Annotated in this window: 46 protein-coding genes and 1 pseudogene (2 of these 47 only partly in view); 31 read left to right on the plus strand and 16 right to left on the minus strand. The window is 49.1% G+C overall.

What is annotated here, in order from left to right; genetic code table 11:
- The 12 genes from NO877_RS07950 to NO877_RS08005 form a co-directional block, all read left to right on the plus strand.
- Nucleotides 1-166, plus strand: partial view of a hypothetical protein gene (locus NO877_RS07950; protein WP_256395785.1) — the end only. The gene continues 203 nt to the left of window position 1, outside the view; only the last 166 of its 369 coding nucleotides appear in the window; its start codon lies beyond the left edge, outside the window; its stop codon occupies nt 164-166.
- Nucleotides 163-732: a hypothetical protein gene (locus NO877_RS07955; RefSeq protein ID WP_256395786.1), complete on the plus strand. Its 570-nt coding sequence runs from the start codon at nt 163-165 to the stop codon at nt 730-732. Before NO877_RS07950 ends, NO877_RS07955 begins: the two co-directional genes overlap by 4 nt.
- Before the next feature lie 169 nt (nt 733-901).
- Nucleotides 902-1516: a class I SAM-dependent methyltransferase gene (locus NO877_RS07960; protein WP_256395787.1), complete on the plus strand. Its 615-nt coding sequence runs from the start codon at nt 902-904 to the stop codon at nt 1514-1516.
- Between the two features lie 600 nt (nt 1517-2116).
- A complete protein-coding gene (locus NO877_RS07965) occupies nt 2117-2881 on the plus strand; it encodes an outer membrane protein assembly factor BamB family protein (RefSeq protein WP_256395788.1) in 765 nt (254 codons plus the stop codon).
- On the plus strand, nt 2878-3816 hold the full coding sequence (locus NO877_RS07970; protein ID WP_256395789.1) for a hypothetical protein: 939 nt from the start codon (nt 2878-2880) through the stop codon (nt 3814-3816). Before NO877_RS07965 ends, NO877_RS07970 begins: the two co-directional genes overlap by 4 nt.
- A gap of 211 nt (nt 3817-4027) precedes the next feature.
- Nucleotides 4028-4294: an AbrB/MazE/SpoVT family DNA-binding domain-containing protein gene (locus NO877_RS07975; RefSeq protein ID WP_256395790.1), complete on the plus strand. Its 267-nt coding sequence runs from the start codon at nt 4028-4030 to the stop codon at nt 4292-4294.
- A gap of 2 nt (nt 4295-4296) precedes the next feature.
- A complete protein-coding gene (locus NO877_RS07980; RefSeq protein ID WP_256395791.1) occupies nt 4297-4650 on the plus strand; it encodes a type II toxin-antitoxin system PemK/MazF family toxin in 354 nt (117 codons plus the stop codon).
- A 188-nt stretch (nt 4651-4838) separates the two neighbouring features.
- Nucleotides 4839-5201: a helix-turn-helix domain-containing protein gene (locus NO877_RS07985; protein ID WP_256395792.1), complete on the plus strand. Its 363-nt coding sequence runs from the start codon at nt 4839-4841 to the stop codon at nt 5199-5201.
- 433 nt (nt 5202-5634) lie between these two features.
- Nucleotides 5635-6492, plus strand: a complete 858-nt coding sequence (locus NO877_RS07990; RefSeq protein ID WP_256395793.1) for an aldo/keto reductase — start codon at nt 5635-5637, stop codon at nt 6490-6492.
- A gap of 751 nt (nt 6493-7243) precedes the next feature.
- Nucleotides 7244-7507 (plus strand): hypothetical protein, encoded by a 264-nt coding sequence (locus NO877_RS07995; protein WP_256395794.1) that lies wholly within the window; start codon nt 7244-7246, stop codon nt 7505-7507.
- Nucleotides 7508-7605: 98 nt separating this feature from the next.
- Nucleotides 7606-8697: a hypothetical protein gene (locus tag NO877_RS08000; protein WP_256395795.1), complete on the plus strand. Its 1092-nt coding sequence runs from the start codon at nt 7606-7608 to the stop codon at nt 8695-8697.
- A 138-nt stretch (nt 8698-8835) separates the two neighbouring features.
- Nucleotides 8836-10200 (plus strand): restriction endonuclease, encoded by a 1365-nt coding sequence (locus NO877_RS08005; RefSeq protein WP_256395796.1) that lies wholly within the window; start codon nt 8836-8838, stop codon nt 10198-10200.
- 235 nt (nt 10201-10435) lie between these two features.
- On the opposite strand, the gene NO877_RS08010 is transcribed toward NO877_RS08005, so the two are convergent.
- Entirely contained in the window at nt 10436-11044 is a 609-nt protein-coding gene (locus tag NO877_RS08010) for a hypothetical protein (protein ID WP_256395797.1), read from the minus strand.
- 605 nt (nt 11045-11649) lie between these two features.
- Here NO877_RS08010 and NO877_RS08015 point away from each other — a divergent pair.
- Nucleotides 11650-12453: an HFX_2341 family transcriptional regulator domain-containing protein gene (locus NO877_RS08015; protein WP_256395798.1), complete on the plus strand. Its 804-nt coding sequence runs from the start codon at nt 11650-11652 to the stop codon at nt 12451-12453.
- A 48-nt stretch (nt 12454-12501) separates the two neighbouring features.
- Here the strand turns inward: NO877_RS08015 and NO877_RS08020 are convergent, their stop codons facing one another.
- Nucleotides 12502-13788: an McrC family protein gene (locus tag NO877_RS08020; protein ID WP_256395799.1), complete on the minus strand. Its 1287-nt coding sequence runs from the start codon at nt 13786-13788 to the stop codon at nt 12502-12504.
- Entirely contained in the window at nt 13775-17029 is a 3255-nt protein-coding gene (locus tag NO877_RS08025) for an AAA family ATPase (RefSeq protein WP_256395800.1), read from the minus strand. The genes NO877_RS08020 and NO877_RS08025 overlap by 14 nt, the downstream gene beginning before the upstream one ends.
- A gap of 139 nt (nt 17030-17168) precedes the next feature.
- Between NO877_RS08025 and NO877_RS08030 the strand changes: the two genes are divergently transcribed.
- The 4 genes from NO877_RS08030 to NO877_RS20015 all read left to right on the plus strand — a co-directional run bounded on the left by NO877_RS08030 (nt 17169) and on the right by NO877_RS20015 (nt 22574).
- Nucleotides 17169-18692, plus strand: coding sequence for a ribonuclease H-like domain-containing protein (locus tag NO877_RS08030; protein ID WP_256395801.1), 1524 nt, complete (start codon nt 17169-17171; stop codon nt 18690-18692).
- 2 nt (nt 18693-18694) lie between these two features.
- Nucleotides 18695-21421 (plus strand): DEAD/DEAH box helicase, encoded by a 2727-nt coding sequence (locus NO877_RS08035; RefSeq protein ID WP_417389886.1) that lies wholly within the window; start codon nt 18695-18697, stop codon nt 21419-21421.
- 206 nt (nt 21422-21627) lie between these two features.
- Nucleotides 21628-22131, plus strand: coding sequence for a DUF7342 family protein (locus NO877_RS08040; protein ID WP_256395803.1), 504 nt, complete (start codon nt 21628-21630; stop codon nt 22129-22131).
- A 50-nt stretch (nt 22132-22181) separates the two neighbouring features.
- Nucleotides 22182-22574, plus strand: coding sequence for a toxin-antitoxin system TumE family protein (locus tag NO877_RS20015; protein WP_484494539.1), 393 nt, complete (start codon nt 22182-22184; stop codon nt 22572-22574).
- A gap of 82 nt (nt 22575-22656) precedes the next feature.
- Here the strand turns inward: NO877_RS20015 and NO877_RS08045 are convergent.
- Together NO877_RS08045 and NO877_RS08050 are read right to left on the minus strand one after the other, a co-directional pair.
- Nucleotides 22657-22803: pseudogene (locus NO877_RS08045) on the minus strand (MarR family transcriptional regulator); the annotation flags it as partial.
- A gap of 88 nt (nt 22804-22891) precedes the next feature.
- Complete coding sequence (locus NO877_RS08050) at nt 22892-23365, minus strand: hypothetical protein (protein ID WP_256395804.1); 474 nt, start codon at nt 23363-23365, stop codon at nt 22892-22894.
- A 161-nt stretch (nt 23366-23526) separates the two neighbouring features.
- On the opposite strand from NO877_RS08050, the gene NO877_RS08055 reads away from it, so the two are divergent.
- Entirely contained in the window at nt 23527-24159 is a 633-nt protein-coding gene (locus NO877_RS08055; RefSeq protein WP_256395805.1) for a vWA domain-containing protein, read from the plus strand.
- A 70-nt stretch (nt 24160-24229) separates the two neighbouring features.
- Here the strand turns inward: NO877_RS08055 and NO877_RS08060 are convergent, their stop codons facing one another.
- Both NO877_RS08060 and NO877_RS08065 read right to left on the minus strand, forming a co-directional pair.
- Nucleotides 24230-26614, minus strand: a complete 2385-nt coding sequence (locus NO877_RS08060; RefSeq protein ID WP_256395806.1) for an MBL fold metallo-hydrolase — start codon at nt 26612-26614, stop codon at nt 24230-24232.
- Nucleotides 26615-26745: 131 nt separating this feature from the next.
- Nucleotides 26746-27075, minus strand: a complete 330-nt coding sequence (locus NO877_RS08065) for a hypothetical protein (RefSeq protein WP_256395807.1) — start codon at nt 27073-27075, stop codon at nt 26746-26748.
- A gap of 363 nt (nt 27076-27438) precedes the next feature.
- Between NO877_RS08065 and NO877_RS08070 the strand changes: the two genes are divergently transcribed.
- Nucleotides 27439-29820 carry an AAA domain-containing protein gene (locus tag NO877_RS08070; RefSeq protein WP_256395808.1) on the plus strand — a complete coding sequence of 794 codons (2382 nt, stop codon included), beginning with the start codon at nt 27439-27441 and terminating at the stop codon, nt 29818-29820.
- Between the two features lie 463 nt (nt 29821-30283).
- Here NO877_RS08070 and NO877_RS08075 read toward each other — a convergent pair whose 3' ends face one another.
- The 6 genes from NO877_RS08075 to NO877_RS08100 all read right to left on the minus strand — a co-directional run bounded on the left by NO877_RS08075 (nt 30284) and on the right by NO877_RS08100 (nt 38206).
- Complete coding sequence (locus NO877_RS08075; RefSeq protein ID WP_256395809.1) at nt 30284-30706, minus strand: hypothetical protein; 423 nt, start codon at nt 30704-30706, stop codon at nt 30284-30286.
- 161 nt (nt 30707-30867) lie between these two features.
- Nucleotides 30868-31215 (minus strand): PadR family transcriptional regulator, encoded by a 348-nt coding sequence (locus NO877_RS08080; RefSeq protein ID WP_256395810.1) that lies wholly within the window; start codon nt 31213-31215, stop codon nt 30868-30870.
- A gap of 107 nt (nt 31216-31322) precedes the next feature.
- Nucleotides 31323-31694 (minus strand): hypothetical protein, encoded by a 372-nt coding sequence (locus NO877_RS08085; RefSeq protein WP_256395811.1) that lies wholly within the window; start codon nt 31692-31694, stop codon nt 31323-31325.
- 417 nt (nt 31695-32111) lie between these two features.
- On the minus strand, nt 32112-33017 hold the full coding sequence (locus tag NO877_RS08090) for a hypothetical protein (RefSeq protein WP_256395812.1): 906 nt from the start codon (nt 33015-33017) through the stop codon (nt 32112-32114).
- 280 nt (nt 33018-33297) lie between these two features.
- Nucleotides 33298-34647 carry a hypothetical protein gene (locus NO877_RS08095; RefSeq protein WP_256395813.1) on the minus strand — a complete coding sequence of 450 codons (1350 nt, stop codon included), beginning with the start codon at nt 34645-34647 and terminating at the stop codon, nt 33298-33300.
- Nucleotides 34640-38206, minus strand: coding sequence for an AAA family ATPase (locus NO877_RS08100; protein ID WP_256395814.1), 3567 nt, complete (start codon nt 38204-38206; stop codon nt 34640-34642). Before NO877_RS08100 ends, NO877_RS08095 begins: the two co-directional genes overlap by 8 nt.
- Before the next feature lie 416 nt (nt 38207-38622).
- On the opposite strand from NO877_RS08100, the gene NO877_RS08105 reads away from it, so the two are divergent.
- Genes NO877_RS08105 through NO877_RS08115 form a run of 3 tightly spaced genes read left to right on the plus strand, consistent with a single transcriptional unit; the run spans nt 38623 to nt 41491 of the window.
- Complete coding sequence (locus NO877_RS08105; RefSeq protein WP_256395815.1) at nt 38623-39819, plus strand: hypothetical protein; 1197 nt, start codon at nt 38623-38625, stop codon at nt 39817-39819.
- Nucleotides 39820-39821: 2 nt separating this feature from the next.
- The gene (locus tag NO877_RS08110) at nt 39822-40739 is read left to right on the plus strand and encodes a hypothetical protein (protein WP_256395816.1); all 918 of its coding nucleotides are present in this window, start codon (nt 39822-39824) and stop codon (nt 40737-40739) included.
- Complete coding sequence (locus NO877_RS08115; RefSeq protein ID WP_256395817.1) at nt 40736-41491, plus strand: hypothetical protein; 756 nt, start codon at nt 40736-40738, stop codon at nt 41489-41491. Before NO877_RS08110 ends, NO877_RS08115 begins: the two co-directional genes overlap by 4 nt.
- A gap of 13 nt (nt 41492-41504) precedes the next feature.
- On the opposite strand, the gene NO877_RS08120 is transcribed toward NO877_RS08115, so the two are convergent.
- Nucleotides 41505-42164 (minus strand): hypothetical protein, encoded by a 660-nt coding sequence (locus tag NO877_RS08120; protein WP_256395818.1) that lies wholly within the window; start codon nt 42162-42164, stop codon nt 41505-41507.
- A gap of 624 nt (nt 42165-42788) precedes the next feature.
- On the opposite strand from NO877_RS08120, the gene NO877_RS08125 reads away from it, so the two are divergent.
- From NO877_RS08125 to NO877_RS08140, 4 genes are all read left to right on the plus strand, one after another.
- Nucleotides 42789-43673 carry a hypothetical protein gene (locus tag NO877_RS08125; RefSeq protein WP_256395819.1) on the plus strand — a complete coding sequence of 295 codons (885 nt, stop codon included), beginning with the start codon at nt 42789-42791 and terminating at the stop codon, nt 43671-43673.
- Nucleotides 43674-43676: 3 nt separating this feature from the next.
- Nucleotides 43677-44924 carry a DsbA family protein gene (locus NO877_RS08130; protein ID WP_256395820.1) on the plus strand — a complete coding sequence of 416 codons (1248 nt, stop codon included), beginning with the start codon at nt 43677-43679 and terminating at the stop codon, nt 44922-44924.
- A 75-nt stretch (nt 44925-44999) separates the two neighbouring features.
- A complete protein-coding gene (locus tag NO877_RS08135; RefSeq protein WP_256395821.1) occupies nt 45000-45989 on the plus strand; it encodes a hypothetical protein in 990 nt (329 codons plus the stop codon).
- A gap of 60 nt (nt 45990-46049) precedes the next feature.
- Nucleotides 46050-47090: a hypothetical protein gene (locus NO877_RS08140; protein WP_256395822.1), complete on the plus strand. Its 1041-nt coding sequence runs from the start codon at nt 46050-46052 to the stop codon at nt 47088-47090.
- A gap of 93 nt (nt 47091-47183) precedes the next feature.
- Here NO877_RS08140 and NO877_RS08145 read toward each other — a convergent pair whose 3' ends face one another.
- Nucleotides 47184-48500, minus strand: coding sequence for a metallophosphoesterase family protein (locus tag NO877_RS08145; RefSeq protein WP_256395823.1), 1317 nt, complete (start codon nt 48498-48500; stop codon nt 47184-47186).
- A gap of 119 nt (nt 48501-48619) precedes the next feature.
- On the opposite strand from NO877_RS08145, the gene NO877_RS08150 reads away from it, so the two are divergent.
- Genes NO877_RS08150 through brxC form a run of 4 tightly spaced genes read left to right on the plus strand, consistent with a single transcriptional unit; the run spans nt 48620 to nt 54297 of the window.
- Nucleotides 48620-49279, plus strand: coding sequence for a BrxE family protein (locus tag NO877_RS08150; RefSeq protein ID WP_256395824.1), 660 nt, complete (start codon nt 48620-48622; stop codon nt 49277-49279).
- 9 nt (nt 49280-49288) lie between these two features.
- Nucleotides 49289-50101, plus strand: coding sequence for a BrxA family protein (locus tag NO877_RS08155; RefSeq protein ID WP_256395825.1), 813 nt, complete (start codon nt 49289-49291; stop codon nt 50099-50101).
- Nucleotides 50091-50660 carry a BREX protein BrxB domain-containing protein gene (locus NO877_RS08160; RefSeq protein WP_256395826.1) on the plus strand — a complete coding sequence of 190 codons (570 nt, stop codon included), beginning with the start codon at nt 50091-50093 and terminating at the stop codon, nt 50658-50660. The genes NO877_RS08155 and NO877_RS08160 overlap by 11 nt, the downstream gene beginning before the upstream one ends.
- Nucleotides 50653-54297, plus strand: a complete 3645-nt coding sequence (brxC, locus tag NO877_RS08165; RefSeq protein ID WP_256395827.1) for a BREX system P-loop protein BrxC — start codon at nt 50653-50655, stop codon at nt 54295-54297. Before NO877_RS08160 ends, brxC begins: the two co-directional genes overlap by 8 nt.
- Before the next feature lie 64 nt (nt 54298-54361).
- Here brxC and NO877_RS08170 read toward each other — a convergent pair whose 3' ends face one another.
- Complete coding sequence (locus NO877_RS08170; protein ID WP_256395828.1) at nt 54362-55003, minus strand: hypothetical protein; 642 nt, start codon at nt 55001-55003, stop codon at nt 54362-54364.
- Between the two features lie 208 nt (nt 55004-55211).
- Here NO877_RS08170 and pglX point away from each other — a divergent pair, with 208 nt between their 5' ends.
- Nucleotides 55212-57671, plus strand: the 5' portion of a protein-coding gene (gene pglX, locus NO877_RS08175) for a BREX-1 system adenine-specific DNA-methyltransferase PglX (protein ID WP_256395829.1). It continues 1224 nt past the right edge of the window; 2460 of the gene's 3684 nt are visible here — the first part of the coding sequence; the start codon lies at nt 55212-55214; its stop codon lies off the right edge, out of view.

A 57671-nucleotide genomic window follows, 5' to 3' on the forward strand; every position in this document is an offset into this window, starting at 1 on the left:
TTTCGAAACAGTAAAACAGCTCGTCGGCGCTGAGACCGCCCAACGACTACGGCTTCTCAAATCTGACTTAGCAGACGAACCGCTCGATATTGCTGCGCCGGATGACGTCGACATCTATGATGCGGAAGCAACGACAGTCGTGACTGATGATGTCGACGACCGATGAGTGGGTCACGCCTACGAACGGTTGTCGCCGATACGAGCGCACTGGTAAGTCTCGCCGTTCCGCGTGCTGACGAAGCCTACGATACGACGACCGCACCGGATCCGCTTCAGTATCTGCTTACCGCCTGTGAGGTTGCTGTCCCACCCGAAGTCGTCTCGGAGCTCCAGGACATCACACAGTACCAGGATATCCACAGTGCTGCTGCTACCAACGTTCTCGCTGCCCAGGACTACTTCACAGTCGAAGATCCGTATGCACGGTCGGATACCGCCGAAGCGAGACCAACATTCGGACTTGACGATGGCGAAACGGATGGAATCGTTCTTGCGAATGCACTCGGTGTCGACGGGTTTCTGACAGACGAATTCGGTGGGACAAATTTTGCACTCATCCATGCCGTCCTCCGGGGACCACGGATTGTGCCAACACCACGGTTGATCTGTGATCACGCACGGAACGGACATATGACTCACTCGGAGGCACAATCACTCATTACGAATATCGGTCTGTATCGGAGCTGGGACAACAGTCCCTACGTCAGTCAGGTGCTGTCTCTATTGGACTGATTATGTATACCAGAGGGCCCAGAAAATCAACACGCCCTGCAAGGGGAATCGACCTCACCGAACGAGTTCGGACGGATCGCCACCACCTGGCATTCCCTCGATGACAACTCCTGCACGACAAAATGTAAGCCACTGACTTCATTCATACAGAGCCCATTATACAGCTATTATGCCGCAAGTCTTCTCCGAGACAGATCGTGCAAAGATCGATAGTAGCAACGACGAGTCCTTCTATCGGTCACCACGCTTTGTCACCCACGCAGATGATCCATTCTGTTCCCGATTGACTGACCTGTATGCGTCTGTGATGTCTCCCGGAGATCGGGTTTTCGATGCGATGAGCAGTTGGATTTCCTTCTTCCCTCCGCTGTCATTCGACCGCGTCGTCGGCCACGGCCTCAACAGGGCCGAACTCGAAGCCAACGAGCAGCTCGATGAGTTCTTCCTCCAGGATTTCAACACCACTCAGAGACTTCCACTGGACGACGCGCAGTTCGATGTCGTCTGTTGTGCTCTCTCGGTACAGTATCTCCAGTATCCTGGTCCGATATTCAGCGAGTTCGAACGGATACTTTCACCCAGTGGAACCGCAGTCGTGAGTTTCACGAATCGTATGTTCCCGACAAAGGCTGTCCATGCATGGCGAACGCGGTCGATGAACGAGCGGGCCTCACTCGTCGAGGAGTATTTCACCGCAAGCGAGTTCACTCATTCTGAGCGTGTCGTCGACCATCTTGGCAACGATCCGTTCTACGCCGTTGTAGGGTATACAGGTTCTAAATAATGTCTCTGCCCCAGTGAGAGGATATACAGGACAGGTGAGTGCAAGTTTGATTTCACCTAACCCTACATACTTACGACAAGTAGTGTAACGGAAATTGTGACTACTGCTGACCACCCGCCTCAGCAATCATCGGCAGGAGATACTAACAGACCACCCCCAGAATCAGCTACGAGTCGTCTCGGCCGTCGACGACTACTTGCAGTCACCGGGAGTACAATAGGGAGCACACTGAGTGGCTGCATTTCGATTGGCCAGAATGAGTCGACGGCCCCACTGCATACCGGCAATTGGCACTCATTCGGGAACGGTCCTCGAAACACGAATCACGTCTCAGGCGGCACACCCAAACCACAGAGCTACGAGGTACTCACACCGGCTGGATGGATCTACACACCCCCAGTAGTACACGATGGCATCGTCTACTTCGCTACCGACCGAGAAGTCGTTGCACTCGGGACAGCAGGAACCGAGCAGTGGACCCATCAGTTAGAACAGGACGTCTCCGGTGCGCCTTGTCTCGATCCGGATCGTCGACGGCTCTACGTCCCCACCCAGATCACTGGATCAGCTGACGATGTCTCACAACGTGCCATGGTGAGTGTGTTTTCGCTTTCAGAGGGCGACCTGCTCAATACATATCGGGTCGGGACTGAGAAAACATACGGTGCGACCGTCGTAGACGGCGATATCTTCGTCAGGAGTGACTCAGCCTGCCTCAGACTGGCTGCCGATGGCACCGAGCGCTGGCGACAGTCGCTTGAACCCCTCGTCTATGATGAGTACAATCTCGGCGATTCAACAGCCACACAGATCGTCCCCGCAGTCGACGGCGACGGTGTCTATATCCCAGATCGCAACGCGATTGTGAAACTCGACCGTGAGAGTGGCGACGAACGGTTTCGTATCCCGGTTGACACCGCCTATGCGGCTCCGACAGTCGACGACGACGGTATCATTCAGACTGGCTGGCAAGAAACCGTTGGGATAACTCCGTCTGGGGACGTTCGGTGGCGACGAGACCTCCAGAGTCGTTCGGCAGCAGCAGCCAGTGATGACGAAATATATGTGATTTCGAGCGATCTCCATTGTCTCACAGCAGACACAGGAGAGACGAAGTGGCAGGCACACCTCCCGAGTGAGGGGACAGCTGCGCCTGTTGTTACAGACGACAGCATCATTGTGGTCTCGGGTGATGTCCGTGTGTTTCGGAGGAGCACCGACGGCATACTCAGCGGTGATCGAAAGCGGTGGGAGTATTCTGACGTCCATACCCACGACTACGCCTCTCCGGTGGTCGCAGCGGGACGAATCTTCGTCTCAGGACCGTTTGGACTGCTCGCACTCAATCCAGAGGGTGACCAATGACTCCCACCCGTCGACGCACGCTTCAAGCGACCGGAACGGCGACTCTGATGACTTTGGCTGGTTGTCTGAGCGACAATCGATCTAACTCTCAAGGCTCAACTGAGGAGTACACCCTCGATATCGATCGGATCGAGAGTTCTCCCATCGAGTACGCTCTGTACGAACCCGATGACAGTCCGCTGTTCGGCGAACCCGCACGAATTGCCCTTGAGAACATTCTTCCGGCGGGTCAACACACGACATACGGCTACGAACCGTTGCCGAACGACGGCTACGTCGACTACGAGGAATCGTATTATCAGATCAAATATGTCGTCACTGGTCGACAGCAGATGGAGCGCCAGATTGTTCGCGTTGATACCGTTCCACAGGAGCAGGTGCCTGATGATGCGATTCTGGTCGACACACTTGAGCGGCCGAGTGCTCGGATCATTAAAATATTGCACTCGTACACACAGAGTGGCGGTGGATCGAGCAGTGCGGAGTTACTTCGAGACGATGGGTATGTGTTGCGACGGCCGAGCGAACGTGAGAGCCGACTCGCAAGCGGTGAGTTAGACGGTCAAGTCATAACAATGACCGACAGCGGAGCGTGGGCATACCGCGTCGACGTCACAACAGAGCAACTCACAGAAACAACTCATACCGCCTTGGCCGTTGAGGTGGCGAGCTCACAGAGTGAGTTCCGCGAGGTTGTCTTTGGCTCTCGGATCGATGCGGAGCTCTCTGCTGACGAGATGCCAACAGAACCACGAGAGATCCTTGATCAGGCGATTGCTAAAGGGACCTACACAGAAGAGACCCCAACAACAGACGCATTCGAGAGGCTGCTTGATCTACTTGGACTCGGAACGGTCGAGAAGGGAGTGAATGGAGAGCTACTGTGGTATGACGACGAATTTTATCGCTACGGTCTGTACATTAACACTACATAATTGGATTTCAAATGGAGTCGGGAGTCTGTTCGATCTCAACTACAAACCATCACCACACCACTACTCTCAGAGGAATTTTCCATGCCCAAAGGTGTGGGTACTCGATCCAGCAGGAAGATCTCCTTTCGACAGTGTCGGCGGTAATTCTTTCATTCACAACTACCATTTTGGCGCCGAAAACGCTTTAAATATGAATATGATATGAATATGCATGAGTCGAACCCGGGAGCGCAAAGTCGGCGAACGGGGACAAGTCACCCTGCCGAAAGAACTGCGAGAGAAGCTGAACATCCAAGGCGGTGACGAAGTGCTCGTTCACGAAGAAGACGGTAAGATCACCATCGAGAAACCCGTGAGCCGCGAGGAACTCTCGGAGGGGTATCGACAGTATGCGGCAAAGTCCAAAGCCCTCGCCACGGAGATGGCTGATGTGTCCCGAGAAGCTGACGAGTACCTCGGCGATGTGCCCGAGTGGTAGCGATGAACGTTCGCCGCGGAGACATCGTTATTGTTGATCTCAACCCGACGGAAGGCTCGGAGCAGCGTGGGACACGACCATGTCTCGTCGTCCAAAACGACGTTGGCAACGAGAACGCCCCGACGACTATTGTGGTCCCATTTACGACATCGAACGGAGACAAACTATATCCATTCGAGGTACTCGTCTCGGCCGGGGAGTCTCCCCTTCGAGAGGATTCAGTCGCTCTCTGTAGTCAGATTCGCACCGTTTCTATTGAGCACCGCATCAGAGACAATATCGGCTCTATCCCGGATACACGTCTGAAGGAAGTTGATACGGCACTCGAATACAGCCTCGGCCTGAAAGAATTCTGAATAACTGGTACCCACGGAGTACTCTCAGACCTGGGCGATGGTTGGCTGGTCGCCTGCCTAGAGGATAGCGAAATCAAGAATCTGAATCGGAAGTTCGCCGTTGATCCAGGAGCGAAGCAGGACCAACGAGTCCTCAACTCATTTTGAAGATCCAAATAGCTTAGTACATCTGATACATAGTGATACATATGCCAATTAGCGCGGACCGGTTCGAGGAGATTGACGACCACGACAGTGGTCCGACTCCGGGGACGAATGCACACGAGATTCTCTCATTTCTCGAATCTTATCCGAACCAGGCATTCTCCCAGAGCGAGATCGCAGAAGCAACTGGCGTCACAAGAGGATCTCTGGGACCGACGCTCGTCCGTCTCCGCGAGGCTGGGCGTGTCGACCACAGAGGCAACTACTGGCGCGTGAGTGACCATGTTCAGAGTGTAGACGCTGCGACGGGTCATGCGGCTGAGGTCGCAGCGAGCCACGAAAATGAACCAATGGCGTACGACGAATGGCAAGACCACGCCGTTGACCCCCGCAAAGACCGTGAGTGACCGGTTCCAGAAAGGGAATGTTATTTGGGCATCAGACCCGTTCAAGCAGGATTCTAATCCGAGGCTCTAGCTGGTTCTCAGCGCAGAACAACTCCCGTACCCCGGAGAAGAGTACCTCTGTGCTGCGCTCACAACAAGTGATCTCCCAGCGAACCACGAGGTTGGAGACGACTGGGTGACTGGCCGCAACCCCGACAAAACATCGTACTGTTCGCCGTGGGTCATCGGGACAATCAAACACCGAGTAGTGGCGAATCCCCAGGGACAAATATCAATGGCGTTCACCGACCGAATGATCGACCGGTGTGAGGAATTCCTGCGCGAGAAGTAGCCATCTTCGTCGGCAGCGTCCGCCCCCAAGACCACGTTGGGCGCGCCGATCAAGAGGTTGGTGACCACCAGAGATAACTCACTTCTGGACGCAAACAGTTCTATGGCACCCACAAACGAGAGCGGAACGTTCGATCTTGATGGAGAACTGACAGTGCACCGACTAGGGTTCGGCGCAATGCGCCTCTGTGGCGAGGATATCATCGGGCCACCTGACGATGAACAGGAAGCCAAAAACGTCGTCCAGGAGGCCGTCGACCTCGGCGTTGACTTCATCGATACTGCAGACTCCTACGGGCCGGGTGTCAGCGAACGCCTGCTGCGTGAGGCAACCGATACGAGCGACGTAACTGTTGCCACGAAGGCCGGACTGCTCCGAAACAGTGACGGTGAATGGCTCAACCACGCCGATCCTGACTACATCCGTAATCAGGTGCTTGTCAGTCGTGACCGCCTCGGGGTGGACTCGATTGATCTGTATCAACTGCACAGTCCTGACCCGGACACGCCGTTCGAGGACAGTGTCACAGCGTTCGCTGAACTCAAAGACGAGGGGTTTATCGATCACGTTGGGCTCTCGAACGTCAGCGTTGAGCAACTCGAAGAAGCCAGAAATCACGTCGAGATCGCGACGGTCCAAAACGAGTACAACGTGTTGAACCGCGACCACGAGGATGTCCTCAAAGCCTGTGAGGAATACGGGATCGGCTTCATTCCTTACTTCCCAATCGCTGCCGGGTCTATTTCGGGGGTCGACGTCATCCAGGAGGTTGCAGACGCACATGACGCCACAGTCTACCAGATTGCACTCGCGTGGCTGCTCGAACACTCGGATGTGACACTGCCGATCCCAGGTACTGCAAGCTTAGACCACCTCGAAGAGAACGTCGCTGCCTCCTCGATCTCGCTCTCGAACGAGGAGTACACCCGGTTGGCAGAGATAGCGTCGACCAGTTCGTAGATCGCTGTTCAAGGCTCTGAGAATGAGTGCGTTGAGGGATGTTCGGTATTCCCCTCGTACTGTGTGGTCGACGTTCTTTCCGAACAGCGCTGTGACTACCGTTCCATCGAACTGCCGGTGAGATGAGTGGTCAGACTCGATACCACCCAACTGTCAGGCCGCTCCATCCCTGCTGTACTGCTGTCAGCGTGGCATCGTCCATCAGTACGTGTTTTGCTCGTATCACCCGGAACCACACAGTATGATATCGCCGTTTGTGGGGCGACCGGGTTCGTCGGTCAATTCGTTGCTGAACAGCTGGTCAGCCAGTATCCTGCTGATGAGCTACTCGACAGTCGATTGCGAGGTCTTCGCAGCCCGATACCGAACGCGGAGAAACCCGATGAAGGTGCCAAGACCGATTAAAATCAAGAGAATACCAGGGATGGCACTACCGAAGAGTTCCTCTCGCCATACCAGCGCGAAAATCCCTCCGTAGAGAACAACAGCACAGAATACGAGGATAGCGAGCGTTCGAAGCGTTCCCATTACGAGATATTCAGCAGCGATGATAATGAAACCCGGGAGTCGCAATCGACCGAAACTGACCGTCGGCGGGATAGTCAGAGCCGTCCTTTGTGATGTGCAGACGCAAGCGATTTCAGCCTCAGTCGTTGACGAATCCTATGGCGAAATCTGCTTGTTGGACACGAGGATTATCTACGAGAACCAGCCATCTAAGATGTATGCTCAAAACAGCTGGTGGTAGCTAATGATTGATCCGCTGTCTCTCGGAATCGGCATCGTCATCGGTGCTGTCGTTGGTATCGGCGGCAGCATCTGGTTCGTGAAGCGGAAACTCCAGCAAATGCAAAACAATATGCTTGGACCGATGGGCGGCATGATGCAGGACCCAGCAACCCAACAGGACCAGCCGGACATGGAAGCCGTCATGGGAGATATGATGGACATGATGGAGAATCCAGACGGCGATGAATTGGACCTTGATGACGATGAGGTCGACTGGAAAAAGTAATATGACTGATTAAAAACCACATACACATTCGGAAGGTTGGGATATTTTCTCAGGGCAATCGTTTAAAAGTGAGTAGAAAACTCAAGGCATGCCGACAGATGACCGAAAGCACAACCGACCCGAATATGACCAGAGTAGAACACGTTGTTCTGAAACCGAACGCAGACGATATTAGCGTTGCTGCGACGGCCGAAGTACTACGCGCTGCAGGGCTTGATCAAGAACAATGTGACCCAAATAAATTCGACAGACTCGTTGAACAATGGAACACATCTGATCGCTGGAGTGTCACCCGACACTCAACCACAATCCACGGCGATGTACGACAACCACACATAAACGGTATTCAGGAACACGATTATGCAGGAACTGTGTCTACTCGGCTCAAAACTCGAAGCTGGCACAACAAAATGATGGACACCGTAGAGTGCCCAGAATGTGGCTCTGAACACACACGCCTCTCACTTTACGGGCATCAAGACTCACGGAGCTGCCGCGCACAACAAAATAAGAACGAAGTCAAAGAACGCGGACTACAGCAACTAACTACCCAATCAAAGTACCTCCGCGAACTAATTGAGGAACACAGCGACGTTGGAATCAAAAAATTTGCAACAAAGTACGTGCCTGGCAGTCGAAACAAAAAGTCAGTACTTCGAAATTTGAGATACGCAACGCCAAATGGGATCAAAAAAGCGCGACAGCAGTATCTCCCGGCACCTAACAAAAAGGGAACGACAGCCCAGATCGTGTGGCGGAACACAGATCACTGCATCGTGAAGACTGATGACGCAATGCACGTCATTGACATCGAACATCCAGATCGGATCTACCGTCGACAATCATTGTACGTGAACCCAAGCATTGGCACCCTCATCAGTTACAACCGTGATGGGTGGCGGGTTGGCGAAGCAATCACAAAATACGCAGGCAAAATCACAGAACAAATCTGGCACTCAGATCATGCTGTCATCGTGATTGAAACAGATGCTGGTACTGAACACACAATTAAAATCGATCACCCGATTGAGATTATCGGTCGTGATTCAAAATATCCAGATGAATTCGACTCCCATACGGACGCTATCGATCACGGAGCGAATATCAGCATAGAAGCTAAGCCAACATCAGCCGGATTAATACCTGGAAAAATTGTTGCGGCCGATAACGGCGTTATCGTTGAACTGTAAACCCAGACCCATCGCCACAGCAGCTTTAACCCGTCATCTCAACTAATCTGGTTCAGAGTTCTCTCCAATCAATACTGGAGTTGCCAGCCACTGACAACGTATTTAGTACCTGCAATATATTCACCATATACTACTGAAATGGCAGTCTTGGATGATCTCTCGGGGTTCGAATTTGAAGACGTAATCGAGGACGTATTCCGGAACCTTGGCTACGAGAACGTCCGCCAAGCCACCCGAACAGCCGACGAAGGCCGAGACGTCATTATGGAAGAAGTCGTCGACGGGACCCGCCGAGCAGTCATCGTCGAATGCAAACACACCGACACCGTTGGCCGACCAGTCGTCCAAAAACTCCATTCAGCCATCGCCACCTTCGATTTCGACGGCCCAAAGCGAGGCATGGTCGTCACCACCGGGCGATTCACAGCCCCCGCCCAAGAGTACGCCGACAGACTACGGAAAAATGACGACCCGTATCCGATTGAACTACTCGGTGGAGAGGGACTCCGAGAAATCGCCGACGACATCGGCCTTGATCTCTACAATGGCCGCATCGAGATCCTCTGCAACGACGCCCTCCGCCCCTACGACGCCGCCACATCGGTCGCTGCGCCACTTCAAGAAGCGTTCCGTGACATCAACAATATCGACCAAGCCGAGCTCTCTGAGCCCCACTCACGAGTTCGGTTCCTCCCGACAGTCACAATCACTGCAGATACGAACGCTGTTTTCGAGACATCAGTCGGTGTTATCCACCGAATCAACGACCGCACACAGTTCGTTGTCAATGCCGGACGTGGCCATCCACACGTGGTCGACGACGCAGTTGCGACGTTGGTCATAGAGAACCTCCACACAACGGTTGAGCTGGACGATGATCGATTCCGAGACGTATTCGACCACGTTGACGAACAACGGTTCGGCCAGACCCAGACAGAGTACAAAGACTGGGCGGTCGATCACCTCCAGGACTACCATACGACGACAGTGACCTACACCGGCGGGAACAACGTCACGTACAACAAGACCTGCGAACCGAACCTATCCGACATCTCGGTCCAATCTATAGAACCGGTGTTTCTACCCGAAATACGCCTGTCGGCTGATCTCAAAGACTACTCGTATCCCTACAAGTACTACGCTGCAGGACCATCACGAGTTACCAGAGAAGACGGCATCCACCAATGCGTTCACTGCAACACGAAAGGTGTTGATGAGACTTACACCTACTGTGCTAACTGTGGCTCAATCAGCTGTGAAAGCCACATAAAAACCGAGCGACTGGAAAGTAAGCCCGTCTGTACGGGTTGTGCAATCACCGACCAGTTCGCACTGAAGACGAAGTACTTCTATAGCGAGGAGAATCTCGCTTCCTTCCGTGAAGAATATGCACAAATGCCGATCCACGAGAAGGCCATGGAAAATAAGTTACTAATGGGTAGTGGCTTGGTGATGGCTCTACTCATGATGGTCGGTCTTGTTGTGGCGATTGGTATGTTTTGATAAAGATGGTCTGTAGGTAAACATAATAAGTGTTTGATCACTGGTGAACCATCTTCTATGTGAACAAGTTCATCATACAGGGATTGTGTATTGAACCAATCCATGTGTGTGAAAATAGACCGCTACGCTTCGCTACAGTTGGTTTACCACACTCTAATGACACGCATTAATATATAATTACACAAACACACTCTTCTGTACTAAGTTGGTAGTGTTTCTAAGGATGTGTGAATCCTCAGTCTGCACCCCCCTTACCACTGTCTTGGGTGGTGAACTTGTTCATAGACACAGATTCTCCGTGAACACCTTCAAAATCAATAATCACTCCTTTCTGCGGAGAATCCATTCCGGCTGAACCATACTGCATGATTTCGGCGGGGTCGTGCGCCCAAGCATATCCGTCCGGCCCAACAGCACCGTTTTCTCCATCGCCGTTAATCATGTCGTCAATAAGGTCATACGCGTACCGACGACTGACATTGGCAATGCCTTGAATGTTCTTTGGGAGAACCTTTGTGGCCTTATCATCTGACTTCTGAATATTGTTAGCGTACGTGACAATAGCCGAGATTTTTTCTTCCTTATTCGTCTTCTCAGCACCAATGTCTCCAAGAGTGTCCAACCGATTATGCAACTGATTATTTTCGTCTTCTAGATTACTGATTCGATCTTGGAGTTCCTCAATCTCATCGAGTGTACGAAATGTACACTCAATGAGGCCTTTTCGTTCCGTGAATGACACATCTGGAATTTCATTAACAAGTTTGTAATATGCCATACGAAGGTGCTTTTCTTCAGGTTCATTCTCCTCAATAATTCGGGCTTGATCATAGTCACGTGGCATCAGAATCTCACCACCCTACAGAGGTTGCTGCCTACACCGGCACAATCATTTTTTGTGCTGTCTTTTTGTTGTGTCATTTTTATCCTGCATTTATACCTTATTTTTGCAGTAATATAAACTATGGGCTAGATGTCTGACGCAATTTCAAATTTATCTACTAATATTATACATAACCTAAAGAAGGGGTAGAGCCCCAGTACATCATTATCAGGCGTAGTGAGAAGTAGAAATGCTGTTCAAGAAGTAGTTTGGTACGACTACGATATCCCTACAGAGAAAACAAGGTGAATGGCTTGAGGTCATCCGGAGATCGATGATTCTCGAACAACTTGACCCCGAGGCAGTTCAGCTACTGACGAGGATTCCAAATTTAATCTAAAAACGAGTGGAGGGCTGCGGTGGAGGGTCTCTACGTCAACGGGGGACTTCTGTGGGGGCTGAGACTACAGATTTTTCTACTAATCGATGACGGACCGTGTTTGTTAGCGTTTAGGCAATCGATCTGTACGACCACAAATAATGATCGGTGCCATGAACGTGTGAGTGTTAGTACGTTACTATCGTTACTATCATTGCCCAATTACGTTTTGTATACGTCATCTTTGATGAATCGAAGTCAACGGATCCACATTGCTCCACTCGGTTTTGAACACGACCGCATCGTTCTCCCCGCCAAAGAGTACGATGCAGACCACGTGATCCTCCTGGATTTCATTGCAGACAACATTTCTAGGCCAGCCTACCATCAAGACGTCATCGACGATTTAGAAACAGCAGGCATCACCATGACACAACTCGACTGTAACCTGTTTAATCTCTATGAGAGTATGTCCGTCATCGCAAACCAAGCTATCAAACACGACTCAGATGGCGACCAAGTGTACGTGAACCTCACAACCGGATCTACAATCACAGCCATCGGCGGCATGATCGCCTGCATGGTCACCGGAGCCGCAATCCCATACTACGTCAGAGCCGACGAGTACGCCTCCGGCACAGAACCTATCGGCCACGGCATGGAATTCGCCGACGAACTCCCACGATACCCAATGGATGGCCCAGACGAGCAACAAGTCGCCGTCCTCGCATACCTCGCCTTCTGCAAACAAGAAGCAGAAACGGTTCCAGAAACCTACGATATCCGGAAAGACGACCTCATCGAGTTCGGCAAAGAGAGTAAGTTACCGTTCGCCGCAGAGTACACTGGAGACACGAAAAAAGGGTACTACCGTCGACTTGACGCCCACGTCCTCGACCCGTTGCTCGACCGAGACTACATCACCATCGAAGCAGTCGGCCGATCAAAACGCGTCCATCCCACAAACATCGGGATCAACACCGCCAAAGCATTCAGCTACCTCCTCCAAGAGACCGATGTCGACGTTCACCCTGAAGACATCAATATATGAACACTCAATCAATTAAAAAAGAAATCTACCAAGTTCCTTAATCTACGTTCAGAGATTACAACACGTCCTCAAGGCATTTTCAGCCGCATCTACAAGATTTTCCCTGTAATCCGCATACGTTGCTGCAGATGTCGCAGTTGGAAGGGTAACTGAGCGTAGTGAATAGGAATCGTCGACAACTGATCGAGAATCAGTCCAAGATGTTTGCTCGGGATATACAATCACGCCAGGCACGTCAAGAGCCAAAATGTACGAAGTCAATTGATACACGTCTCCGGAACTGGTAGATCCGGTTTTCCATTTGGCGTCACCGACAAGGCGGTACATCCCCGTCGAGTCAGAAATGACTACGTCGGGAGTCATCGAAACCGAGTGCGGTCCCTCAATGAGATTCGGGATCGAAGCTTGCCCCTCAACATGCCACCCTTCGTCTACTCGGTGGCTGGCCTCTCGAAATGCTCGTTCAACCATCGCCTCGAAAACACTGTTCATATTGAGGAATAAAGCGAACGACTGGCGGTGCCCAGGTGAAATATCCTCGAAGAATTCCTCGGAGAGAACAATGCGAGCTAATGAGAGTGCTGTCTCGTAATGCTGGTTGAGTCGTGTGAGATCAACTTGGTCTAACTCTGTGGCAGTAACAAGTGTCTCTGAGACGTGTTGCCGGAGACGATTACGCTGGTAATCAAGACGGTCGGCGATATCGGTATCTTCGACAAGCGCGACAAGCCGACGAGTGGCAGTGAGAATCCCTTGGTTCAGTACCGTATCTGCAGTGTGTGCATCGTACTCGATTTCGAAGTCCGTCGGAACAGGACTCGAACGCTGTAACTGCTTAGTCAGGTTAATTCGCCCTCGAACCCGTTGGGCTGTTTCTTGCCGTCGTACGTAATCACGATGCAATCCTTGGTGTAGAACTTTTTCGAGTGCACTCGCGTACAACGCACCTAATGCATCAATGAATGTTCTCGCCGGTGCAAGCGTGGTTGATGCATCGATGGTTTGTGCATCGATATCGAACGCAAACTGGAGTGCCCACAAGAGATTCGTGATCGTTTCTTTCGGCGTCACTTGGATTTGCAAACCACTAGGCGTAGTGACTACGCCAACGTGCTGAGCTGCCGACAACCGAACATTTCCAGAATGCGTGAATTCGAGCGTAATCGGTTTCGGGTCCGCATCAAGCGACTGGAGAAACGCGACATCCTCGTCACTCATCGGGAACGCGTCTGTTGTTTTGTGCTCGTCGAGTTCAATCGGATTACTGGGCGGATTTGTCTCACTCGTGGCAGTGATTGATCCGCCTGAAACAGCAATCTGGTCAGTTCTCTCCATTGACCGTCTCTGTTTGAATCTGTTCAACGATTTCCGTAACCGCTGAGGTTAATTGTTCGAATGCTCTATCGCTTAGCTCATCAAGATAGAGGTACGGATACTCGAATTCAGGATCTTTCTCTGGATCGTCGGGTTGCCCCCATTCAATCCAATACGGATCGATCGTCTCAAGAATCGGGCGGAACGATTCGATGTCCTCCCGTGTGAGATCTCCTTTCCCCATGAGCCAATTCCACCGGAAACTGAACTTACCACCTTCTTTGAACTCAAACAGGCCGACGTTTGAATCAAATCCAGGCATCTCTACATTCACTGATGGCCTTACTTCGCCACGTCCTGCATCAAGCTCTCCGATCTCGTTACCGATCTCCCAGAGTTCGAGAAGACGTTCGCGGAGTGGAGACTCCGCGTTTTGTTCAATCCGTTCTTTGAATGTCGCCGGAGTTCTCTCCCCGGCTGCCCATGCATCGTCGACAGTTGCTTGTTTCGCTCCGTCAGGTTCGAGTCGCTGTTCTAATGCCGCGTACTCGGAGATGCCCGCAATCGAACACAAGTCTTGATACAAGGATTCTGTTGAGAAATCCACGATTCGTTCTTCATCCCAGTCAATCAAACCAATGGCTACATTATCGAACAAATCTTGCTTGAGACGATCAAATTTCCCGAAGTAGTAATCTTCAAGCTGTGGTAACATATCGAACCGCCACGTATCAGTCACTCCCGTCGCACGGTCATGGCCGAACAAGTGTGAATGCCCGATTTGTTTGCCTTTCCCGAGTTGATTCACACTACGAATCCGTGTGTTGAGTTCTTCGAGTGCAAGAATCGAAGCAGCAACGAGCTGGTCACGCCGTGACCCACCTTCTCGAACAACAGCTTCAGCATCCCCGAGATCATACGCTGTCACTATTTTCTCGAAGTCCGGAGGGAACCCGTAAAACCGGAAGCGACGACGAAGCGCAGCATCAAGCAGCGCAATCGATTCATCCGCCGTGTTCATCGTCCCAATAAGATACAGATTCGGCGGTACAACGAACGATTCACTCGAATGGGCAAGACTTGACCGAGCTTCATTCGGTGCGTCAAGTCGTTTATCGAACTCCAGAAGCGTCATTAACTCACCGAAAATTTGGGCGAGGTTCCCACGATTGATTTCATCGATAATCAACACGTACGGTGGTGCGTTCTCTGGCGAGTCACTGTTCCGATAAGCGCGTTCAGCACGTTTACAAATCTGTTTGAACACACCTGGTTCGACAACATACTCAACAGCACCATCTCGTTCTTTAGCGGTGAGTCCCTCAATGAAGTCTTCATACGAGAACGACGGGTGGAACGTCGTGAGCTCTAGTTGCTCATCTTTTGTTGGCCCATCTGTTCGCTCCGTAATCCACCATCGAGAGAACTGCTGTGCAGTGTACGTTTTCCCCGTTCCTGGCGGCCCATAAAACACGAGTTGCCCGGTGTCTTCGAGCTGTTTCGCAATCGTTTTTGAATCAGTAGGTGGGTTACTTGGTGGTTCGATACGACCTCTCCCTTCTATGTCATATGCACCGTCCTGAAGAACACCCCATTTCACCTGATTGAGATTGACACGAACCCCGGCACGTGATTGGAGGTCGCGTCCGAGAGCCAAAAACACAGTCTCTGGTGGAGACGCCCGATTGATTGATCCGATGTTGTGTTGGTCTGCAAGGGCTATAAGCTCGTCTTCGAGTTCATCGTAGACGTTGAGAATACGTTCACACTGTTCAAATTTCTCGACCGTAATGGTAGTGTTTGGTTCTATCCCAGAGAGCGCTCGGCTCCACTGTTCAATATTCTCGGTGACAAGCTCTGTTGATAGTATATTGCCTTCTACGTTCTGACCGAGTTTTGTGAGTACATCCTCTGTCGCAGCTTTGATGCTGTCGTACTTGTGAGATGATAAAACGTGTTCTCCAGGGTTTGCAACTCGCTTTTCAATATCGACTAAGTTGGAGAGTAATTCAGGTTCTCGTTCAGCAAGTACACATCTGATTGGTTCGAATGCGGTCGTTCGCACGAGTGTCTTGCGTGCCAACAGTCCAGTATCGATGTCCCACTCACTCACCGAGGGATGGTCCGTAGTGGGTACTGCAACCCAGTCGACGGGGTAGAGGTGAGGATGGCCGATAGAAACGTCTGGCACGTGATCGTTGAGGTACTCTGGCAAGTAATGGTACCCCGGTCGTTGAACCACTCCGATACCAAGTAATGTACCGCCATCTTTCGCAATGACGATTGTTCCAGGAGACAGTTTGTTTTTAAACCGGTTTAAATAGTCACCAGCTTCCTCACTTTCCGAATCTTCAGTAGCTGTTTCAATCTCCCGGGAACTCAGATCCGAAAGATCGCCAATATCCCATCCGATAGAACACACACCTAATTCTTTCCATGCTGGCCACAGAACATCAGGGCCTCCGTCGCTTTCATGCCCTGCATTGAGTTGCCAGACATCTCGTCCAGCGATATCGTTTTGTTGGAACCATTCGGTAACATTAGATTGTTCATTAGCCCAGTAACAATAGAAATCCAAGTGGCGAAGATGCGGATCAAAATTAAAATCTTGTTGTACGTCTTTGAAAATAGAGGCAGTATCTAAATATCGAGTTGTAGATGTAGAGATATCAAGCCCTAAGCAGGCTTTTAATGTTGATACACTTTGCTCGTTAATAATTGGGTACTGCTGAGGATGAAGTAAACTAAGCAGTGCTGATTCCGTCCCAATCCCGATATTATGCAGTGACAGTTCTAACAAATCCTCAACTGCCGCATCCAATCTAGACTCTTCTGCATCTGTCTCAAGAAGTATCTTGAACGTAGAAAGGAGTTGACTTTCCGTTCCTGAATCGGGCACTGCAGCATGATAAGCAGTTCCACCAACAATCCCAACCCCACCGTAGTCCTCAATAAGTTCGATTACTTCCTCAATCTGTTCAGCATCTCCACGAGTGTCTCGTATCTGTTCAATTGTTCTCTCGGTTCCGATGGTGCTCGATATCTGTGTTACCGATTTAAGAGCAGTAAGCTCAGAGTCTGAAAACACGCCCGCTTGAATGTACGTCGATAATAATTTCCTAACGACTTTTGCAGTCTGATCGTGGTTTAATTTGTTATCATCCCATTCCACATCTTGACGATAGTGTTCAACAAAGAACTGGGTACAGTACCACTTATTAGAATCAACATCAAGATTTGCCTCCGAATACTGAGAGATCATACCCAGACACAAGCATTTACCACTCAAATAGTCTTGTAATTTGAGCAGTTTACTACTGAACAATTTTGAGAGGGAATCCGAGTATTCATTCTCCCTGATATAGACTTATATGATTTCAAACTGAATACATAATTGAGTAATGCCGAATGACCAATCACTAGAGTTACTTTCACTTCCCTCCCAAGCGCTAACACGCTTATCTCAATCTGCAGTCCAGGATACAATCCAGTATTTTGAACCAGACCTTATCACGATTCCTGGTCCACGAGACGCAGCAGCTTACGCACAAGTGCGTGATGCTGCTCCAGATGTTTTTGTGATTCACCCACAACTCGGTCGCAGCGGCGAACACATCACTCATTACAGATACAGCACAGACACCGGAGTTCGTGAAGCATCGAACACCACTTCAGAACCCGGGATGATCGATGTACTTGCAGTCCAGAATCTCGATATCCTGACTCGTCTCCAATCAGAACTCGAAACCAACACCCGGGACACAGGAAGTAGAGCCGCGACATTCCTCATTCTCCCTCAACTCTCTATCGAATGGAACACGACTAGCCTCTCAACAACACTTCCAGAACAAGATCAACTTACAGCAATCAGTAACTGTCTTCCAGAACCAGTCACTGTTCTCGCTGGAGAACAACCAGCAGAGTACAACCATGAGTGGACAGTACAGTCTACTCAGTCCTCAGACACATTACTGATTGTTGGATTAGGTGCACACAATCAAGGCAGTGCTACGGTTGCACAATACAGTTGTACAAGCCGTGGAACAGTCGCTGCAGAAGCTGTTGATGCTTCCAAATTCGGATTAAAAGCCTTGCATGGAGTGGGGGCGTCCACAGCACAACGATTGCAGCAAAAAGAATGTCGCACAACACAGGATGTTCGAAACCTATCTATCACAGAACTTGCTGAACTCCCCGGGATAGGCCCCACACGAGCTGAGAAAATACACGGTCACGCCGACGTCATCGAATCAGGAGAACCACTCGTCCTCACGAACAAAACACCCATTAAAACACGCGGGAACCAGCCACCAGTCTGTTTAGATATCGAGACCGATGGACTCTCACCGACGATCATCTGGCAATTCGGTGTTTACGATCCAGCCTCGGACACCCACCAAGCATTCATCGAGAAACACGACCCAAAGAACCCAGAAACCGTGCTTGAAGCGTTCATCACCTGGTTCATAGCAAATCACGGAAACAGAACCGTGCTTACATGGAACGGGTACGGATTCGATTACCCGCAAATCAAGCAATTCCTAACTCAATACTGTCCAGAGTACCTTGATGCGTGGGATGACGTTTGGACGTATGATTTGTATAAATGGGCGGTTCGAGATGGGAACGCATTGCTGCCCGGTCGAACGAACAAACTCGATCATGTCGCTCGTGCACTCGGGTACGAGGCTGCAGGGACTGGGTTAACCGGCGCGAAAACAGCCGCCGTGTATCAAGAATTCATGCGTAATCCAGACGATCCCGAACGGGAACCCGACTGGGAGCGACACAAGCAATACTGTAAAGACGATTGTCAAGCCTTGTGGCACGTTTACCAAGCTATCACAGACGCGAAGCGACGTGACATGACCGACAGCGGCACCGGTGGTGTCAATGGGCAACAAGCTGGACTCACGGACTTCTAATCATGAGCGAACACAACACACCCGACACAGGATCTCAAATCGGCATGACTGGTGACACTCTCCTCGACACGTTTCCACGAACCAGTCTCACATCTGAGTCCGATTTTATAGAAACAATACAAATCCCGGAAAAACCAGCCGAAACGGTCCCTGCAGGCGATATTCTACGCCCAGAACTCGCCGAACCATACCCATTCGACTTGTTCAGTCACCAAGCAGCAGCACTCAACGCGCTCGAAGACAACGACAACGTCACCATCGCAACATCGACTTCCAGCGGTAAAACCCATATTTACGGCTTGCAAATCGCTCGGAATCTGCTTGATGCAGGCGTTCTCAACGCTGACGGAACCAGAGCAACAGAACGAAACGATGCATCAACCGCGCTGTGTGTCTACCCAATGAAGGCGCTGACGAAAGACCAACACGAATCACTCACCGACCTATACGACCAACTTGGATTAGACATTCGTGTCGAAACCTACGACGGTGACACAACCGGCGACCGTCGAGCAATCAGGAACGAAGCAGACGTTATTCTCACAAACTTCGCAGCCCTAAACGTATATCTCGAACACCACGACAAGTGGAGCCGGTTCTACAGTGCCCTCGACCTCGTCGCCATCGACGAATCACACACCTACACCGGTATCGAAGGCATGCACGTCGCATGGATTCTTCGACGCATGAAACGCGTCGCCACCTACTGGGGCGGCAACCCACAGTACACCCTTACCTCCGCCACAATCGGGAACCCGCACGCTCACTCCTTAGAACTGCTTAACGAACCCGTCACAGTCATTGACGACGATGGGTCACCACACGGCCCACGAGACATCGTCCTCTGGAACCCACCACCCAGAGACAAAACCCGAGACGCAACACCAGACGACGCACCATTCACGACTACAGATCAAGACAGTGAAACCGACGAATCTGACACCGAATTCGTTGCCGAACGTGTCCCAGCAAGCGTCGAAGCCCCGAAAGTATTCAACCATCTTACCTCCAGTGAGATTCGCACCCTCCTGTTTTGCCCAAGCCGAAAACTCACCGAGCTAAGTATTCAACGAGCAGACGATCACCGGAAACACAATACTCGTGAGTACGATCTCACCAGCAAACCACAACGAGAAGCCTACAACGCCGGGCTCGGCCGCCGAACCCGACACTCCCGAGAACACCAATTCAAAACAGACGTTCTCACCGGACTCGCAACCACGTCAGCACTCGAACTCGGGATCGATATCGGCGATTTAGACGCCACCGTTCTCATGGGATATCCAGGACAACGACAATCATTCTGGCAGCGAATCGGTCGCGCAGGCCGTGAAGCCAGTCACAGTCTCTCCGTACTCGTTGGTGACCATCGCACCCTCGACCAGTACATCATCAACCACCCCGAATACTTACTCGAAAACGACGTCGAAGACGCCGTCGTCGACACGTCAAACAACTCCGTGTTCGCCACACACGTCCTGTGTGCAAGCGACGAAATCGCGCTTACAGAAGATGACTTAGACACGTTCGCCGAAACAGACCGTCTCCGAGCTGCCGTCCAAATGTGGCGCGAAGCAGGCTACATCGACGGCTACCTTGATGCCGCAGCCCACTACTGTGGTCCAAGCCGACCACAAACCCAAGTGAACCTGTACGGAAACAACGATACAGACTATCGGCTCGAATTAGCACCTGATGTCGACCGCGACCATTGGGGACTCCCAGACGACCTTGACTTAGAACCCGTCGAACAAAACCGTGCCTACCGAGACTACCACGAAGGCGCAGTCAGACTCCAAAACGGCCAACAGTTCGAAGTCGTGAACGTCGACGAAGAACGACCCCAACCCGTTATCCAACTCAAACCAGTCGATCACGACTACTACACTCGAACCCAAAACAAAGTCAACGTATTAGATGCCGACTCCGAGGAAACACGGGACATCAACGGGTTCACGCTTCACTTCGGTCGAGGAACAGTACTCGTCCACTACCACTCCTACGACCAAATGTACATCAGCAATAGTGAACCGAAACAACAGATGCTCGCCACCGAAACACCACCGATCCTCATGGACACTCAACTCTGCTGGGTCGAAGTCCCCGACGACGTCGAAACCGCACTCGTGCGAAAATACCAACACTACGGACTCGAAACCGGCGTCGACCCTGACGAAACCGGGATGGCTCACCTCGGGTACGTTGCCGGGCTGCACGCCGCAGAACACGCAACCATACAAACCGCGCCACTCGAACTCAGAGTCGACAAAAACGACCTTGGTGGCCTCGCCACACTCGTCATGGACACTCACTACACCCACAACGAGTATGACGAAATCACGGACTCAATCAGTGAATCATTCGAAGCCGCAAAACACGCTCTCGAACAACGCACTCAAGAATTAGGCGGACAAACCCGGTCTGGCTGGTTCATCTACGACGGCGTCGAAGGCGGACTCGGCTTCGCACGCGCCATCTACGACAACTTCGAAGCCCTCTGCGAACGCGCCCGTGACCAACTCGAAAACTGTCAGTGCGGGCAACCAAACGGCTGTCCAGCCTGCACCTTCGACGAAAACTGCGGCAACGACAACAAACCACTCCTCCGCCAATCAGCAGTCGACGTCCTGGATCAGCTCCTTGGTGATGCTGACCGCGAGGACCTCTCAGAGCACCTTCCAGACGATGACTACGGCGGCAACCGTCGCCCCGTCGTTTTCTACTCGTGAATCAGCGGCACACGTTCGACACATCACTTCGATACGCTTGGTGGTTACTCTATGACAACACGTGCGTACCGTCCAACAAACAGGATGGTCGACACCAGAGACCGGGCACGTCGAATTATGACGAGCCAAGCGTGATTCTATCCCAGCCCGAATAATATATGCGACACTAGAAAACATATATTACTTAGAGGAGTGAACCAGTATCAATGACCGATATCAATGATCGTGTAGTCGATGAGTGGACCGACGCAACAACAGCCAGAGAACGAGTCAAAGAGATACTTGAAGAGACCACTACCTCCTCGAAAGTCAGCACCATTGGAGACCAGGCTCGTGTGAGCGAACCAACCACCCGAAAGTACCTCAACGAACTCGTCGAAGAGGGAATTGGTGTTACCGAACAGGACGGTCGCACAACCCTGTATAAACGCAATCAGGGTCGGCTCGTCGACAAACGGATCGAAGAACTCCGGACGACGTGTTCACATCAAGAACTCGTCGAGGCCATCCAAGAGATGAAAGAATCAATCCAGGAGTTCCGTGAAACCTACGATGTCGAGAGTCCCGAAGATCTCGTAATCGAACTCGAACCCGGCGACGAAGGATGGAGTGACGTTGGACAGTGGCAGTCGACACGTCGAAATCTTGCGATTGCGAAGGCCGCCATCCAAGTGGACGAAGCATACCGATTGGCCGAAGCCGACGTGTGACTGACGACTGGGACCGAATCGACACAGGTACTCCCGATCCGCACTTGATGATGCGGGTCCGGACGGTCGCTGAGAACTACGAACCACTTGTGGCTACCACAGAGTTCGATGATCCACTCAATCCAGACGTAGTTCATCTCCATCTTACTGACGGTATCAACGCCAGTTCTGGCCGATTTGACGTAACGTGGACCACCAAGAGATACTATCGATACCACTACACAGAGGGAGATTCGTTCAATTACCGATACGACTGCCATCCTCGAATCGAACTACCAGATACTCACTTCCACGAACCCCCGCATGCAGCTCACGATGATGCTGTTCCGTCCTGTATCGAGGTTCAACCCGTTCGGCTTGTGACGCTTGCTGTCCTCCAACTGTGGCGGGATACAGCTGAAACTGGTGACCTTCGGCTTCTTCAACAACCGAACCCACCGTAGCGAGTTCAAGATCTCTCTGTCGGTCACTGTTTGTCCTTGACGCTCGGATGAGGTTCCCCGGTGTGTGTTCACGGTGTTTTCGCTATGCTTCCTTGTCCTCCTCGCCGAATTGCTTGTTGAACAGCGCAGTCGCCCGCTCGTAGCCACCATATCCTTCGAGACGTTCCTCGTCGTTGGTTACTGCCCAGTACGTCGCCTTATGTTCCTCGAGGTCTCGGTTCTTCAATCGTCTTACCTACCATAGCCCGACATAATGAAGGTGAATTGAAAATTGTATGTGTATAATGAAATGTCTCTACTAGTGTAGTTATGACGAGTTACTTGCCTCCTCTTTCAGTCACAGAAAGGTACAACGCATAATTGCCAGTATACCGCTTCGTATCCCGTATTTTTGTTCGCTGAAGGTTCAACTCAACCCGTGTCTCATCATTTTCAAGATCAAGAATCGGTTTGAGAAGACCTGCAATGGTCTCAATGAACTGCGCATCACCGGTAACACGAATATTCGAAATGTCTGTTTCGAAAGTACCTCCCTCGAACCCAGCCGGTTTCGGGAGCATCGACCGCTTCAATTCTGACGAGTTCGGTCTCTCACAGTTTCGAAGCCACTTCACAGCATTCTTCTTCCGAATAGCACCGCTTTTCGTCGATGGGAGTTTCTCAAGCTCAGTTCCAACGGTCTCTGCCTGACGAGAAAGAATTGGTGCACCACCTGTCGGGTTACAATCTGTACACTGCTCACCATCTTCACCAGGTACTACAAGAACACCACACTCCTCACAAAAATTCATATATCTACTACATATTCTAAACAGGTAATAAAACTATCAGTGCAACCACGATTCAACAATACACAGCTAATCAACTACATTCCGAACCAGCGTGTCTATATCGACCGTATCAGTCTCGATTGGGACAGTGTTATCAGGCTGACTAGTCGTTATACTAACGTATGGATACGCACATCACCTTCGTGCTTGACTCTTCAGGGTCGATGGATGCAATCGCTGACGACACCAGAGGCGGATTCAATACATTTCTCAAAGATCAGCGCGACCAAGAAGGGACAGCGACGGTCACGTTGTACGATTTCAACACCACCGTCGACCAGATTTACGAAACATATCCCGTTGCCGACGCTCCAGAGCTCACCGCTGAGAACTACAAGCCTCGCGGGCGGACAGCATTGCACGACGCCATCGCTCGGGCCGTCGACGAAACCGCCGAAGACATTACGGCCGTTGACCCGGCTGAACAACCTGAAAACGTAATCATCGTTGTGCTGACCGATGGGAAGGAAAACGCTTCTGAGACACCCAAAGATGCTGTGCGAGGCCGCATAGAGACCCGACAGGAAGCCGACGGATGGGAGTTTCTCTTCATCGGTGCAAACCAAGATGCAGTGCTGACCGCCGAAGGAATGGGTATTGAACAGGACCGCTCGTTAACAATGGCTCACGACGGCGAGGGAACCAGAGACGCCTACAAATCAACATCCGAAAGCATCAGTGAGGCCCGTACAGAAGGCTCTATGAGCGGGTATGACGACGAAGACCGCCAGCGTCAGGAACGTAGTGATACCTAACGCTCACAACTAACTCGCTGAACCGAGATCTAATTTTCCGATCTGAATCCCATTTCAATGAGTATCGTAATTATGTTGACTCCGACTCGTCATTCGAAGATACGTACCAGGCAATGGCTGCCTCGACGACTGGTTCGTAGCTATCGAAGACATAGTCCTCATTAGCTATTATCGAATCAAGATATCGACAATGACTCTCCAAGACGTCAATTTCTTTAGTGATTGCATCGTCGCTCGAAATCACAGCCGCAATCCCTTCGGCAGCAAGCGCTGAAAGAGACTCAACCTCATCATCAGCGACAGCCGTAAGCGCACGCTCGGCTGCCGGACTCCCCTGAAACCCAATCGTGAACTGTTCGCGTGCAGTACCAGCGGCCTCTCCAGCCAAGAGGGCAGCAACGTACTCGCTGACAGCCGCTGTGATCACCTGCGTGATCGTTTCAACTTCCGAATCGGCCGCAACAGCCTGGTCAGCTAACGCGACAGCAGCCGGATTAAGCTGAAGCGTTTCCGTCGCTTGCGAGATAGCTTCCTCAGGTTCACTCACAGTCGATTCACCGGTGTCTGCATCGTTTGCTTCTGGCTGTTGAGATTGGTCGTGATCTTCATCTGTAGTATCGTTTGTAGTGGTCGCATCCTGGTCCTCTGATTCATCATCAGTATGTTCAACATCGGTTGTCGTGGTGGACGTCCCAGCAGATGACTCTCCCTCGTCTAATGAGTCGTCGACGTCTACCTCCGTGGTACTTTCTTCGCTCTCTTTTTGATCCGTGGATGATGTTGCCGTATCGGTTGGTGATTTGGATTCTGTCGAAGTAGTCTCTGTATCCTGTGCTTTCTCAACGGCTTGCTTTTGTGCAGCGACAGCTTCCAAGATCTCAGCTTCAGTCAGGCTGCCGTCATCAAGTGCAGCCTGCAGTTGCGGATCAATTTCATCGAACTCACCAGGACCAGTTGTACGTATTAACCCGTGTGAAGGAGTGTCCGATGCGTCAGCGTCGTCTGAATTCGTATTACTCGTCGGCATTGTTAGTGTAGTGGAAGTGGTTGATTCATCAACGGAGGCACTGCTACCTGTGGTCGGAACGTCAGCATCTACGCTAGCTTCGTGAGTCTGGTGAAACATCGAAGCTAACCGATCTGTATTGAGTCCCTCTGCAGCGAGATCCGGAGTGGTATGGCGATCAAGTGACGGCACAGAAAACGACAACATGAGTTCGGACCCAGCGAACTGCTGGAGATTACGACCACTATCACGAGGAACAGTACCGCCACCCATCCACGGCGGGAGACGCCACTGTGAACCGTCGTAGAGAAGGTTTTCATCAGTATCTCCCGATCCCCATACGACACCAGATAAATCATTGAACTCCTCTTTTGCGCCGTGATGCCTGTGTGTAATCACCGTCTCCGTCGGCTCAATCGCCTCATGCACCTCAACAAGTGTTTCGCGCGTCGGGTGATTCGAGAGCGTATGCGTATGAATCGTACACTGACCGTCTGTCAGCGGTGTTTTCCCCGACCCGATGAGTTGGACGACACACGCATTCGGATCCTCTTGGAGCACGCCGAAAAGCCGCCCACTACTCTGTTCACGGGGGATATCTGGTCCAGCAATCGTAATCACGCCGGCTTCTAAACACTCGTCCGTATGACTGAACTCTGGAATTGACGTTACGTGGTCGCACTCGTAGTCTAATTCGTCATAGAGTTTTGCTACCTGGCCAACGACACGAATCGGAACGTGTCGATTATACTCGGCAGCAATCGCTGTGAGCAGGTACGCAATCTGTGGGCCAACAAGCCCACTCGCAGTTACAAGCGTCCGAGAGCCACCATGAGCGTGGGAGATAGCTGTCCCCAACGCCTCTGTGATGGCTGATTCGAACTCGTTGTTCGTCGCACCCGTCAAAAAGAGCACGTCTACGTCGACGAACCCATCTGAGTCAAACCCAGGGAATCCCCCAGCTTGACGAACAGTAAAATCACCCGTCGCTAATATGTGGTGCGTGTCATCGTCATCCGTCACTCGGAACAAGAACCCGACTGCTCCCGGAACATGACCTGCTGGCACTGGATGAACTTCGATGCCGGGGCCAATGGTTGTCCAGCCATCTATCGGCGCTATTGCAGATGTGACAGCCTCGGAGGCAGTGATATCGTATTTGCTGGTGGCAACATCAAACACATCTCCCAAGATGGTCGCTGTGGCGGGAGACGTGAATATCGGGACGTCACCACGATGTGCCGCGGTTAATTCCGCATAGTGGTCGACGTGTGCATGAGTGAGACAAATCGCTACCAATCTATCACTCGGACTCAGCAACGAATCAAGATCGACACCGTCACCAGCATCAACGAGAATACATGCAGTCTCCGTGCTATCGGTCCCAAATCGAAGGAGAAATGACTCATTACCGCTGTTTGGATTGGCATGATTAAACGAGAGACGCACGTATAACCAAAACGATAGTAAGCATCATATAATTTCGGTTGATAGTTACTGTATCACCTGAAATGTCTAACTGATTTCCCGCTAAATCCGCACAGTAACTCAGAAGAATAGACAAACTCTGTCTACACTATCTAATACAGAGAATCATCGTCCTGACGGACCCACTCTTGTTCCTCTGTGAAGTGACGTTTCGGCTCATAAGAGTCGAAATCGTTTTCTTTTTTCCAATTTCCAGAATCCCCCTCAATAAGTCCCTCTTTTCTGAGATGTCCAAGGTGTTCAAGTATGATTTCAGAGCCTACCTCAAACATCTCTGCAAGTTCATCCTCGTCAAAGGAATCAACTTCTGAAGTTTCTTCTAATATAGCTACACTCAACGATTTGTATTGTCCCTGATCATCTCTCACACGATATGAGCCGTCACGAAATGAACCCTCAATGTGCCAACGGTCATCTGCCATTAAAACATAATTCTACTCTGATTGAATAAATTAATCGTCTACCTTGACTGTCCTAGTTTCATTTTAAACAAAATACAGAACACCTTCTTTCAAGTTCTTATCTGAGAATACCTAGTCTATGAGTAAATTTGCAACAATTATCCCAGTATCGTCAGACTCCACAACGCTTCTGGAAAGCTGAACACCCTTCCTCTACACACATACCACATAATGTCCTCCAGAATCAATCCGTGAGCCACACACTTACAACTCTTTTTGATCGTATCACCTGCCAAATTCAACTAAATTAACTTATGCTTTGTGTACGCATCTGACAAACATTTAAGCGACACTATGTATTATTTAGATATCTAAGATCGATTCATGAATAATCTATTGACACAGGCAGTAACACAGTTTCAACCCTCGGATTTTCAACTTGCAACATTCTCTCAACAAAAGTTATTAAAAACAAATGATTGGGAGACAGAACATGGCGTAGACATAACTTGGCTGAAATCAAACGCAATGTCTGCCGAGTTGCTTGTTGGAGGCGTACTTCATATCCCCCTACACGAACCAAATAGTGCAGAATTAACTGGAGAATATATTGAATTCAAAGACACAAAGTTTGGAGAATACTTCATATATGATGATCCATCAAGAGGTCGCTCTCGTTTATCGGTGAACAGCTTCTCAAACACAGCTATTGCAAGCCAAGTTCGGTATTGGACAAATGATTACCAACCACAGTCTGCTCCATCATATGCAACCTCTGCCGATACCACAGCCGAACACCAGAACAAACTGGAAGCCAACGCAATCAGTTCAATGTCTGATTCTGAATCAAAAAAATGGTTCTCAGAACTCACCAACTTTGTAAATTCTCTAGAATCAGATACTCGTGAAGAGAACAGAAACTCGTATCTTAACAGTTCATTTCGTTCTCACGCTCGCAACCACGGTGGCATTCAACAACTGCTACCCATGGGAACCACCTCAACAAGTACACACGAAAGAGTATACAAATTCGTTGTGCCTGCAGAAGAGGAAGACAACCCACGCCCTCTCGACTTGATCGGCGACTACGGTCTCTTCCCAAAAAGTGAAGTACTGGTCGACCTCCATAATGGGTCAGACGATCAACGAGAAGGGTCTGAATATGCCAAATTCCCGATCAAAGCGGAACTTGCATTCTGGAGTGAGAATGAAAGAAGTATTGGCATAAGTGTCTCTCAAAAACACTCCAAACGATTCCTTGATCGCGCCCTCACAGACGATACTGAACTGTATCAAATCGTTGGATTACTTAACCGAGTTCCATATAAACGTGAACGAGACGCAATAGAGCAAATCCAATCTAACTCTGAAAAACGACGTGTACTGACCGGGAACAAACGGCTTACATTTAGACCGGACTTCGCTATCGCAACCCGTGATATCCAACCAGATCCAACTGACGAGGATCCCAACCCGGATCCAGTTCGTTTCTACGATACAACTAGTGACACCCCGCTGGTCGGCGGTGTGAAATTAAACGAATATCAAGCAGAGGCGGCCGAACTCTGTCTTCGATCTAAAGAAGTCTACTGTATCCATGGCCCACCTGGAACAGGCAAAACGCGTACACTGAACGCAATCGCCCGACAAGTGATTGCAGAGGGTGGAACAGTCCTTATGAGCGCCCACAGCAATCAGGCAGTCGACAACTTATTAGTTGGAGACTCAGCACCCAACACCCCCGACGAAGGGAGTCTTCACGCACTCTCTCAAGACCCGAACGAAACGTTAGACATCTCCATCTCACGAGTCGGTACGAATTCATCCGACAAGGTCGTGCAAAAACACTATATTGGTGAGAGTACCTCCAGTGCAAATATCGTAGGAGCCACTACAAGCGCTGCTGATATGTTCGATGCAGGTACCTTCGATCTCGCCATCGTAGACGAAGCCACCCAAGCGAGTATTCCAGCGACACTCGTTCCGTACACTTGCGCTGATAAACTCATCCTTGCCGGAGACCACAAACAGCTCCCCCCGTACAAGAGTACAGAAGCAGAAGAGCGTCCAATATATGTTTCACTGTTTGAGCATATGATTGAAACATACGACACAGGTATCCAGACGATGCTTCAACGACAGTACCGTATGAACGAACAAATCGCCGAGTTCCCATCCCAAGCGTTCTACAACAGTTCACTCGAAACCGCAGACCGAAATACAAACTGGACTGTGCCAGGTGAACCCCCGCTAATCGGTATTAACATTGATGGGCCGGAATCCAGCAGTGGTACAAGTAAAAAGAATGAACGTGAAGCTCGTGTAGTTACGAAGCGTGTCAAAGCCTTAGCGGAAAAAAGTGTGCGGATGAGTGATATCGGGATCATCACTCCTTACTCGGCGCAGATACCTACAATTAAGCAACACTTACATAATCACGTTGAGGAACGAACGAATCGCATCACCATTGACACCATTGATGCGTTCCAAGGAAGTGAACGTGAAGCCATTATTATTTCATTCGTCCGCTCCAACGATACCGGCGAATCAGGTTTCTTAACACTTCCAGATGAAGGGCCACGTCGACTAAACGTCGCGTTGACACGAGCAAAAAAGCACTTATCTATAATCGCTGATTTCGAAACACTCTCACAAACACCCAACTATCGCAGCGAACAAGAAACCAGTAGCCAAGTCTATGCAGAACTGGCCGAGTTCCTACGAAATCAAGAAGTAATGCTTGAACCAGGGATGAAATTAGAGTAAACAATTACTGTCCCGCATCACATCCTTTCGTGCGGATGCTAAATCGTATATATGATGTGTATGTGTGTTAGCTTGTGTCAATAAATCCTAATTGGAGTGAAAAAATCGATGAGCGGGGAATGCCAATTGATCCGCTTAATGCAAGCAAACGCTTCAACACAAGATTCTCACCGGTGTCGTTATCGTTTGTCCGATATTGTTGCAGCAACTCACTCTCTGTTTCGAATGATAGATCCCACTTCGCGGAGAACACACACCTATAGGCACTCTATTGCGATTTTCCACGTTTCTACACAAGAGCGTATAACACTCTTATGTAGAACTGTGGAATCCTCTCATAACAAAGCAATCAATGAGGATAGTCGTAGTTGGGCTCTCGTGTGACTCACGAGATGTTTATAATCTATACCCCTTAGATTCAGTAAACTTTGAAGCCACCAGTAAAGTCAACAGTAGACCGAGATTACTCTTTTATAGACCAACCCATTTCAGATGCAGATATGTCGTGCTCCTTGAGGAATCTCTTCTGCCGCGTCACCGGCCAAGAATCTCCGTACCTCTTCGCATATTCCATTCGCTTACTATCATTCTCAGTCTCCTGTTTTGACTTGCCAGCCAAACCATTTGTATCAGATACCTCAGAATCTCTGTTCTGACGAGGATTCTTATTAGACTCACCCTTCTGTGTTGACCGATGATTCGATTTGTCGGTTCCCACGTACTGATTTGATTCAGCTTCAGAGAGCGTATTATCAGCATCTGGATCAAACGTTGGACCGCCACCCATCCTGTCATGATGGGTGCCTTGACTATCTCCGAACGTCCCTGGAGAAGAATCACCGACATCATGCGCCTTGTCTTTCCGGCGGCGGTTGTACCGTGTCATCAATAAATAGAATACTTCTTAGCTACTTAACACTAAGTAATAAAATATTGGCATTAATTTGGAGTAGAGTTAATGAGCCAATTGTATTTTGCTCCTTAGTATTTCACCGGAAATCACACTATGGAAAAAATCCCCCACTAGAGAGATCGGAGGCTCTCTGGTCAGTCTGACGACGAACTCGCCGGCGACTGCAGATCTAACTCCTGTTGGTCTGAAGTATGTGGGATAGAGATGTACTGATTTTCCCATTCACGTCGACGCACAAGCAATTGTTCGCCACTCGATGTCAGCTCGTAGTAGTTGGTGCGCTGGTCTTGGCTGCCTTTCTTGACGAGTTCGTAGTCGACTAACGTGTCTAAGTTTGGGTAGAGTCGACCGTGATTGACGTTGTCGATGTGAGTTTCGAGTTGCTGTTGGACAGTCTGGCCGGAGGGCTGATCTAATCCGGCGATGACGTACAGGAGGTCACGCTGGAAGCCAGTCAGTTCGAAAGATTCTGTGAGGACCATTCCAATTGAGAATATATCGTCCACCCAATTAGTTTGTTTGGGTGGCACAGACAATGATGGATAGTTCCCACCCACAGATTCACATAATCGAGATATTGGCCAGGACCTCAATCATCCACAATCCGTTTGAGCGTCATCGGTTCACCATCTGGGCCCTCTAATTTACAAGTCAAATCACAATCCAGCTGGGCGACCATGTTTTCAATTTCAGTCGGTGTTGGAAGTTCATCCGGTGCCAATCCCAACCAGACAGCGACAGTCGACGACGAGAGATCGCTGTACTGAGCAACAATCCCTCCAAATTTGCTCGCATCGGCCCACTGTGAGAAATCTCCCCGGTTTTGAACCCACATCGCAAACAAGTTACCAAGAGACGATGTGCTTTCGTGCCCCCTGTATAGTGAGAGTCGCTCTTCACCATCGACTTCGAGCGCAATTTGCCATTCGTAGCGGGGTGCAGCCACATTGTGTCGCTCCATTAGCACTCCAAACGGATTTTTTATTCTACAAAACAGTACCGTTTTAACAGTATTTATCAAATAGTAAATACTAACGCTAATATACGGGTATCGAGACCTTCAGCTATGCTCCGCCGCATCTTCTTGGCCCGGTTCAGCTTTCTGTCGACAATATTCAGTACGAGTATGACCGATTCCAGAGGTGCACAAAAACGCATTGACGTGGGAGCCTACCAATGCCTCCGTTGTGACACGCTAAACTACGTACATTTCCCAAACGAAACAGTTGCCGAACCCGACCTTTGTCGAGAGTGTGAGAAAGATGGACCGTATCGGATCAACTTTTGCCATTGCCTTTTCAAATAATAATTGAGTTCAGTATTCAGATATTAGCCGTACTCACGGTTAGCCTACGCAAAGTCATACCGTTTCCTATTATCACGCGGTCATTCGTTTCATCATTTTATGTGTCCGCTCAATACTTTGCAGCGTATCGAGGACATCTGCTAATAGTATAACTTCAACTCCGTCTGGAGATTGCTTGACGGAATTACGCGAAAAATAGAATGCCCGTGTCTGATCGCCTGCTTCTGATTTAAGATCATCTAATGCTGATTCGGAGATCGTCTTTGTGTTTTTCACTTCACCGAAAACACGGTCCTCTCCTATACCCCCGATCAGATCGAAGTTTTGATTGACGCCTCCGGAACCTCCTGGTTGGATTAGTGGATAATACTCATACTCTTCTCGAAGGTATTCCTCACATAATCGTTCTGTTTGATCCGGAGAATAAGATGTCGGTTCATTAATAGGGAATTGTTCGTCATTAAGTAATGAGCGTACCTGTTCCTCCACAGCCCCCCAGTGAGTGAACGTTGTATAGGGAGGCTCGTATGCGCTCAGAAGATACTCGCCAGCATCCAGTTGGCGAATAGATTCCTCTAACTGAATACCTTTGTAAATGTAACTGATTTCTTCGTCGTTTTCAAGTTGTTTTTTCGCTTTGACGGGATCTGTGTATCTTTTTGAACGTGTCCCGTCCTCTTCAACGCCGATAATAAATGGTTCTGTCTCAGGGGGAACAACTCCTAGAATTCTCCCGCGGTCATAGTTGTCGTTGCTAGCATTCAGTTGAATGAGACATATTGCACCAGATTCTGCAGCATTGGCCATCTCTTCAATATCGGTCTCTCCGTCATCATAATTGTCATCAGAGAAACTTGCTATATCATCGTAATGACAAAGGATATATCCGTCCTTATAAAACTCAGTGAGTGTGTCATCGGATGGGCTATCAGGTGCAAGACGGTGAAAGAACACTTTCAGATTGGATTCTCTGTCCACATCAAGATTTCATACGCCAGCTACTTATTATTCACCTTGATTGATATACTGTTTCGGGGTTAAAACTGAATAGGATATGTTTGCTCTTGGGTACAATATTGTTGGTGGAGAGATTTCTTGCGATTTTACGCTCCGTCGTCTCAGTGATCTGCTCTCTCAGAACGGTGGCGAGACGGGTGAATAACAGATATGTACCTCGTGGCAGGCTTCGTCGACACCCGGATATCCCTTTATTCGGCAGGCCATCAGTACAACCCAGAATTCAGCTTAAGATACTGGGTCACGATACAATTTGAACCAACAATTGCTGCAGCTTATCCTCCAGTTCAGATGCTTGCAGGATCTTGATTTCGCTCCCAGATTGCCCATCCAAATCCACCGTCTCGTCTTGCAAATCCTGGACGACGAGCAACCCATTCGCTCCATCCCCAAAGTACGACCCATCTGAGCCACTATCAAACACAAATTCGTCATCAACACGAAGGAACGCCAAGTACTCCAAGGTCTCCTTGATCCCTTGACGAATCGTATCCGTCCGTGAACTGTTCTTCACTTCCGTAATGAAATACTCCCGCCCATCGCTCTCTGCGGAGTTCACCTCCAGGACAATAAGATCCGGACGCCCAGTGTGATTCGTGAACTTCTGGTCAGTGAAATATTGATTCGCCACACTCCGAGCAGTCGTCTGTACCTTCTCCGTTCGAGACAAATCATCCGATTCCTCGTCCGGGTACGCCAAGAATGACAAGTCACGATCTGCCGCTGAGCTATCGTGATACAGCACGACCTCTGTGTCGCCCTCTATCCGTGCAACCTCTTGTCGACCGGATCGAATAGTGCTGAACGTGGCACGCTCCTCTGAGAGGTCTTCGAGCGTCGCCACAAATCGGAACAAGACAAACAACTCGAAGAGCGTATCCTCATCATCCGGCGTGATCGCTGTCGTATCCAGTAACCGCCGTAACTCTTCGGGATCCCCGTTGTGAAGCCGTCGACGAATCTGGAGTATCGACGCCGCATCACGATACAGGGCCTGCCGTGATTCGGCCGCAGCCGTCAGCATCCTGTCGGTCGGTTCGTAGGCTTTCGGATCCCGGATCCGCCGGACGTGGACGTTCCGGTCGACGATCCGTGTGAGGTCATCAATGAGCTGTTCGTTCCATGTTGATTCGACCCACTCGTAGTTGTTCTTGAGGTACTCATCAGCCTCGTGGAGGGTGTTGTAAATAACTGCAAGCAGGCGTTTGAGCACGAGATTCTCACTGGTGTCATAATTGCTCGTCCGGTTCTCACACACAAACAGCGACGTGTCACCCGGATTCTCGCTGTACCGTTGTTTGATCGTCGACCCCCAGTTGATTTTGCCGTCGACAGTCCCACGTCTAACCTGCGAGACCGACCGTGTGTCTGTTCGTATGTTTCGGAGACGCTTGGGGAGTTGCTCAACGAAACTCACGACCTCCGGTAACAAGACAAAATGTAGGTCTAAGAGTAACTCATACTCTTCAAACCGATTATCGAGCTGTTGAGGCTTCAGCGAACGAGCCAGCTCCTCTTCCGGGAATGCCCCATGCATCACGTACGCTAGGATATCGTCAGTGACGTGATCAAGGAGTTCTTGTCTATTCATTTTCCGAGATGGTTACCTGCAGCATGTCACGCGCGGCATCGTCGAGCAGTGTCTCATCAATGGGCTGAACACGAGCGATCTCGCGGAGAATATCTTCTCGCTTCCGGACCCCCTCCAGTTGTGGGCAAATGAAGCTGATCACCGCTTGTGTGAGTCGTATCGATGCTGAGGCTGTCCTGTGAGCCTCCATAGCTGCCAAAATATCTCTGACGACCGCTGGGCCAACTGAACGATCCTCGACCGCTGAATTGGTCGCCCGCCATACCTTGCCGACGGACAGCAATTCTGCGTCCTCGATGTTAATGTTCCATCGACCCGCATACTCTCGCATCATTCCTTGGAGAGCAGCAGAATCGGTGGGTAGCGTCGGCGCAGGCACTCGGATGAACGCGAACCGTCGCATGAACGCATAACTCATCTCATACAGTGACGTCTTGTCGTAGGTGTTCAGCGTTGCAAACAACCGCCAGGACGCCGGGATCACATACTGGTGGGGGGCTGGGGCGTTCAGTGATTGTTCTGCTGGCGCGAGCGAAATTTCGACGTCGTCGCGCGTATACGGGAGTTGGACTGGTTGTCCCGACAGCACCGTGAACAGTTGCCCGAATGCTTTGTCGATATCAGCACGGTTGAGTTCGTCAATCACCAGCGGCTCGTTGAGTTGGGTCGCGTCCTGTCGCTGTTTCAGTCGGTTTAGGATCAACCCAGGCGAGAATTCGAGAGCGTTGTCGGTGCTGCTGTCCCCGTCCGGCATATAGCCGCCGACGGTATCAAACGTCGACCAATCGGCGGTCGCTGTCGTCATTTGAGACCCAGAGAACAGGTAAGGGTACTCCGATTCGAGATACTCACAGACGCGGCGGGCGATCTCTGTCTTCCCGGTCCCTGGTGGGCCTGTCAGAATGAGGTGTTTGCCGGTTTGGAGTGCGACCTGGATCTGTTCGAGGATCTCTTTGCCCTCGCCGTCCGGGAAGTACAACCCATCCAGGATCGAGTCTGGAAGCGACCCCGTGAACGGTTTGTGCAACGCCACCGGTGGCACTTCAGTCACTCGACCCGCAAGGACATCAGTGAGCGCCACGCCTCTAGATTGCTCGGTGCCGGTCCCGAGTGACTCGATAACTCGATGGCGAGGGAACCCTTTCCCACTCACCTCACGGCAAATCTCATCCGCACGGTCAAATGGGACCAAATTCCGGGTTACAGATTGCAACTCTGCAGAGACCTGTGCCGCGGTTTTCTCCACTACTTGTGTCGTCAGATCAACCTCGTTCAACTGGCCCGTCGTGAAGAGACGCTCGAAGACAACCAGTAGCGGGAAGGAATTACCCTTCGGCCCGCCTTCATGCTCATCGTACCACCACGACTCAGTATCGCTTTTTGAGGTAGTCGTCCGAACAATTCCCCCACCGATCAACCCGCTTTCCTGTGCTTCGAGATCTTCCCAACTCGGGTTCGACCGCGAATGAAACAGAATTATATCGCCCTGATTTAGCTTATTCCAGGCTTCTCGCTCGTCTCGTTCGAACGAAAGCGCCGCGTACTCGAAGGTCGTGAGCCAGTAGTCCGGTGGCGCAGTGAACTTGTATACCTCCACATCACTCGTCGAGAGATGATCTACAAGCGGGTGTCCTGGATTCTCTAACCCCGCCCCAGAGGATCCACCTGTATTGTCTGGTGTTTCAATTTCGTACTCTTCTCTCAGCACGAGCTTGATTTTGACTTGATTCGCATTCGACTGCTCACCAGCGTGTTCTTGCAGTTCTCGGAGGAACACGACAAACAACGTCTCACTTGGTGAGAGATGATTGAGCGACCCGGACTGAAGCGTTACAGCTTGAGCTTCAAGCTGCTCTTTGACATCAGCATAGAGTCCTCGGATCTGTGTGAGCTTCGTCGACCGCTCGACCGAAACAACCGAACCCGGCTCCAACCCCCGCAAAGCGTCGGTCCAATCTCGAACAATCGTCTCACCAAGCTGGTCAGCAAGCCAATTCGACTCACCAGGAGCGGTTTTCACCCGCTTCAAGATATCCGACTCAGCAGCTGCTACCGTCTCGTACTCATCAGCGGGTCCAAATCGATGTGAAGGCAGTGACTCAAGCGGAAAATCTAATTCCTCCAACGCAGCAGCCAACTCATCGGAAACGGTGACGAACAGGTCAAGCAGTTCTGGCGGACACTGCGTAAAGTACCCACCTTGGACAAAGCCCCGATTCTGATTATAAAATATCTTACTGTACTCTGCTCGAATCTCTTGTAGAGACTTCTCGAACGTCTCCTCGTCAAGCAGCTCACCACGAACATCGATTGGGGTATCGAACTCCCGGTAGTTCGTCAACAACCGCCGGTACCCTTCTTGTTCTTCTGACCAGTCGAATTCCGGGAGCCCCTCAAAATCCGTTTCAAGTTCAGAACTGATTTGCGAAACACCGACAACTTGCTCAACATCCTGTAAGAGATGAATCACGAAATCACCAACCGACGCTTCCCGCATCGTCGCATACCGATCATACCCCCCACTATCTTGCGACGGAGAGTAAATCGCGTTCCCAAGCCTCAACTCACCCTCTTGCTTATACTGATGACCTTCAACCGATGTCTTCTCGATCCAAACACGTGTTCCCTGTTCGTCTCCCAGCAGACTCTCACCGTACTCCGTCACTGAATATACTCCATCTTGTTTCGTAACGGCACCAAGCGACTCCAGCCACTCCACGTGACGCACCACAACCCCCCACGGCAACCGATGGTCAGGATACTGTGTCTGCATCGCCTCCTGGATCTCATCTTTTGATTTCGGCCCACTTTCGAGAGAATACAGTATCGTTTCAAATCCATCTACGTTCTCGACAAGCGCATCAAAAACAACATCTCGATTCTCAGTTTCAAGATACTCTTCAGCACGAGACGACAGTCGGTACTCTCTATCAGTCCGCTCAAGCATCCCGATAGAACGCTGGAAAGACAAATACTTCTGTATCGTACTGTCGCCTTCTTCATTTAGTTCAGCGTGAAACCACTCTTCGAGTTCGGATTCATTCGGCGTCGCATCAGCAACATACTGTAACAACGAGCGGAGATTAGACAGTCGACTCTCAACCCCACCAAAAAATCGATCCACAGTCATTCGTCGACCGTCTGACCCACCCCCAAACGAGTCATCTGGTGTCGATAAATTGTTCTCCGATGAATCCTTACCAGTTCGTTCTAACTGCCCTTGTTGATCATCTCTCCACGCTGCTTCGACTTTTTCAAGTGCAGGATCAAAGTACTCAGCATGAACCGAACTACTGTCTTCTACGGAATCCTCCCACGTTTCTCGCCCACACTTAGCCTGAATCGTACTAATTACAACCCCCGAATCCTCTGCAATCCGTTTTTGCGCAGTATGACGACGTTCCTTAGTAGATTCATTTGGATCTGTATCTTCAAGAAACACCTGAGTTACAGCCATAATCTGTTTTTCCCGGGAAGGACTATCGTCCCACTTAGCAGGCAAATACTGATCCAGGAGTTCATTGAGGAAAGCATCAGAACGATCCGAATCTTCTACCATTTAAAATAGATTAGATTGTGACATTGTATACTTGTTACGCATCATGTAGATTAACACTGAACACAGTTACTACACCGCTCAAGATCTCTCTCGTTAAATGATTCTCCGAAAACTGTTCAGTTGACCTAGTATACTAACTCCCTCAAAACGAAAAGCGTAAGCAAAGTTGTCATCTATATCCGTGTCCCAACGAACAGGTAGGGCCCAGATCACTATGTTCGGGAACTCGAATCATTTCTTGCTTGCGAGTACCCTGATGCCGATCTCAAAAGATACATCGATATAATCTCTGGGACCACCCAGAGCGGCGGGAAGAGTACCATCCAAAACCACAAAATATAGTGACAACTGATAAGTCACAGTAACAATGAATGATTCAAATAGTGGATTCGATTATATATCGTAGATGAGTAATTATGAAAGAAGCAATACGAGATAACGTCCGGGCCTACTTTGAGCAAGATATAGACGATAATAGAAATATATACTTCAAAAGATACAATTCTTCAAAGGAGTTCAATAAGGACAATATACAAGAGATTATAAGCAAAGTATCTGAAGTAGATATCGAGAAACTCTCGTCAATTGACCAGAGTGGATATGAGATTCGCATCGACCAATCTCCGGTTTTAATTTGGAGACTAGAGAAGTCTAAATGGCTTATTATCTATTCAAGCTCGTTACCTCAGAAGTCTCGAAATGGGATTGATAAATTATCGAGCAAAGTGGGATGGTTGTTAGAGATTTATTTCGATAATACTGTTATAGATTCATTGTATAATGAATTTAGTCCTAATGATGATAGTGTCAATATCAAACGTCGTTGGGATCCTTATTGGCTCTACCAAAATTCCTCAGACGTACCTGATGAGTTTTTAGAGTATTATCAAGATAATATTAAGAAATTTGTAGAGAAAGAAATAGAATTCAATTTGAAAACTCCGAAATGGATGGTAGATGATACATTAAAACAAAGAGTAGATAATGATCTACTTGAAAAATCAGATATATCTAAAACACAATTTACATTCTTATCCCCAAAGGCAAATATTCGACAGGATGGGGGAACGAAAGCAGAACCATCTTCATCTGGAGTAACAGTCCGTCAAGAAGGTCAGATTGTACATAGACAGGGTAATCCTGATGCTACATTCGAAATGGTGGGAATAATGGATGATCAAACAAATCCCCCAGTTCAATTTGAGGAAATATTTAATGAGACAGAATATGAACAATATGAATCCGGGATTATTGACGTTAATAGTTATGGGAAGAATAAAATTCTAAAAGTGGAATTCCCTGAGAAAAAATTCGATAAGGAATCCAGTATTACTTTATCTAATCTGCTTACTGTAGGGCAATCTGACGTTGATCTACATGGAGTAATTAAGGGTAGAGATGGGTTAGAATTCCTGTCTGAAACATACACTGCCTACGATTGCGGAAAGTATGAGATCTTATTTACTGGTGAAGGTGATTCTCCCTGTATTTATATAAAGCCAATATCGGGAACTCCAGAAAGCTTGGAGTATATCTACAAGAAAGTAAGTCAAAAGTTTGACTCTCGAACAGTCGCAAAAATCGTAGATAATATGTCTGATGTGGGGATCTAATAATGTCGTTATCTTCGTATTATGATCTTTCTTGGAATGACTCCCACACACAGTGTCTTAGTAGATTGTATTCTCTGTACTTTGATGAGATCTTCTGGGAAGATCAACTACTAGACATTGGATATAATGGTCACCCAGATCCAACCTATGATCTTGATGCAGGAGTATCTCAACCAGACTTTATAGCATATAATACAGATGGTGATGTGCAGCACATTTCAATTATAGATATAGACGCTACGCCCCCTGAGAATGAAAAAGAGTTAATAGAATCTGAATTATCCCAACTTGAGAAATATGAGGAAATATCAGAAGAAATGATAAATAAGTTTCTTAGTCTTCGAAATAAGTCGCTATCTGTTAATCACCAAGAGACGGTTGCCCTGGTTACGGATAAAACATATAATAATCATAGAGACAAATTTAAATCAGTAGTCCAAGAGTTAGGGATTATTTTATGGTCGATTAAAGAGCAAGATACTCCATTAATCAAGAAGGTTTCCGGAGAACATGCAAGTATAGAGCTAAATCGAATGTTAAATTCAGGGGTTAATGTATTCCCAGATGGCGATGATCTATTATACTTTAGTAGAAATACAGATTCAAGTCTCATCGAATTTGAATTTATACAGAGACTCTTGACCTATTGCTCACGCGAGACAAAAAGGGAATTTACATTCGATGAAGTTGATGAGATCATGATACGTACTCGTCCACCGATGCTTAGACATATTCCTCAGAATGAGAGGATAGAATACTGGAAAGAATATGTCTATCGACTTCTGAACGATCATCAGTTGTTAGAGCAAACAGGTTCAGATAGATATCAATGGAAAAAGAAACGGTTTACATCTGAGCCTCGAGATCGAAAAAGGATCCTGAGTAAAATAAAGGATAAATTGCGGCCTGGTGAAGAATGACTGTCCAATTTGAACTTCCACGGAAGACATTAGATAATATCTTAGATGGGTTAGCTACCGTGATCACTGGAGATAGTGACTCTACACTTGATTTAAATTTTGTCGCAGAGGAATCCGATGTTATCCACATATATGTCAAGAAGTTCAATAATATTCAAATACTACATACAATAAGAGACGGTGGTGAAATTAAAATTAGCGTGGATGAACCACGCAGGTCCGTCTTTAGCTCACAGATTCTTAGGGACGTAGTAAAGAAATCTAAGCAAGAGCGTTTAAAGCTCAAACTTGTGGATGATAATTTTCGCATACAGGTTGGAGATCAATGGTTCACACAACCTCTGGAGATTGAGTTGCCATTATATCATGGGTCAGAATTTCAGGAACGTATTGAAAATGATTCTATGGAGCAGATTGCATCTCTCAACAGAGAACATACTATTGAAGCACTGAGTATGATGTCCGTTATATCTCCAGAATTCGGATGTGAAATCAAAGAAAACAAACTTTGGATTCGAGTGTCGGATACAGTGAACGGTTCTGGTGATGTGATGCAACAGCTTGAGTCTCCACCAGATATTGGAGACTCTACATTTGAATATGAAACAAATCCAGTTCTCTCATACCTAAATACAACGACATCAGACAATATTGATCTATACCTATCTACTGATGGTGCGCTAAAATTAATCACTGAAAGGGGAGATCATTCATCCTCACTTATGCTAGCGCGAAGAATAGTGAACAGGTGAATAATCAATTCTACTACGATCTATAATCTTTGTATCTGTTAGTAGAGTTAGAATTTGCTTTATTAGTTATTGAACTCTCTAATTCATCAATCTCATCATCTAACCGATCTTCTAGCGAAGTAGATTTTATTTTAATTCGATTAGACCTATTTCTAATCAAGTCACCTAATCCACATTCCATGACTCTTTCTTCTTGTTCATCCCAGTAAGAGACTCGAATGGTCCAAACATCAAGAGCAATTGGTCCATCGTCAGAGTCCTCTTCTAACCGTTGGTGAAGTGGTTCCATTCTAAGCCGCCTAATTTGTTCATTAGTAGACATTATTTGCGAATAATGCCTATGAATCGATTTATGCAGATCGGGATCAATCTTCGACAGTACGTTACTTTGAACAGCAGCATTCCATGAATCAACTGTATATAGATCTACAGAATAATGATCTACATCCACATCAGAATCTCCTTGTTCTGATAACGTTTTGTAATTTCCTATGGCTATATCTTGGTTTAATTCTAATTCATTACGTAATGCCAATAGACTATTCAGATTTGTTTTTGTACCATCTTCTTTCTTAGCTCTTCTATCCAGCCCAAAGGCGATATAGACGCCAATTAATGTAGCAAAGAGTGTAGAAATAAACGACACTGCTGTACTATCTACCGCTACGCTCATTCATTTTGATTATTTTATTTAGTAGATATAAAACAGTTTATGAATTGTAAGAAGGTACCTGTGCTGGATCAATCCCACCAGTGAGCGAATACAATAACTTGACCGCGGAACTCGTCCAGCCGAGAAGAAATTGTCCACTGAGAACGGCACCACGGTACACCTGGTGAAGGAGTTATTACACCCGAGATAGACCCAGCCTTCCGTCGACTACAGACACTATCTGCTGAGGAACTCACCAGACATATTGACCGGGTTGAACGTGATCTCGATGATCTGGCCACCGGAGTAGATGCATGGGAAGACGCTGCCGATACTTCAGATAAATAGTCAGAGTTCGACTAGGTTGACGACACGCACCGTCACATCCACTCGATACGTGGATACACAACCCACGAAAACACATGTGCAACATCCAACAGGCTAAGAGATCATAGTAATCGGAAACACACCAACAATTACACAGAGTCATCGAACCAGATGTGTAATCACACTGAATATGCTTGAAATGGGGTTTCTAGCCTTTAGGCGGCCCTAGACGCTGTTTACGGCGATAATTATTTAACAGTTGAAAGTATTGGTTGATATGTCTCCCAATTGAACACAGCCGGAGACATGGAGCATACTTTGAGTTCACACGCAAAACCCCCAGAACTCAGTACAGCGCAGCAAACACTACACGAAGCAGTCAACGCCCGCCGAATTTATCAGCATATCAGAGGCATCCATCCCCGAGTAGAGCTGCCACATGAGGCGTATGAAGAGTGGCTTGATGGTAATCGGGGTGTTGAGTACGTAATAATCAACTTTTCTGACGCTGATGAAGTCATCGAGCGAGACGGTGACTTATCACAAGTGCTTGAACCATGGCACATTCCGGTAGTTCTCGGTACTGAGCATGATGGAGTGCTCAATGAGCGTACCTTCCAGGATATAGTTGACCTGCTGAAAATCGTCCAGCCAGCGATTTATGTTCCCGATGTGGTCTACAGCTACAACTGGATGGACGATGAGATTCAAGAGTATGCTATCGAAGCATATACCAGCCACGTCAGGTCTCTGCAACAAGAAATTATCGAGCAGGACTTCGATATCCGGTTGCTTCCGACCAATAAGGGCTGGAAGTACGACCACTTCGTAGAGTACCGCGACCTCTGGGATGAGTTTGATTACACGGAGTTTGCATTCTACGCGGTCCAGTACACCGGCGGCGATGCTGGAAATGCAATCAACGTGTTACAGAGTCATGTCCGAAACGTGATTTCGGCTCTTGATCCAGACGACGTGTTCCTGATCGGCAGGCTCGCGGAAGACGATCTCTTCGGGTTCGCTCCACGTGTATGTGGTGCTACAGGACTGCGACAGTGGAAGAGGGCCTGTCGTACCGAAGACGGGTTTTCGCAGAATCTGTGGTCAGAGTTCCAAGAAAACCGGAGAGCCAAACTAGCGTTTACTGACGACCAAGAGCAACGGCCACTGACTGACTTCTCCGACGAAACGGAGGATACCTAACCGATGTTCATATTTATGGGATCATACAGCGGCGGCAACAATCAGACAGTGAGTACTGACTCGGAGGATCAGGAATCGACAGAAGACCATTCACAAGCCGGTATTGATGATTACACCGGTGACGATGGGGGGGACTCTGAACAGGATTCATCAGCGGATGAAGCTGCTGCAGGCGTTGCCGGTGCTGCGGTAAGCGCAGCTGGTGCTAGTGCAGCTTCAGGTGCTGCAGGTGCTGCTGGTGCTGCGGGAGCCGGTGCCGGTGCAGGTGCTGAGCCACCAGAGTGCGACAATGATGAGGACACCAGTGAATCGGAGAATCAAGACTCAGAGACTGAGGAGACGAAACAGCCTGAGTCACCGGAGATAGAAGATCCAAAGCGAGAAGACGACATCGGCGACCCTGAGACGGAAACTGAGCTGGAAGACCACGAAGAAAAGGACACGGATCATAACGAGGACGCCGACAACGACGAGGAAAACCAGGAAACCGACGAAGACGACGAAGACGAGGACGATGAGGAAGACGAAGATGAGACCCTGGTCGTGGTTCAGAGAGTCGACCCGCTTAGTGCAATGTCGTGGGCTGTTCAACCAGTCATGAAACGTGTTGAGGAATGTTATGACGATGACGTTGAGCTCATTTACAAACCGGCCCCTGTTCGTGAGTTCGATCCGGCAGAAGAAAAACAACACTGGAAAAATGTGAGTCAGGAACTGGAGATGCCGGTTGACCCGTCGTTTTGGGACGGTACTCCACCGGAGTCAACTGCGCTGCTCACCAAAGCGTTCGAAGCCGCCAATAGGCAACAGCGTGGCATAGAGTTTATCCGCGCGTTGTGGCGTCGAGCTATTGCTGCTGGCCATGACATTGCCAATAAAGAGATCCTGATTGATTTAGCCACAGATCTCAGCTTGAATCGGCAGCAGTTCATAGCTGACTTGGACGCGATTACGTTGGACTCGTCCGAGGATATTGATCTTCCAAAGACCCATCTCCAGATTCATGATCTGCCAGTTTCGTGGACTGGGCGTATCCGGTATACGGACTTTAACGAGCAGTTCACGTTCCAAGGCATAGATGAGCAGGAACCCCAGGACTTGGAAGGCTTCGTTAGTGAGCATGGTCCTGTGGCCACCCCTGAAGTAATGGAGATCTATGGTGTCCACCGTGAGAAAGCGGTCGAGTCACTCCAAAACCTCGCCGGTGTGTCGTCGTTTGAGATTGGTGGCGAACGGTTCTGGGACCTCTAAACAACTCATAGGCAACTTGGTCAAGGTCTCAGATAGATATTGTGCTACTATTTTCACAGGTGACAATGAGATATTATGGTTCGTAATTTACAACAACAAACTCACTCAACTCCTGAGGAAGATCACGATAGGCTTTCTCAACTCTTCAAGCTACACGAGCAGATCGTAATCTATGAACCAGTCAACATACCTGAGGTGTTTGGTAAGGACCCAGATCAGACAGTAGCATTCGAAGTTGCGTTAGCGGCATTGCTCGCCACGGCTGTTTTATCGGTGTCAATCTCAGTGTCAGTCCTTGAATTGGGGAGTGCTATTGCAGCAATTCTGCTGTTAGCTACAACTGTAGTCAGAAAAATGATCTTAGATAATTCATTCATTGACACCGATCAAAAGATGCAGAAAACTACGGGTTGGATGCAGTACTTGATGATTCTGTCAGTCATCTACCTTGCTATCTATATAACGGAATCTGTATTCGCGGCTCTGTTAGGGAATGTTTTGCTGGTGTCAGCAGGAGTATTGACACTAGGAGTTCTCACACTGATGTTCGTATATGAATTTACTTTCGGAGACCTATTTTTTTGGGCAGCAGTGAAGTTCCATAATCTTGCAGTGAGAGATGATCTCAATTATTTCACTCATGGATTACTTGAATTGGCACGGACAATGTTAGCTATATCACCGCAAGTATTCAATGAAGAGCATCCAGCCGTACGGAAGATACGATACCAGGGCTTTAGAGCACCGGTACGAGGCTCCAAGCAGTTTACGGTCAGTGTTCTGCTCGGAGCCACACTGGGAATCTTAGGTTTCGGTGCGTTAGTGACTGTTCCACTCTTACATCTATTCGGAGAATTAAGTATATTGTATACAGTACTAGCTGTGGTTCTATTGGGCGGTTCAAGTTTATTCCTGCAATCCCTGCTACAATTTTTATTGTCACGGTATGGAAATGCCTCTTTTGAAGAGGTGAGTGGACTTAGAGAGGATATATTACCAGTAATGATTGTATTATCTGTTGCCTTGATATACGAAATAGAACCCGTGATAGTATCATTTGGGTAATGATAGCCGTGATTAGTGTTCTGCACAACATTCAAGCAATTACCACTGGCTTTTGATATTATGTCTCGCCTATATCTCACTCCCGTAGGTTCTGATTGGATAGAAGAGTTTGAACGAACCGTTGCATCTCCATTCTCGCTCGCAGATATTGAGCTACCACCGGGCCTTGAAGATGAGCAAGAGGTTCGCATCTGGGGGACCACAGAAGGGCTACAAAAACGCGACTACTTTATGAAAATGGAGCCTGGCGATCCGATCTTATTCTACTCAGAGGGTGCATTTTTCGCGTCAGGTCGGGTCGGGACAACAATTGAAGATGCTTCTTTAGGCGAAGCAATCTGGGATAGTGAAAACAGCTCACTCATCTACACCGTTTCTGATTACAAGCCAATTTCCATTACACCGGATGAGATTGGTGATCTGTTAGGATACGCTGATGGCTGGAATCCGCAAGGATTCGTTCACGTATCACAGAAGGCAGTTAACTCGTTGTTGACCGAGTACAGCTCCATCGAAGAAGCCTTTCAGGACCTTCGGTCAGGCGAGTCGACGACTGGACCATCAGACCCAGACACCGGTGACGAAGAAACTGGTAACGGAGCAGATGACGGTCGTATCCACACAGAGATTCAATGGTTCCTCGTCCAACTGGGCCTGCAGCACGGTTACGATGTTCACGTCGCAATCAATGACAAGAATCGAACATACGAAGGTGAGTCGTTAGGCGAGAGTTGTCTCGATGAACTCGTTTTACCGGGGTTCAGCGACGCCGTCACCAAAATCATCCAGTACGTCGACGTTATCTGGCTTACCGGGGACGCAATCGTTGCAATGTTCGAAGTCGAAAGCACGACAAGCATTTACAGCGGCATTCTACGGATGACTGATTTCGTGACTAGGGTTCCTAACTTCGCCGTCGACATGTATATCGTAGCCCCTGAGTCGGATGCTGACCGCGTTCGAAAAGAAATGACTCGACCAACCTTCGAAGCGGTACTGAGTCCAGTCAAGCACAGCTCGCTCCAATTTTTGAGTTTCGAGGATGTACGAGATACGTACGAAACCGTTGAACGAGCAGGTCCACTGCAGGAAGTGTTTTGAATCTCTACTGAGATGTTCTCCCTAGCTCGTTAGTGAATTGAACAGATAGGCAACGACGATTCATCATTGAGTTCCTCAAAAATCTCACCCATCTCACCAAATCTCATGCTGTTTGGTCTCTATCGTATCTACAGATATTGTGATCTCTGTCACGAATGCGCTGTGGTCACGGTACGCAGAACTGATCCGCGCGGCAGGCCCTGTATAGAGGACTGGCGTGCCATCAGCGGTCTCAAATACATACCCTGAGTCGAAATCATTGTTTTTCGGCCGATGCTCATCACCCACTAATACACAATCAAACGACACCCGTGATTCTGCAAGCAATCGATCTATATTAACATCAGCGTCAGACCCCCGGTATGGCGTCACTCCGTCATGCAGACACAGCACGTTGGGGCCCGTCGATGCCGCTTCAAACTCTATATCTGACGGAGTCCATTTACGCGAGTGGAACTTCCCGACATCGTCGATCCCGACGTTCCCAGCAGAGATACCATACGCATCAACCGGGCCGTCAGCAACAGATGTGGGGCTTGTCGATAATTCTGTGAGACGTCCGTTCTGAATCTGCTCTTTGAGCCACGCAATACCGTTTACTGACTTCGAATGCATCGGTTCATACGATGTGTGATCATGCGATCCGATAATACAGTACACCGGAATTCTACGTTCGGATAGTAATTCGAGGCGGAACGCTGCAGCCGACAGTGTGTCTGCATCCACTTCATGATCCAAAATATCGCCAGTGTGAATTACCGCATCCACATCTCGATCAATAGCAATCTCAACGACCCGTTTTGCTGTATCCACGCTCGACAAATTATAAATCCATTGTACAGTCTTCCCGCTTCCTGTAGTAATCCGGTTCTCATAACCGAAATGGGTATCACTCACAAACAGGATCGCCGTCTCATCACTGTCAGCACCTCTGCCTAGACTTTTTTGAGCATGGTGAACTCGATCCGGATCAAGCAACATATTAACTCCATTGCCCGGACGATCCGCTGTTGGTTCTGCCGGAAATTCCGCTAACAGCGATATCGCACGATCAATTTCTTCCCCCGTCACTTTCACCGGGAGAACCTCTTCAGAGTTAGGCGCAACCGGCAACACCGCTCCAGACGGCACATACCGTTTGTCCTCCGGCCGCGGCTCCGCCACTGTAATCGCCGAAAACTCTGTCACTCGATCTCCATTCCCATATTGCCGCGCGTGGTCCTTCCGCTTCCCATGATTCCGCTTATTCTGCTGCTTTCCGTAACACGACGCCTCATCAGCCAACAACTCTCCGCCATACAAGACGGACTTCAGTGCTTGCTTCCACTCTGAATCCGTTCCAGAAGGCAGCGACCCATAGAGAACAGAAAGACAATCATAGAACTCTGTCAATTCATTCCCAGCGGCCATTGTATACGCTACTCCATTTCTGTGAGGCGATATCAACTCGGCGATTGTTTCTAACTCCTACGGAAACTTGAGTGATCAGAGACGCTGGTTCTAAACCCTCCCCAATTGTGGGTGTACGTATGACCTCTGTTGATGCCACTAGCGCGTTTACCTCGGTCAGAGAAACGCTTGAAAAAGCAGGAATAGAAGACGACTTCTTCTTCTTAGATCTTATCGCCTCCCGTCTATTACTAGAACGAGTCGGCGAATCGACTAATCTGGATTGGTGGGAGTCCCGAGTCCTGTCTAAGACTGGCCGTACCCGTCTGTCTGAAGTAACCCCAAAAACACAGCTAAAGTCCCGAATTACTCTCGCGTTGAAAGTCGGGCGCAAAGCAGAATCAGATCGCCTTCCTGATGACTCAATTTCGCTGTTTTACTTTGGTCCGCAGATAGAATCTCGTATCACCGCTGCTATTGATGAGCTTGAAAGCAACGACGATCTGACGTTGGAGCCACTGGAAAATTTATCAATCGATTCGCTGGAAGAGGGATGGACTGACGCTATTATTACCGAAACTGCATCAAACATCTCAGGGACGGATACTCCAGAATCTCAGCAGAACCCGGCCCCTGGCGACTCTTATTTAATCAACGAGAGTGGTTATACTCAATCAGAGGTTGAACCCGACAAGTGGAGAATTCTCACAACCCTCCTCCAGGGATACGGCCAATGTACCGATCAGCTTCAGGTTCCGTACTATACCCTTGAGTCAGAGCTTAAATCGGAGAGCGCGTGATGTGTTCATATGAGCAATGAACACATCGAGCCGGAAGACGGGGAAGGAGTACAATCTGAAGAGAGCCTCGATCCGAAAATAGCCCACCACAGCACGTACATCGACGAGACAAAACGGATTCTCCAAACGTATGTTGAATGCGGTTCTTACGAAGATTTGGAACACCAAGTCATTGAGGGGAATATCCTGAATAAGAATACTGAGGAGTATCGGAAAAACATTCTTCGAGAAGTTACGCGCAGACACATTCCTGACAAAGAGGAGTACATCGAAACCCCGCTAATGCACGCAGTAACCTCGGATATCCGTAGTGACGTTATCGACTGGTGTCTCTACTACGAGTTCGCACAAGATCCATTCATCCGGCGCATTACGACCGATTTCCTCTACCCCGAATTTGAGCGTGGAACGCTCTCCGTACAGGCAGTCGACATCGTCGAATTCATTGAATCGATCCAAAACAACTACGCCGATCTTCAGGACCGCTCGGATTCAACAATCAACGAAGCCGCCACAAAATACCTCACTGCACTTCGGAACTTCGGACTTCTAGAGGGAACTCAACGGAAGGAATTCGCAGTTACACACGTTCCGGATGAGGCTTTCGCGTACGTAGTGTACCGACTCTTCGAAAAAGGTGCGAAATCTGCAACGGAGATCCTTGAGCACGAAGACTGGAAATTGTTCCTAATGAATGAGTCAGAGGTACAGCGACGGATTCGTGATATCTCCCCCTTGTATATTAGCTATGAGAAACGCGGTTCTACACAACGACTGGTGAAAAAGTATGATAGCATGGAGGATCTAATCGATGCCTTCTGATTTTCAGGAACGGCTCGAAGAAGTCGAACGGCTTGTCCGAGATGAACGGGACGAGGTCGGAAGGCGGGCAGGTGTCCCATTCATTGTATTTACCTACAATCCCGCCGACGAAATCGAAGTCGACGAAGAGGTTCGAAACCTAATTGACAAACTGGAGTACCACGACCAAACTGTCGCAGCAATCGATATGCGTGAATTGGTCTTCAATATTCTCGAAGACCGTGGCATATTAGAGAACGTAATCGAACTTGAACGACGAGATCGAGAACAGCTACTGGACGGGCTGAAATCATCGTTGCTAGACGATGGGAAGATGGGGAAACTGGCATCCGAAATCGCTGCTCAGGCGGAAGACGCTGACACGGTCATCGTCTACCGTATGGGTATTCTATATCCATTCGCTAGCGCTTCAACATTAATGGGACAATTAGAGACGAATACACCGGACGACACACCTATTGTATTTTCTTATCCAGCGAAAGTAGATGACCGGAGTTTAAGATTCCTCGATGAATCTGAGGGAACATATTATCGAGCAAGAGTGATTGGACATGAGTAATACTACATCCCCCCACCAGATTCACGAGATCTTCTACCGGCCAATTAATCGGAAGATTGATCGAGTCGTCAAAGTCGACAACGATGAACCAGGCGTCGTCAAGAAAGAACTTGAGGAGTACATCCTCACCCCACAGCTTGAACGGCACTTCTCAGACGCGCTAGAAGCCGTCATCGACACGGAACACACACAGACAGAAGACGTCGGAATGTGGGTCTCCGGATTCTTTGGCTCAGGGAAAAGCCACTTCATGAAGATCCTTGGTCATGTCTTGGAGAACCGAAAATTCGGGGATACCCGTGCGGCCGAAATGTTCCGAGACCGTATCGAAGGGAACGAAATGCTCGACGGGGCAGTCTCGTCGGTCACGACAAAATTCGAGTCGGAGGTGATGATGTTCCAGATCGGAGCGAAAGCTGACGCCACCGGGAGTGAGTCAATCACCGAGATCATTCACCGAGAGTTCAACATATCCCGTGGCTATGCCTCGATGCCTTGGGTCGCTCAGATGGAGCAGCAACTCGAATCACGTGGTGTGTACGATGAGTTTGTCGAAACCATCGAATCGAATACGGGGAAAGATTGGACAGAAGCTCGGAAAGATGCATTCTTTGTTCGGTCGGATATGGAGACCGCATTAGTCGAGGCAACCGATGATTTCGACAACGAAGACGAGGCGACCCGGGCAATCGACGACGTCCAGGATAATGTCCTGATCAACGCGTCGACCCTTGCTGAGGATATGGTCAACTATGTCGAACAACAAGAGACGGAGACCGGTGACAACCACCGATACTTCGTCTTCATCGATGAAATCTCTCAGTTCATTGGTGATGACGGGCAGCTCCTCTTAGAACTCCAGAGTATCGTTGAGGAATTCGGGCAGAAGGGTAAAGGGAAGGTCTTCCTGGGAGTTACTTCCCAAGAGCAGCTCCAGCAACTCATTCCCGGCGTACTCGAAAAAGAAGCCGAAGAATCAAAGGTCATAGATCGTTTTCCACATCGGTTTGACCTCACTTCCGAGAATCTCGATAAGGTAGTTCGTGACCGTGTGCTTAGCAAGAAGGGTGAATTCAGAGGTGCTATCGGAGACCTCTATGATGAACACGAAGGTATCCTTTCTGCTAGATACAAACTCGACTCTAGCCAGAGCCTGAAACCGATCACTCGGGAGAACTTCATTGATTGCTACCCGTTCCTTCCCTACCAGCTTGACATCCTTCCAGAGATGTTCAAGGCACTCGGGAAAGGTACTGATGACCAACTCGCTGGCAGCGAGCGTACACTCATCGACGTCACACAAAGCGTCCTCAAAGACGAGGACCACCTCTATAACGACGAACTCGGGGCACTTGTGACGCTGGACATGATCTTCGACGAGATCAGTAACGACATTCCTAACAGCGACGTGCAATCGATTCGAGAGGCACGACCGAAAGACGTAGATCACGAAACTGCACGTCGGGTTCTCAAATCACTCTACCTGCTTCAACAACTCGCCTGGATCCCAAATACAGCCGACAACATTGCGACGTCACTCCAGACCGAACTCGGACCTACCCAGCAGTTGGAAAGCAGTGTTGAAGACACACTTGATGCTCTTGTCAATGCCGGGTATGTGGGTCGAAGCGAAGAAGGATACCGGTTCCTCCGTGAGACCGAACGTGAACTCGAAAACGAGATCAAGGGCATCGAGGTCGGTCCAGGTGACATTCGCCGCTCCTCAAAGCGGTTCCTGAATGATATCCTTGACGAAACATCTCGAATCAACTACGAGGGAAAGACCTTCAAAGTGAACTTGAGCATCGACGGGGAGGAAATCACGTCAAAGGGCCACGTCAACCTAAAAACGTACTCTCCGATTTACCAGCGCTACGAAGATCTTGACCCAGATGGCCTGAAGACGCAGAGCTTCAGCGAGGATGATACGCTGTATTGGATCGCCGACAACGAGAAACAGCACAATATCTATCAAAAGCTAAAATCGATCTTCCAGATCAACACCGTTGTCAAAGAAAAACGCGGCAACCAACTTAGTCAAGAAGAGCAAGAGGCCCTCGGTCAGAAACAGGAAGACCTCCAGCGGCTCCGTAACGAAGTCGAACGTGAATTCAAACGGAGCTTCCAGCGTGGGGTTCTCATCTACAACGGCGACACCGAAGAGTTCGACACGACAAACACCTCTCTTTCGTCGCTCGTCGCACGAAAGACCGATAACGCCATCCCAAAGGTATTCACCAGCTTCAAACATGGCTCTGCGACGGTCAGAGAACGTCACATTGAGCAGATATTCGGCGATCTCGCTGGGTCGTCGAATCCATCAGTCTTCTCAGACTTGGGCGTTGTTCAAGACGGCGAACTCATCGCTGAGGCCCGTATCGCTTCGGAAGTCGAAGATGAAATCCAACGCCGCGAGAAAGCAGGTGAATCCCGCGGCGGAAGTGACCTGATTGACCACTTTGGTGAACCACCGTATGGGTGGGGCCGAGAGGTTGTCCGTCTCGCTGCAGCCGTACTCTTCCGGAATGGATCGATCATCCCAACATACAAAGAACGAACCTACGGGACGTACACAGAAGACGGCGCACAGGAACTGTTCACCCAAGTTACGAAGTTCAAGTCTACCTCGTTCGACGAGCGCGAAACCGTCGACATTGAAACACGGACAAACGCCAAGCAACTCCTGGATCGTCTGTTCGACCGGAAGGTCAAATCGACGGATCAGGCTGTCGACGAAGGCATTCGAGAGGAAGCCAACGACTGGGTCTCTACTACCAGCACACTGCTTTCACAGCTCCGTCGTGTTGGGTTCCCGCTCGCAGACGACATTGAACAGTTCCAAACCCGACTCCAAAACCTGATTCAACAACCCACATCGGCCAAACGAATTAAACAGTTCGTCAAGTTCGAAACAGAGCTGGAAGGCCTCACGAAGACCGCGAAAGATGTCTCCCAATTCTGTGGCGAGACAGGCGGACAAAATCGTCTCAAAGAATACGAGACGATACAGCAATTCATAACGGCTGAGTGGGAGTCGCTCACTGATGAGGCAGACAGTCATCCAGGACTCGTTGACATCAGCGATGAAGCCCGCGACGCCGCTGAGCGCGTCGCAAACACCCTGGATACCGAGGGGGTAATTAGCCAGTGGAACAACGTCAAGACGGATTATCGGAACGCAGCAGAAGCCTTTGCCGCGACGTATGAATCCCTGTATGCGAAACGTTACGAGACATACAGCGACGCTATCGATTCGGTTAAATCATACGCAGGATCCGAAATCGATGAAGACGATCTCAACTCAGCGTTATCTGACTTGACAGCCCGACAGGGTGACGGAACGGTCGATCTGGATATCTCGAACACAGACCACATCAATCCAGATCCCTCGCTCACCCGTCTGATCGAACACATCCAGACCGTCGACGCATACGAAAACAGCGCGAAAACCGATATCGACAACTTGGGCGGAGGTTGGGGCGGTGGAACGGTCCGCGAGAGCGTCGACATCGACGCCATCTTCGGGAACATTGTCGTTACGGACTCAACTGATGTCGAAAAACCGATTTCTGACTTACGAGCCGAGGTTGAGGAACTCCTCGATCAAGAAGGCGACGTCGAAATTCGGTTTAGGTAACTGGTAGCACAGATTCAATTCGACCCAATCTTGGGTATTACACCCTGGGAGAGGCCCGGGGTTCCTATTCAATTAAACCAGCGTGGTCGCGTAGTTTGTAGTAGAAATTCCCGATATCTGCCGTAAGGCCTTCTTCGTGTAGCTGCTGTTCTACATACTTCCGGATCGACCTCTGGTCATCTGGTTTGCTGACATCGACCTCGATATTGGAGTCTTTGTCGTATGTGAATACACCTCCGTCCTTATGTGTGAAGTCAGACGGGACGACGTGGGTCAAGCGTTCTTCTTGAAGCACCGAGGGGACTGGCCGACCATCTAGCTCGTGCAGGCTCTCAACTAGCTGCTTACGGTCCAATTCTGCTGGCAGATAGAGACGTCGGTCTCCTTCGGAGTGGCTGACTACGTCGCCATGAAAATCTAGTAATCCTTCAGCAACTAGGTCGTCTAGACGTCTTCGGACCGTACCCAAGTCGCCGTACACTGTGAGGTCGAAAACATCACGAGGTGTAACAAAAACCTCTGCTGGATGTCCTACTTTTTCTACCGGGTCAATCGATTCTGTATGTAGGACTTCAGCTTGTAGACCGCCGATTTGCCGCCGTAATCCATGTTTTGTACGGCCAGCTTCAACTGTTATAAACTCATTCTTGTCGTAGTACACTGCCGATATTATCGCCCACAATTCAAGGTCTGTATAGGTCGTCACTGTACTCTTACTATAGACACACCCATACAAATATTTTGCGCCTCTATAAGAAAAAAGACGGATTTTGTATCTTTGATCAGCCAAAGGGTTACCCGCAATTATAAAAGACCGCGAATGTTTGTCGTTTGTATAACATCGCGGGCGGAAATCACGCTACGGCATCCTGCCGTCCCGTCCGTTTCGTGGCGGTACACATCCCCTACAATCCATGTCCACTACACACGGTCAACCCGGCCTCTCGTCGGATCAACGCTCGACTATTCGAAGTGCGATTCTCAGTACGCGACACACGCTTGAAGACGAGCTTCGACGTCAACTCGAAAAGTACGGTATCTATGAGGCGAAGAAGCTTCCACTCGATAAATTAAGCCACCTCTCTGCCGAGGGAATTCATACTCGCCGTACACTGGATGCGGCTATCGAACGAGAACTCGAATCGACTGAAGGCGATCTGGAGCGGTCGATCACTAACTACGTCCGCGAGGCGACAAAGACTTATCTCAACCGATTTGTCGCACTGAAAGCAATCGAGGTTCGTGGCCTCGTTGAGGAAACTATCACAGAGCGGCCGGAGTACGGCAATCGGTCGTACATGCACCATACTGTCGCCGAAATCACCGGTGAGCTTACAAATGCTCCCGACGACGGCTTCGGTGCCGCACTCGACCTCGCGTATCAAGAGATCGGGGCGGAGATTCGGATGATATTCGAGGAGTCCGAACACACTGCTATCGACCTCGATGTGCAGGTCAGAGAAGAGGTACTCGACGAATTAGATGCGATTGCTGACGATGCTTGGGAGAGTGACGAGGCACTGGGGTGGGTGTACCAGTATTTCGGTGAGGATGAGCGAATAGACATTGATGAGCGCATCAAAAAAGAGAATTACAAGGTTGCTGGCACAGACATAGCTACAAAAACCCAGCTATTTACTCCGCGGCACATCGTTGAGTGGATAGTCGATAATTCCTTAGGACGGACGTGGCTGGAGATGTGTGGTAAAAAGACAAATATCGACTCGGAGAACAATTGTTTCTTTCTCTCTCCTTTGGAAGAATCGCTGCAAGAGCGTGAGCCTAAACCGGTAGAGGAAATATCAGTACTTGATCCGGCGTGTGGTAGCGGCCATATGCTGACCTACGCCTTTGACGTGTTGTATCAGATGTACTCGGAAGAAGGTGAGATACCAAAAAAATATATCCCGCGAGAAATTCTCCGCAATAATCTCTACGGTGTCGATATCGATTCAGGTGCAGCTCAAATCGCTGCTCTATCACTGTACCTCAAAGCAAAGCAAAAATCACCAGATGTAGCGATTCCAAAATTAAATGTTGTATCGGCAGATGCAGTACTCGTGAACGGCGACAGAAAACAGGCTATTATCAGCCGTGCTGAGACGGAATTAGAACGCGAAATATTAGAACAAATATGGGGAAGTTTTGATAATATCCGCGAACTTGGAAGTTTAATTCAAATTGAAGACCAGATTGACGAGTTATTAGAAAAACACCACGAGGATTTTGCTGCACAGGGCCAAGCCCAATTTACACCTGAAGGAGAAATAACAACGCAGGCTACCTTCGTAAACGAAGGGCGAGAGGATTCGTGGGCAGGGCTGAAAAAGCGTCTAATGGACAATGTTCGTACACTTGCCCGCGATGGATTAGAACAGAATGATCCTATTGAGGAGATGTTTGCTAATGAGGTAGAAAAGACAGTTGAACTGCTAGATCTACTTGTTGACGAGTATGATGTTGTAGTGAGTAATCCACCCTATCTTCAGAGTAAAAAGATGGGAGAGGATCTAAAAGAGTTTGTGCGTTCTAACTACAAGGGCAAAACGGACGTGTATGCCGCTTTTATAGAGCGATGTCTTTCGTTCACGGACAGTGAGGGATATTCAGCAACTATCACACCTGCAAACTTTATGTTTCTCTACTATTCTCGTGGGTTACGAAAAAAACTATTAGAAGAGTCAAATTTCGTTGAAGCCCTTCATCTCAGTGACCGTGACGAGGCATATATGAATATTGCGTCAGTTGCTACGCCACTGGACGGAGAGCCTATGAAATCCCGTTTCACTAGGATTGTCGAATCAGATGATAAACTTGCGGCTTCACAATCTGTTATTGATAACCTCCGCAAAACAGGTTATGACAATAGAGTATACGTATTCTCTCAAGAACGAATACATGACATCGGACGTCGGCCGTTCCTCTATTGGTTTGGAGAAGAAACATTAAGTCTATTCTCAGATTACCCTAGCTTGGATGAAAATGCAGAAATCAAATCAGGACTATCTACGTCAGATGATGACCGATTTGTTAGAAAGGTGTGGGAGTTACCAAGTTCTCAAATAGGACGTCGTTACCGACGATTTCAAAAAAGTGGAACCGATTCCCCGTACTACGACTATCCAGAGGACTTCGTCGACTGGGGTACAAACGGACAGGACTTACGCGACGCGGATGGAAATTTCCGCAATGAAGAGTTCTATTTTAAACAAGGTGTGTCATTTCGAGCATTCGGAAACCATTTTACTGCTAGAATACAGGCGGATGATGCTATATTCTCACACAAATCACATTCTGTATTTTCTGATGTTTTATCTGATAAGATTCTCCTGGCGAATCTCAATTCAACGCTACACCGGTTCATCGCCAACGGG

Origin of the sequence: Halohasta litorea (assembly GCF_024494645.1) — an archaeon.
In the GTDB taxonomy this organism is placed as follows: domain Archaea; phylum Halobacteriota; class Halobacteria; order Halobacteriales; family Haloferacaceae; genus Halohasta; species Halohasta litorea.

What these genes read in the sequence shown, in the direction of transcription:
- NO877_RS07955 (WP_256395786.1), top strand. Translation starts at nt 163, where the DNA reads ATGAGTGGGTCACGCCTACGAACGGTTGTCGCCGATACGAGCGCACTG.
- NO877_RS07960 (WP_256395787.1), top strand. Translation starts at nt 902, where the DNA reads ATGCCGCAAGTCTTCTCCGAGACAGATCGTGCAAAGATCGATAGTAGC.
- NO877_RS07970 (WP_256395789.1), top strand. Translation starts at nt 2,878, where the DNA reads ATGACTCCCACCCGTCGACGCACGCTTCAAGCGACCGGAACGGCGACT.
- NO877_RS07975 (WP_256395790.1), top strand. Translation starts at nt 4,028, where the DNA reads ATGAGTCGAACCCGGGAGCGCAAAGTCGGCGAACGGGGACAAGTCACC.
- NO877_RS07980 (WP_256395791.1), top strand. Translation starts at nt 4,297, where the DNA reads ATGAACGTTCGCCGCGGAGACATCGTTATTGTTGATCTCAACCCGACG.
- NO877_RS07985 (WP_256395792.1), top strand. Translation starts at nt 4,839, where the DNA reads ATGCCAATTAGCGCGGACCGGTTCGAGGAGATTGACGACCACGACAGT.
- NO877_RS07990 (WP_256395793.1), top strand. Translation starts at nt 5,635, where the DNA reads ATGGCACCCACAAACGAGAGCGGAACGTTCGATCTTGATGGAGAACTG.
- NO877_RS07995 (WP_256395794.1), top strand. Translation starts at nt 7,244, where the DNA reads ATGATTGATCCGCTGTCTCTCGGAATCGGCATCGTCATCGGTGCTGTC.
- NO877_RS08000 (WP_256395795.1), top strand. Translation starts at nt 7,606, where the DNA reads ATGACCGAAAGCACAACCGACCCGAATATGACCAGAGTAGAACACGTT.
- NO877_RS08005 (WP_256395796.1), top strand. Translation starts at nt 8,836, where the DNA reads ATGGCAGTCTTGGATGATCTCTCGGGGTTCGAATTTGAAGACGTAATC.
- NO877_RS08010 (WP_256395797.1), bottom strand. Translation starts at nt 11,044, where the DNA reads ATGCCACGTGACTATGATCAAGCCCGAATTATTGAGGAGAATGAACCT.
- NO877_RS08015 (WP_256395798.1), top strand. Translation starts at nt 11,650, where the DNA reads ATGAATCGAAGTCAACGGATCCACATTGCTCCACTCGGTTTTGAACAC.
- NO877_RS08020 (WP_256395799.1), bottom strand. Translation starts at nt 13,788, where the DNA reads ATGGAGAGAACTGACCAGATTGCTGTTTCAGGCGGATCAATCACTGCC.
- NO877_RS08025 (WP_256395800.1), bottom strand. Translation starts at nt 17,029, where the DNA reads ATGATCTCTCAGTATTCGGAGGCAAATCTTGATGTTGATTCTAATAAG.
- NO877_RS08030 (WP_256395801.1), top strand. Translation starts at nt 17,169, where the DNA reads ATGCCGAATGACCAATCACTAGAGTTACTTTCACTTCCCTCCCAAGCG.
- NO877_RS08035 (WP_417389886.1), top strand. Translation starts at nt 18,695, where the DNA reads ATGAGCGAACACAACACACCCGACACAGGATCTCAAATCGGCATGACT.
- NO877_RS08040 (WP_256395803.1), top strand. Translation starts at nt 21,628, where the DNA reads ATGACCGATATCAATGATCGTGTAGTCGATGAGTGGACCGACGCAACA.
- NO877_RS20015 (WP_484494539.1), top strand. Translation starts at nt 22,182, where the DNA reads ATGCGGGTCCGGACGGTCGCTGAGAACTACGAACCACTTGTGGCTACC.
- NO877_RS08050 (WP_256395804.1), bottom strand. Translation starts at nt 23,365, where the DNA reads ATGAATTTTTGTGAGGAGTGTGGTGTTCTTGTAGTACCTGGTGAAGAT.
- NO877_RS08055 (WP_256395805.1), top strand. Translation starts at nt 23,527, where the DNA reads ATGGATACGCACATCACCTTCGTGCTTGACTCTTCAGGGTCGATGGAT.
- NO877_RS08065 (WP_256395807.1), bottom strand. Translation starts at nt 27,075, where the DNA reads ATGGCAGATGACCGTTGGCACATTGAGGGTTCATTTCGTGACGGCTCA.
- NO877_RS08070 (WP_256395808.1), top strand. Translation starts at nt 27,439, where the DNA reads ATGAATAATCTATTGACACAGGCAGTAACACAGTTTCAACCCTCGGAT.
- NO877_RS08075 (WP_256395809.1), bottom strand. Translation starts at nt 30,706, where the DNA reads ATGACACGGTACAACCGCCGCCGGAAAGACAAGGCGCATGATGTCGGT.
- NO877_RS08080 (WP_256395810.1), bottom strand. Translation starts at nt 31,215, where the DNA reads ATGGTCCTCACAGAATCTTTCGAACTGACTGGCTTCCAGCGTGACCTC.
- NO877_RS08085 (WP_256395811.1), bottom strand. Translation starts at nt 31,694, where the DNA reads ATGGAGCGACACAATGTGGCTGCACCCCGCTACGAATGGCAAATTGCG.
- NO877_RS08095 (WP_256395813.1), bottom strand. Translation starts at nt 34,647, where the DNA reads ATGAATAGACAAGAACTCCTTGATCACGTCACTGACGATATCCTAGCG.
- NO877_RS08100 (WP_256395814.1), bottom strand. Translation starts at nt 38,206, where the DNA reads ATGGTAGAAGATTCGGATCGTTCTGATGCTTTCCTCAATGAACTCCTG.
- NO877_RS08105 (WP_256395815.1), top strand. Translation starts at nt 38,623, where the DNA reads ATGAAAGAAGCAATACGAGATAACGTCCGGGCCTACTTTGAGCAAGAT.
- NO877_RS08110 (WP_256395816.1), top strand. Translation starts at nt 39,822, where the DNA reads ATGTCGTTATCTTCGTATTATGATCTTTCTTGGAATGACTCCCACACA.
- NO877_RS08115 (WP_256395817.1), top strand. Translation starts at nt 40,736, where the DNA reads ATGACTGTCCAATTTGAACTTCCACGGAAGACATTAGATAATATCTTA.
- NO877_RS08120 (WP_256395818.1), bottom strand. Translation starts at nt 42,164, where the DNA reads ATGAGCGTAGCGGTAGATAGTACAGCAGTGTCGTTTATTTCTACACTC.
- NO877_RS08130 (WP_256395820.1), top strand. Translation starts at nt 43,677, where the DNA reads ATGTTCATATTTATGGGATCATACAGCGGCGGCAACAATCAGACAGTG.
- NO877_RS08135 (WP_256395821.1), top strand. Translation starts at nt 45,000, where the DNA reads ATGGTTCGTAATTTACAACAACAAACTCACTCAACTCCTGAGGAAGAT.
- NO877_RS08140 (WP_256395822.1), top strand. Translation starts at nt 46,050, where the DNA reads ATGTCTCGCCTATATCTCACTCCCGTAGGTTCTGATTGGATAGAAGAG.
- NO877_RS08145 (WP_256395823.1), bottom strand. Translation starts at nt 48,500, where the DNA reads ATGGCCGCTGGGAATGAATTGACAGAGTTCTATGATTGTCTTTCTGTT.
- NO877_RS08150 (WP_256395824.1), top strand. Translation starts at nt 48,620, where the DNA reads ATGACCTCTGTTGATGCCACTAGCGCGTTTACCTCGGTCAGAGAAACG.
- NO877_RS08155 (WP_256395825.1), top strand. Translation starts at nt 49,289, where the DNA reads ATGAGCAATGAACACATCGAGCCGGAAGACGGGGAAGGAGTACAATCT.
- NO877_RS08160 (WP_256395826.1), top strand. Translation starts at nt 50,091, where the DNA reads ATGCCTTCTGATTTTCAGGAACGGCTCGAAGAAGTCGAACGGCTTGTC.
- brxC (WP_256395827.1), top strand. Translation starts at nt 50,653, where the DNA reads ATGAGTAATACTACATCCCCCCACCAGATTCACGAGATCTTCTACCGG.